Here is a 56794-nt window from a genome sequence, read left to right on the forward strand (position 1 = left end):
GCGCGGTGATGCCGCTGCTCGATCTGGCCCAGCGCCAGGTGGGTGCAGAGACGCAGACCCAGGGCTGGCTGCCGGTCCCGGTGATCGAATATGTCGCCGCGATGCTCGATATGCCGTATATCCGGGCGTACGAGGTCGCGAGCTTCTACACGATGTACAATCTGGCGCCGGTCGGCCGCTATCATGTGCAGGTGTGCGGCACCACGCCGTGTCTGCTGCGCGGATCGGACGATGTGATGGCCGCCTGCGCGAACAAGGGTCTCGTCAAGGGCAAGACCACGCCCGACGGCCTGTTCACGCTGACCGAGGTGGAGTGCATGGGCAATTGCGCCAATGCGCCCATGGTGCAGATCAACGACGACAATTTCGAGGATCTGGACTACGATCGCACGATCGGCATCCTGGAAGCCTTGGCAGCGGGTGAGAGCCCCAAGCCGGGCACACAGATTCCGGGCCGTCATACCAGCGAACCCGAAGGCGGGCCGACCACGCTCAAGCAGATGGTCGATGCCAATCACGACTATCGGGGTGAATGGGGATGACGACGCCGGTCAAGGCCGGGGTCCCGCTGCTCGGCATCATCTTTCTGGCGCTGGCGATCTTCAAGTTCGTCCAGGGCGACGGATGGGTGGTCTGGGCGATTTTGGCGTTTTTGTTCGGCGGTTTCGGCATTTTCAGCCGCAGCCGTTCTGGAGGTAATCAGTCGTGAGTCTCGCTGACAAGGATCGCATCTTCACCAATGTCTACGGGTTCCAGCCCTGGAACCTGAAGGCGGCCGAGGCGCGTGGCGATTGGGACAAGACCAAGGACCTGATCGCCTGGGGTCAGGACCGGATCATTGACGAGGTCAAGGCATCGGGCCTGCGCGGACGCGGTGGTGCGGGCTTCCCCACCGGCATGAAGTGGAGCTTCATGCCCAAGGAATCGAAGGACGGCCGTCCGAGCTTTCTGGTCATCAACGCTGACGAATCCGAGCCGGGCAGCTGCAAGGACCGCGAAATCCTGCGTCACGACCCGCACAAGCTGATCGAAGGCGCGCTGATCGCCGGGTTCGCGATGCGTGCGCGCGCCGCCTATATCTATGTCCGCGGCGAATATATCCGCGAGGCCGAAGTGCTGCAGGCTGCGGTCGACGAGGCCTATGAGGCTGGGCTGATCGGCAAGAATGCCGCCAAGTCGGGCTATGATTTCGACGTGTTCGTCCATCGCGGTGCCGGCGCCTATATCTGCGGTGAAGAGACCGCGATGATCGAGAGCCTCGAGGGCAAGAAGGGCCAGCCACGGCTCAAGCCGCCTTTCCCGGCGGGTGCCGGGCTTTATGGCTGCCCGACCACGGTTAACAATGTCGAATCGATCGCGGTGGTGCCGACGATCCTGCGCCGCAGCGCAGCCTGGTTCGCAAGCTTCGGTCGCGAGAACAACAAGGGCACCAAGCTGTTCCAGATCAGCGGGCATGTCGAAAAGCCCTGCGTGGTCGAGGAAGCCATGAGCATCCCGTTCCGCGAACTGATCGAGCGGCATTGCGGCGGCATTCGCGGTGGCTGGGACAATCTGCTGGCGGTGATTCCCGGCGGATCGTCGGTGCCGCTGGTGCCTGCCGCGCAGATCATCGACGCACCGATGGATTTCGACGGCCTCAAGGATGTTGGATCGGGCCTCGGCACCGCCGCGATCATCGTCATGGACAAGTCGACCGACATTGTGCAGGCGATCAGCCGCCTGAGCTATTTCTACAAGCATGAGAGCTGCGGCCAGTGCACGCCGTGCCGCGAAGGCACCGGCTGGATGTGGCGCGTCATGGAGCGCATGCGCACCGGCGATGCCGATCTCAGCGAAATCGATACGCTTTACGAAGTCACGAAACAGGTCGAAGGGCACACCATCTGCGCTCTGGGCGATGCCGCCGCCTGGCCCATCCAGGGCCTGATTCGGCATTTCCGCCCCGAGATGGAACGCCGCATCATCGAGAAGCAGGGTACTGGTTCAATGATGGAGGCTGCAGAATGAGGAAGTTTGCAAAGGCGACACTGGCCGTGCTGGCCATGGCATCGATGACGTCTCCGGCACTGGCGACCGGCGCTGGCTGGTGGAACATGCCTGACGAGGCGGTCAAGACCGCGCTCAAGCGCACCGCGCTGGGCGGGGCGGACACGATGCGCGCCTTTGCCCTCTGTGCGGTCAAGCGGAACCCCAAATATGTCGAGGCGCTGCTGGCCACGACCCAGGGCAGCCTGGAAGAACGGGCCGCTTCGCGCAGTCTGACCAATGCCAATTTCGATTGCATGCCCTCCGGCGAGTTCACGCTGGGCGGTCTTTCGGTGCGCGGTAGCCTTGCCGAAGCAATGTTCTGGACACGCTATGCCGACGCCAATGTCGACGCGCTGAAGGTGCGCAGCGACGAGAAGGGCGAGAAGGAACGGTTTGCCGACTGCGCAGCCGATGGCAGCCTGGACGATGTGCGTGCGCTGATCGCGACCGCGCCCAAGAGCAAGGATGAAGGCGAGGCGCTCAACGCGCTGATGCCGCGTCTGCGCGATTGCATTGCCAAGACCAGCTTCAGCTCGATGGACAATGCCTCGGCGCGTTCGTTGGTGGCAGAGGCGCTGTATCGCGCAGCCAAGCGCGGTGCGGTGAGCTGATCGTTATGCCGCGCCTCGGCTTTTCCCTGATGGTAGCCTCAGCGCTTGCCGTGCCTGCTCAGGCAGGTGCGGCAGAGCCTGCACTGGTGCCCAAGCAACAGGTCGTGTCCGAATTTGCCGCCTGTGTGCTGGAGCAGCAGCCCGAGCGCGTCCGCGCGCTGCTGGCGAGCGAGCAGGGGAGCGACGAAGAACGCAGCGTTGCCAAGCGTCTGATGGAAGGCACGGCCAGCTGTACGCGCGGCCGCGCTTTCATCACCATGCGCACGGGAGAGGCACGCGGCGCTTTGGCTGAAGCTGTGCTCAAGGCGGATGCCGGACTGGCGGGATATGCCGATGGTCTGGCCGTGCAGGATTTCGCCCGCCCCACCGAAACCACCGGGCGGAAGTTCGTGATCGCCTATGGCCAGTGCCTTGCCGCGCGGTCGCCTTCGCAGGCGCGTGCGCTGATCGCGACCGATTATGACTCGGCGGCGGAACGCGACGCCATGATGGGCTTCGATGCCGCGCTCAAGGACTGCATGCCCACCGGGCTTGCCTATCAGATCAACATCCGCGACGTGCGCAATCACGTCGCCTCTGCATTGTACGACCGGGCGCTGGCCGCATCCGGTGGTGGAGACAAGAATGCCTAAGCTTACCGTCGATGGGATCGAGGTCGAAGTCCCCCAGGGGGCGACCGTGCTGCAGGCCTGTGAGGCCGCGGGCAAGGAAATCCCGCGCTTCTGCTATCATGAGCGGCTCAGCATCGCCGGCAACTGCCGCATGTGTTTGGTCGAGGTGAAGCCCGGACCGCCCAAGCCGCAGGCGAGCTGCGCGCTGCCCGCGATGGACAATCAGGAAGTCCGCACCAACTCCGACATGGTGAAGAAGGCGCGCGAAGGCGTCATGGAATTCCTGCTGATCAACCACCCGCTCGATTGCCCGATCTGCGATCAGGGCGGCGAGTGCGACCTGCAGGACCAGTCGGTCGCTTATGGCCGCGGCGGATCGCGCTATGACGAGAACAAGCGCGCCGTCACCGAAAAATATATGGGCCCCATCATCAAGACGGTGATGACCCGCTGCATCCACTGCACCCGCTGCGTGCGCTTTGCCGAGGAAGTGGCCGGCACCGAGCAGATCGGGGCTATCGGTCGCGGCGAGAACATGCAGATCACCAGCTATCTGGAAAAGGCGGTCTCGTCCGAGCTTTCGGGCAATGTCATCGACCTGTGCCCCGTGGGTGCGCTGACCTCGCGGCCCTATGCCTATGAGGCGCGGCCGTGGGAGCTGAAGAAGACGCTGGGCATCGACGTGATGGATGCGGTCGGCACCAATATCCGCTTCGACAGCCGGGGCAGGGAAGTGCTGCGCGTGCTGCCGCGCGTCAATGACGACGTGAACGAGGAATGGGCGCACGACAAGACCCGCTATGCGGTCGACGGCCTGATGCGTCGCCGTCTAGACCGGCCCTATGTGCGCCGCGACGGCAAGCTCGTCCCGGCGAGCTGGGCCGAGGCGTTCCAGGCGATTGCCGATGTGCAGGCCGGATCGAGCGTCGCGGCCGTCGCCGGCGATCTGCTCGATTGCGAAACCATGTTCGCAGCGCGCGAACTCCTGGCCAAGATGGGCTCGACGCTGATCGAGGGCCGTCAGACCGGCCTGAAATATGACGTGTCGAGCCTGGCTGCGGTCAATTTCAACTCGACGCTGAACGGCATCGAGACTGCTGACACCATCCTGCTGGTGGGGACCAACCCGCGCTGGGAAGCGCCGCTGGTCAACACCCGCATCCGCAAGGCGATCAAGCATGGTGCCAAGGTCTATGGCATCGGTGCCGAAATCGACCTCACCTACAAGGTTGAATGGCTGGGCAATGACATGGGCCTGCTGGCGAAGCTGCCCGGTGCGGTGGCCGATGCGCTGAAGGGCGCCAAGCGGCCCGCGATCATCCTGGGCGGTGGCGCGCTGGCGGTCGAAGGCGCGCATGGCGCGGCACTGGCGCTGGCCGATAGCTTCAACCTGGTCCGCGATACCGAAGATGGTCCGTGGAACGGCTTCAACGTGCTGCACATGGCGGCATCGCGCATGGGCGGGCTGATGCTCGGATGGGCACAGCCCGGCGGCATCGCCGATCTGGTCGCCGCCAAGCCGAAACTGCTGTTCGCGCTGGGAGCGGACGAGGTGGATTTTGCCAAGTTCGATGGCAGCTTCAAGGTGTTCGTCGGCCATCATGGCGACAAGGGCGCCGCGGCAGCGGATGTCATCCTGCCCGCTGCGGCTTACCCCGAAAAGAACGGCACCTATGTCAATGTCGAGGGCCGTGTGCAGATGAGCGACAAGGCCGTGTTCGCGCCGGGCGATGCCCGCGAGGACTGGTCGATCCTGCGCGCGCTGTCCGAAGTGCTGGGTCACAAGCTGCCCTTCGACAGCTTTGCCGAGTGTCGCGCGGCGATGATCGCGGCGGTTCCGGCACTGGGTGTCGAGGGTCTGGCGAGCTATGACTGGGCGCCGCCCAAGCTCGCCGCCAGCCCGTCGGGCGAAGTCGGCTATCCGATCAAGGATTTCTATCTCACCAACGCCATCGCGCGCGCCTCGGCGACGATGCAGCGCTGCTCGGCTGAACTGCTGCACGGCGAAGAGATGCTGGAGGCCGCAGAATGACCGAGTTTTTCCAATCCGCATTGGGCACCGGCTGGGGCTGGTTCGTTGCCAATCTCATCCTGATCCTGCTGATCGCGCTGCCGGTGATGCTGTCAGTGGCGATCGTCATCTATTTCGACCGCAAGATCTGGGCGGCGATGGCGCTGCGGCGCGGGCCGAACGTCGTGGGCCCCTTCGGCATCCTGCAGAGCTTTGCCGATGCGGCCAAGGTGTTCCTGCAGGAGACGATTATCCCCTCGAGCGCCAACAAGGGCCTGTTCCTGCTCGCGCCGATCATTACCTTCACCGTGGCGCTCTTGAGCTGGGCGGTGATCCCGTTCGACCAGGACATGGTGCTGGCAGACATCAATGTCGGGCTGCTCTACATTCTCGCGGTGAGCTCGCTCGGCGTGTACGGCGTCGTGATCGCCGGCTGGGCGTCGAACTCCAAATATCCGTTCTTCTCGGCGCTGCGTGCGTCGGCGCAGATGATCTCTTACGAGGTGTCGATCGGCTTCATCATCGTGACCGTGGTGCTGTGGACTGGCAGCTTCAACCTCAACGCGATCGTCGAGGCGCAGCGCGGCCATGGGCTGGGCTTCATCAACTGGTACGGTTTCAACCTTCTGCTCTTCCCGATGGCGGTGATGTTCCTCATCTCCTCGCTCGCCGAAACCGCGCGCGCGCCGTTCGACCTGACCGAGGCGGAGAGCGAGCTGGTCGCCGGATACCAGACCGAATATTCGTCGATGGCCTTCGCTTTGTTCTGGCTCGGCGAATATGCCAATGTGCTGCTGATGTGCACGCTCAACGCGGTGCTGTTCTGGGGCGGCTGGCTGCCGCCGGTGGATTGGGCGCCGCTCTATGCCGTGCCGGGCATCCTCTGGCTGATCCTCAAGATTTCGGCCTTTTTCTTCATCTTCAGCTGGGTCAAGGCGACCGTTCCCCGGTACCGCTATGACCAGCTGATGCGGCTGGGCTGGAAGGTGTTCCTGCCCATCTCGCTGCTGTGGATTTTCCTGGTGTCGGGTTACCTGATGCTGACGAGATACGGGGTCTGATAGACATGTTGCAGACGATCAAGGCGTTCACGCTCTATGAGTTCGTGAAGGCCCATGCGCTGACGCTGAAGTATTTCTTCAAGCCCAAGGCGACGATCAATTATCCGTTCGAGAAGAACCCGCTGAGCCCGCGTTTCCGCGGCGAGCATGCTCTGCGTCGCTATCCCAATGGCGAAGAGCGCTGCATCGCGTGCAAGCTGTGCGAGGCGGTGTGTCCGGCCCAGGCGATCACGATCGAGGCCGAACCGCGCGAGGACGGATCGCGGCGCACCACGCGCTACGATATCGACATGACGAAGTGCATCTATTGCGGTTTCTGCCAGGAAGCCTGCCCGGTCGACGCGATCGTCGAGGGGCCGAACTTCGAATATGCGACGGAAACCCGCGAGGAGCTGATCTACGACAAGGGCAAGCTGCTTGAGAATGGCGACAAATGGGAACGAGCCATTGCCGCCAACCTTGAAGCCGATGCCCCTTATCGTTAAGGCGCACTCGAATTCGATTCACGCATGGTTCCGTGTGTCCGCTGGGAGAGGCGGGCAGGGGCCTGAAACAAGACCAGCTCGATTGGGCGCATCGGGGGCTGTAAAGCTTTGATCCAGATTTTTGCCTTTTATCTGTTCGCATCGGTGGTGATTGCCAGCGGTGCGTTCACGATCCTCGCGCGTAACCCGGTGCACTCGGTGCTCTGGCTGATCCTTGCGTTCTTCAATGCCGCGGGCCTGATGGTCCTGATCGGCGCGGAATTCATCGCGATGCTGCTGGTCATTGTATATGTCGGCGCGGTCGCGGTGCTGTTCCTGTTCGTCGTGATGATGCTGGACATCGACTTTGCCGAGTTGCGTGGCGGTTTCATGAAGAACCTGCCGCTCGGCCTCGCGCTCGCCGCCGTATTCCTGGCCGAATTGGTGTTCGGCATCGGGGCTTACCGGGCGGGCAATATCGCGCTTGGCGAGCATTCGCTCAATCCTGCGCGCATGGGCGCCAGCAACATCCAGGCGGTCGGTGAACTGCTCTACACCCGCTACATCTTCCTGTTCGAAAGCGCGGGTGTCGTGCTGCTGGTCGCCATGGTCGGTGCGATCGTGCTGACGCACCGCAAGCGCGCCGGCGTCCGTCCGCAGAATATCGGCTCGCAGGTCCGTCGTCGTCCCGAAGACGCGACGCGCAATACCCAGCCTGCGGTTGGCCAGGGGGTCCAGCTATGATCGGCATCGAGCATTATCTGGTGGTCAGCTCCATCCTGTTCGTGATGGGCGTGCTGGGCATCTTCCTGAACCGCAAGAACGTGATCATCATCCTGATGGCGATCGAGCTCATCCTGCTCGCGGTGAACATCAACCTCGTCGCGTTCAGCGTCTTCCTGGGCGACATGGTGGGGCAGGTTTTCGCGATGTTCGTGCTGACCGTCGCCGCAGGCGAAGCGGCAGTGGGGCTGGCGATCCTCGTCATCTATTTCCGTGGCCGCGGCACGATCGCGGTTGACGATATCAACCAGATGAAGGGTTGAGGCACATGAGCATTACCCTCATCGTCTTCCTGCCGCTTCTGGCAGCGATCATCGCGGGCCTGGGCAACCGCATCATCGGCAACGTCCCGGCCAAGCTGGTGACGACCGCCGCGCTGTTTGTGGCCTGCGGCCTGTCCTGGCCGATCTTCCTCGGCTTCCTGTCCGGGTCGAGCACCGAATATGTGGTGCCGGTTCTGTCGTGGCTGCGTTCGGGCGACCTGCAGTTTGACTGGGCGCTGCGCGTCGACACGCTGACCGCGGTGATGCTGGTCGTCGTGACCTCGGTCTCGGCGCTCGTCCACCTCTATAGCTGGGGCTATATGGACGAGGATCCGGATCAGCCGCGCTTCTTCGCCTATCTCTCGCTGTTCACCTTCGCGATGCTGATGCTGGTGACCGCCGACAATCTCGTCCAGATGTTCTTCGGTTGGGAAGGCGTGGGCCTCGCTTCGTACCTGCTGATCGGCTTCTGGTTCCGCAAGCCAAGCGCCAATGCGGCCGCGATCAAGGCGTTCGTCGTCAACCGCGTCGGCGACCTCGGCTTCATGATGGGCATTTTCGGCACCTTCCTGGTGTTCGGCACCGTTTCGATCCCCGCGATCCTCGAAGCCGCACCCGGCATGCAAGGCGCGACCATCGGCTTCCTTGGTGGCCGTTTCGACCTGATGACCGTCCTGTGCCTGCTGCTGTTCATCGGCGCGATGGGCAAGTCGGCGCAGCTTGGCCTGCACACCTGGCTGCCCGACGCGATGGAAGGCCCGACCCCGGTTTCGGCGCTGATCCATGCCGCTACGATGGTTACCGCAGGCGTGTTCATGGTCTGCCGCCTGTCGCCGATGTTCGAAACCAGCCCGACCGCGCTCACCGTCGTCACCGTCGTGGGTGCGTGCACCGCGCTGTTCGCGGCGACCGTCGGCCTGGTGCAGACCGATATCAAGCGCGTCATCGCTTATTCGACCTGTTCGCAGCTGGGCTACATGTTCTTCGCGGCGGGCGTCGGCGCCTATGGCGCGGCAATGTTCCACCTGTTCACGCACGCCTTCTTCAAGGCGCTGCTGTTCCTTGGCGCAGGCTCGGTGATCCATGCGATGCACCACGAGCAGGACATGCGCTATTATGGCGGCCTGCGTAAGCATATCCCGCTAACCTTCTGGGCGATGATTGCAGGCACGCTGGCGATCACCGGCGTCGGTATCGTGGGCGTCGCAGGCTTTGCCGGTTTTTATTCGAAGGACGGCATCATCGAGGCTGCGTTCGCAAGCGGGACCCAGGTCGGCCAGTTCGCCTTCACTATCGGGGTGTTCGCGGCGCTGCTGACCAGCTTCTACAGCTGGCGCCTGATCTTCCTGACCTTCTTCGGAACGCCGCGCTGGATCCAGTCCGAGCATATCCAGCACAGTGTCCACAAGACCCCGGCCCAGGCCGGCGCGGACACCACGGGCGGCTATCATCCGCATGAAAGCCCGCTGCCGATGCTGATCCCGCTGGGCGTGCTGACCGTGGGCGCCGTAGCCGCAGGTTTCGTCTTCCACCATGCGTTCATCGATGCCGAGCACGGCGCAGCGTTCTGGAACGGCAGCCTGTTCTTCAACGCGCACCTGATGCACGAGATGCACGAGGTTCCGCTCTGGGTGAAGCTCGCCTCGACCGTTGCGATGCTGATCGGCCTGGTTACCGCGATCCTGATGTATCTGGTGAACAACAGCCTTCCGGCGAAGCTCGCCAGTGCGCTGTCGCCGCTCTACCGGTTCTTCCTCAACAAGTGGTATTTCGACGAATTGTACAACCACATCTTCGTCAAGCCGAGCTTCGCGCTGGGCCGCTTCTTCTGGAAGGTCGGCGACGAGGGCACGATCAACCGCTTCGGTCCCGATGGGGCGGCGGTGCTGGTCTCGTCGGGCAGCCGCGTGGCGATGAAGCTGCAATCGGGTTTTCTCTACAGTTATGCGCTGGTGATGCTGATGGGCCTTGTGGCCGCGCTGACCTGGCTGATGGTGCGCTGACATGAACGAACTGGGCTTTCCTATCCTGTCGCTGATGCTCGCCGTGCCGATGGCGGCGGCTGTTGCGTGCCTGTTCGTCAGCGCCAATGCCGCGCGCTGGATCGCGCTGCTCGCAACGCTGGTTGATCTGGCGCTGGGCATTGTACTGTGGATGAATTTCGATATCGGCGGCGCGCAGTGGCAGTTCGTCGAGAAAGCGGCTTTGTTCGACCGCTTCAGCTGGGCGCTGGGCATCGACGGCATCGCCCTCATGCTCATCATGCTCTCGGTCTTCCTGATGCCCATCTGCATCGGTGCGAGTTGGGAAGCGATCGAGACGCGCGTCGGCGAATACATGGCCGCGTTCCTGCTGATGGAAGTGCTGATGATCGGCGTCTTCGCCGCGCAGGACATCTTCCTGTTCTACATCTTCTTCGAGGCCGGCCTGATTCCGATGTACCTGATCATCGGCATCTGGGGCGGTGCGAACCGCATATACGCCAGCTACAAGTTCTTCCTCTACACCCTGCTCGGATCGGTGCTGATGCTGATCGCGATGTTCTGGATGGTGAACGAGGCGGGTACGTCGGACATCCCGACGCTGATGGCCTATGACTTCCCGGTTGAGGCGCAGGCCTGGCTCTGGCTCGCCTTCTTCGCCAGCTTTGCGGTCAAGATGCCCATGTGGCCGGTGCACACCTGGTTGCCCGATGCGCACGTGCAGGCGCCGACCGCCGGTTCGGTGATCCTTGCCGGCGTACTGCTCAAGATGGGCGGCTATGGCTTCATCCGCTTCTCGCTGCCGATGTTCCCGGAAGCCTCGGTCGATTACATGTGGCTTGTGCTCGCGCTGTCGATGGTCGCGGTCGTCTATACCTCGCTGATTGCGCTGGTGCAGAGCGACATGAAGAAGCTCATCGCCTATTCGTCGGTCGCGCATATGGCGATCGTCACCGTCGGCCTGTTCGCGTTCAACCGTCAGGGGCTTGAAGGCGCGCTGGTGGTGATGCTCAGCCATGGTCTGGTTTCGGGCGCGCTGTTCCTGTGCGTCGGCGTGATCTACGACCGTCTGCACACCCGCGAGATCGACCGGTACGGCGGCCTTTCGATCAACATGCCGCGTTATGCGCTGTTGTTCCTGCTGTTCACCATGGCCTCGATCGGCCTGCCGGGCACCAGCGGTTTCGTCGGCGAATTCCTCTCGCTGGTCGGCGTCTACGAGGTGTCGAGCTGGGCGGCCATCGTCTGCACCACCGGCATCATCCTGGGCGCGGCTTACATGCTCTATCTCTACCGCCGCGTAGCCTATGGCGTGATCAAGTCCGATGACGTCGCCGCCATGCCCGATCTCAACAAGCGCGAGATTGCGCTGCTCCTCCCCATCGCGCTCGTCGTGCTGTGGATGGGCGTATATCCCGAAAGTTTCATGGCGCCGATGCGCAAGGATGTGGGCGCGCTCGAAGCGCGGCTCGCCTCGGTCAAGCCTGCGGGTGACGCGCAGGTGAAGATGGGCAAGGCGCCTGCGCTGATGCCCGCCGCCCATGCTGAAGAAGGCCATCACTGATGAATTACGAACTCTGGTTCCAGCTGGCCTCGCCGGAAATCGTCCTCAGCCTTTCCAGTCTCGTCCTGCTGCTGATCGCGGCCTGGGGCGGCGTGCAGTCGTCGCGTCTGGTCAGTGTGCTGACCGTCGTCGCGCTGTTCGGCGCGCTGGCGCTGTCGTTCAACTTCCTGCTGAACCCGTCGTTTGCTGAAGGCGCCGACGCATTTTACGGCCAGTATCGCATGGACCGCTTCGCCTCGCTGTCGAAGATCCTGGTGTTCCTCTCCGCGATCGGCTGCATCATCGTCGCGCCCAAGTTCTTCGCGCGCGGCAATCTGATGCGCCCTGAATATCCGGTCCTCATCCTGTTCGCGTCGATCGGCATGGGGCTGATGGTCTCGGCGGTCGATCTGCTGACGCTCTATGTCGGCCTCGAGATGCAGAGCCTTGCCGCCTATGTGCTGGCGAGCTTCCTGCGCAGCGACGATCGCTCGGCTGAGGCGGGGCTCAAGTATTTCGTGCTTGGCGCACTGGCGAGCGGCATCCTGCTGTTCGGCATGTCGCTGCTCTACGGCTTTACCGGCACCACCAGCTTCATCGGCATCCAGACCGCCTTTGCCGATGGCGTATCGACCGGCGCGCTGTTCGGGATCGTCTTCGTGCTCTCGGGCTTGGCGTTCAAGATCAGCGCGGTGCCGTTCCACATGTGGACCCCCGACGTCTATGAAGGCGCGCCGACCCCGGTGACCACCTTCTTCGCCACCGCACCCAAGGTCGCCGCGATGGCGCTGACCATGCGCGTCGCGATCGAGGCATTCGGCGGCCAGCAGGCGGTGTGGCAGCAGATCGTGATCTTCGTCGCGCTCGCCTCGATCATCCTTGGCGGTGTCGCGGCGATCGGGCAGACCAACATCAAGCGCCTGCTCGCCTATTCGTCGATCAACAATGTCGGCTTCATCCTGATCGGCCTTGCCACCGGCACGCCCGAGGGCGCGTCGGCGATGATGACCTATCTCATCATCTATGTCGCGATGACGCTGGGCAGCTTCATCTGCGTGCTCGATCTGAACGATCGCGAAGGCCGCCCGGTGGAAGAGATTGCCAAGCTGGCTGGTCTGTCGAAGACGCGTCCGGGCCTGGCGGCTGCGCTCGCCGTGTTCATGTTCAGCCTTGCAGGCATTCCGCCGCTGTTCGGCTTCTGGGGCAAGTTCGTGGTGTTCGATGCTGCGGTAGCCGCCGGCCTGATCCCGCTCGCCGCTATCGGTATCGCCGCTTCGGTGATCGGCGCGTTCTATTATCTCAAGGTCGTCAAGGTCATGTATTTTGACGAACCCGCCGACGTCATCGCGCCGAGCGATTCCACCGCGCGCATGGCGCTGGTAACGCTGACCGCGCTCTTCGTCTCGCCGCTCGGCTATTTCGCCACGCTCGCGCTCAGCCCGGTCACGGCTGGTGCTGCCAAGGCACTGTTCTGGGCAGCGTGATCGAAACGGTCGCGCTGACCGGCTCCACCAATGCCGATATGATGGTGCGCGCCGATACGGGCGCGCCCGAAGGCCTTTGGCTGCGTGCCGAGCAACAGGACGGGGGCAGGGGACGGTTGGGCCGGCAATGGCTGAGCCCGATCGGCAACCTGTACTGCAGCACGCTCGTGCGGCTTCGCCTCGACGATCCGCCGGCGCATCTGCTCGCCTTCGTCACCGCGCTCGCGGTGCACGATACCGTGCTCCAGATCCTGCCCGATTGTGGTGCACGACTAAAATGGCCCAATGACGTGCATGTCGATGGCGCAAAGCTCGCGGGCATCCTGCTCGAACGGCGCGGCGATGCGGTCGTGGTCGGGATCGGCATGAATGTCGCGCTTGCCCCGGATGTGCCCGGACGCAAGGTCACCTGTCTGCGCGATCTTGGAGCCCTGGCGCAGATCGATGCGGCGGCAGTCATCGAGCTGCTCGCCGATCGGTTCGCCACCAGGCTCGCGCAATGGCGTTCGGTGTCGTCTGCAACGCTGCTTGATGTCTGGTGCGCCGCCGCGCATAAGCCCGGCGAGGCGATGGCGGTCCAGCGCGGACCTGGCGACCGCCTGGAAGGGGTTTTCGATGGCCTGGCTGCCGATGGCGCATTGCGACTGCGCCTGGCCGACGGTCGATCGGAGACGATCAGCGCCGGAGATGTCGATCTTGTCGGTTGATACCGTGGGTTTCTAACGAGGGGTGTGCGAAATGCTGCTTGCGATTGATGTCGGCAACACCAATGCCGTGTTCGCCCTGTTCAACGGCCTTACGATCAAGGCGCGCTGGCGGATTTCGACCGATCCTCGGCGGACAGCGGACGAATATGCGGTCTGGCTCAACCAGCTGCTCGCGATCGAGGGCTTTGTCCGTCAGGACATTGCCAATGTCATCATCTCGACGGTAGTGCCGCGCGCGCTGCACAATCTGCAGATGCTCTCGCGCAAGTATTTCGATGTCGAGCCGCTGGTCGCCGGGGTGGAGCCGGCGGACTGGCGCATCCAGATCGATGTGGACGAACCGCGCTCGCTGGGGGCGGACAGGGCGGTCAACACCATCGCCGCGCACGCATTGCACCCCGGTGATCTGATCGTCATCGACTTTGGCACCGCAACCACCTATGACGTCGTGGATTATACCGGCGCGTACAAGGGCGGCATCATCGCGCCAGGCATCAACCTGTCGCTCGACGCCCTGGTCAGCGCAGCGGCCAAGCTGCCGCGCATCGCCATCGAGATACCGGATACCGACGGATCGGTGATCGGACGCAATACCGAAGACCAGATGCAGATCGGCGTTTTCTGGGGCTATGTCGCGATGATGGAAGGGCTGGTGGCCCGGATGCGCGCGGAAATCGGCCGACCCGCCAAGGTGATCGCCACCGGCGGGCTGGCAGTGCTGTTCGATCGGCACACGACGATATTTGATGCGGTCGAGCCGGACCTGACGCTTCAGGGTCTGGCGATGATCGCTGAAAGGGCTTTTTGACTAGATGACACCCGGTAAAGAATTGTTGTTCCTGGCCCTTGGCGGGTCGGGCGAGATCGGCATGAACGCCAATCTCTATGGCTGTGATGGCAAATGGGTCATGGTCGATCTGGGCATGACGTTCAGCGATCCCGCCTATCCGGGTGTCGAACTGGTGTTTCCCGATCTTGAGTTCATCGAGGAGCGCGCCGAGGACCTGCTCGGCATCGTGCTGACGCATGGGCATGAGGACCATATCGGTGCGCTGCCCTATCTGGCGGCGGACCTGGGCGTGCCGCTTTTCGCCACGCCGTTCACCGCCGATCTGATCCGCCGCAAGCTGGAAGAGCAGGGACTGGTCAACGACGTCACGCTCAATGTCGTCGAGAATGACGGCAGCCTGCAGCTTGGCCCCTTCGGTTTCCGCTATCTGCCGCTTGCGCACTCGATCGCCGAAGGCAATGCGCTGCTGATCGACACGCCTTATGGCCGCGTCTTCCATACCGGCGACTGGAAGCTTGACGACGAGCCGCTGATCGGCGTGCCCTCGACGCCGGAGGCGCTGACGAAGCTGGGCGACGAAGGCGTGCTCGCACTCGTCTGCGATTCGACCAATGTGTTCAATCCCGAAAGCTCGGGCTCCGAAGGCGAGGTGCGCGATGCGCTGATCGCTGCGGTCAAGCCGCTCAAGGGCCGGGCGCTGATTACAACCTTCGCCTCGAACGTCGCGCGGCTGCACACGCTGGGCGAGGTTGCGCGTGCGACCAACCGTCAGCTGTGCGTCGCCGGGCGCTCGCTCGACAGGATCATCGCCGTCGCCAAGGCGAACGGCTATCTGCTCGACCTGCCCGAACTGGTCGATTTCGACACCGCCATGGGCCTGCCGCGGCGCGAGATACTGATCGTCGCAACCGGCGGGCAGGGCGAGCCGCGTGCCGCGTTGGCGCGCGTTGCCGAGGGCAATCATCAGATCAAGCTGGAAGAGGGGGACACCGTGCTCTTCTCGTCCAAGGTCATCCCGGGCAACGAGATCGCGATCGGCCGCATCCAGAACCGGCTGGCGGCGGACGGCATCCAGATGATCACCGACCGCCAGGCCGATATTCACGTGTCCGGCCATCCGGGACGCCCCGAACTGGCAGAGATGTACCGCTGGATCCGTCCGAAGGTGCTGGTGCCGGTGCATGGCGAAATGCGCCACATGGCCGAACAGGCGCGGCTTGGGCTCGAGCTCGGCATTCCGCATGCCGTCGTCCAGAAGAATGGCGATCTGGTGCGACTGGCACCGGGCGAGCCGGGCGTGATCGGGCACGAGCGCGCCGGGAGGCTGGTGCTCGACGGCGATGTCATCCTGCCCGCCGATGGGCTGACCATGGGCGAGCGGCGCAAGCTGGCGCTGAACGGGCAGGTTAGTGTCGCGGTTGCGCTCAACAGCAAGGGCCGCCTGGTCGGTGACCCGGTGCTGCGTCCGTTGGGTCTGCCGGTCGAGGATGATCTCGACGTGTTCATTGCCGAGGCGGTGGAGGACGTGCGCGAAGCGATTGAAAAGCCGTCGCCCAAGGGCAAAGGCAAGGGGCGGGGACCGCAGACCAGCGATGACGTGCAGGAGGCGATCCGTCTGGCCGTGCGCCGCGCGGCGACCCGCTGGACGGGCAAGAAGCCCGTGGTCACGGTCTTGATGATCGAGGCGGGCTGACCCATTTTGAGCGCGGTGATCAGGGGCATTTCGACATGAGTTGGACGAGCATTCTTGCCATCTATCTGTTGTTCTGGGTCATCACGGCCTTTGTGGTAATGCCTTTCGGCGTGCGCACCGCAGACGAGATGGGTGTTGAGAAAGTGCGCGGCCAGGCGGACAGTGCGCCGGCCAATTTCAAGCCGCTCAAGGTCATGGCGATCACCACCGTGATCTCCGCAGCCGCCTTCGGGCTGTTCTATGCCAATTACATGAATGGCTGGATCAGGCCCGACGATGTCAATATTTTTGGCAAGCCGCCCGGGGCAGAATAAGCGCTTCGTCGCACAATTTACAGTTTCTGCAATTGGTGCGCGACTTTTGCAGGTTTTGCTGCTAAATCATGCCCATCGCGCGATCCTGATCCCAAGCCTACGCGCGACTGAGAGACCTGCGGCATCGCTGCTCCACGCTCTTGCTTGTACAGCAAATTGAGCGACAGCCTTGCCCGACATCAATCAGCTCTTCCAGAATCTCCACATCGCGCAGCTGCGCGCGCTTTACGCCCCTACCGGCGGCGAGCGCGAGACGCAGCGCGGGCATGTGCGGCATCATCGTGCGCAATTGCACGTCCACGCTTACCCTCAGCCCGGCAGCTTCCTGCCCTGCTGACGCCATCGGAGCGTGTCCTTCATGGGCGCGCTCTTCTTCCCTCGCAATGGCCGGAGCCGGGCGTTGCAGGGGTCGCAATCGAACTTCCGGCTCCAACCGCGCGGCAAGGATTGTCCACAACATTCGTGGCCTGCTGCGTTCTACTCTTAAGGAAATGACTATGCCTATTGGCACCGTAAAGTTTTTCAACGCCGACAAGGGCTATGGCTTCATCCAGCCCGATGACGGCGGTAACGACGCGTTCGTGCACATCAGCGCGGTCGAAGCGTCGGGCATGCACACGCTCGATCGCGACCAGCGCGTGAACTTCGAGCTGGAACAGGACCGTCGTGGCAAGATGGCGGCTGTCCGCCTGTCCTCGGCAGCCTGATCGTCTGCGTGCAGCCTGCGGGGCGGCTCTGCCGCTCCGCAGGCCCACTGGACTCTGCGGATACCATCCGCAAACGTTTACACTGACTTAATGTGTCGGTGCTATGGTGGCTCATCCGGAAGGGGCTGCCTGCATGCTCGACAAATTTTTGCAAGATCACGCCGTATTGCGGCAGATGGGCGAAAGTCTGATCGCCCTGCTCGACCTTCCTGAAATGCCCGACCCGCAGGAACTTGCGGAGAGACGCTGGCGGCTCAGCAGCCATGTCATGCAGCATCTCGCGCTCGAAGACCGCTATCTCTATGCCAAGCTTCTCAGCGATCCGCGGCCCGATGTCCGTGCGAAGGGCGAGTGCTTTCAACAGGATTTGTCCTCGCTGTTCGGCGACTATGTCGAACAGGGCAAATACTGGACGCAGGAGCGTATTGCCGCCGACTGGCATGGGTACCGGCACAAGGCCAAGCAACGCGTCCTGATCATGTTCGCTCGCGTCGACCGCGAAGAGACCGAACTGTTCCCGTTGATCGAGGACGCGACGATCGATGCCAGCACGAAGGTGCCGCACAGCACCAACTGGGCGCGCGATGCGTTTGCCATCAAGGATGCGATGGTCAACACGGCGGGCATCAACGCCGCCTGATCCTGGCTGTCTGATCCCAACCGCCGCTGCACGGTTTTCCCCGCGCCGCTTATCGTCTAAGCGCAGCCGCATGTCTGAAGCGAATCCCGATATCCTTCCCGCAGGTCTCGCCGATCTGCTCCCCCCGCGCGCCGAACAGGCTGCCTGGCTGACCCGCAACGCGATGCAGGTTTTCGCCGCGCACGGCTATGACCGGGTGTCGCCGCCGCTGGTGGAATATGAGCGCTCGCTCGCCACGCGGATGCAGGGCACGGGGCGTCAGCATCTTTTCCGCATGGTCGATCCCTCCTCGATGCGCACGCTCGCCATCCGCTCGGACATTACCGTGCAGGTGGGGCGCGTCGCGACGACGCTGATGGCGTCGGCACCGCGTCCGCTGCGGCTGAGCTATGCAGGACAGGTGCTGCGGATCGCGTCCGACCAGCTCGCGCCCGAACGCGAGCGGTTGCAGATTGGCGCGGAGCTGATCGGGCATGACAATATCGCCGCCGCGCAGGAGGTGGTGCGGATCGCGATCGAGGCGCTGGTCCAGGCGGGTGCCACCGGCATCACCGTCGACCTGACCTTGCCCGATCTGGTCGATACACTTGCCAGCAGTGCGTTTCCCTTGCCGCCGGGCATGATCGGAGCGGTCCGGCGCGAGCTCGACATGAAGGATGCCGGCGGCCTGACCGCGCTGGGCGCGGACGCCTATCTGCCGCTGCTCTACGCGATGGGGCCGTTCGAGGCCGCGATCGACGCACTGGCGGCGATCGATGCCGGCGGCGCGCTGGCCAGCCGCATTCGCGCGCTGCGCGAGATCGTGGCCGCCTTGCCCGACACGGTGACCGTCACGCTCGACCCGACCGAGCGCCACGGCTTCGAATATCAGAGCTGGTTCGGCTTTTCGCTCTATGCCGACGGTTGCCCCGGCGCGCTGGGTCGCGGCGGCACCTATGCCATCCCGAACGGCAAGGGCGGCGAGGAGGTCGCGACCGGCTTCTCGCTCTATCCCGACGCGCTGCTCGATCTGGGCGGTGCGGGCGAAGCCGCAGGCGCAGGCAAGCTGTTCCTGCCGCTTGGTCATGATCGCGGCACGGCGGCGCGTCTGCGCGCGATCGGCTGGCGGACGGTTGCCGCGATCACGGCCGAGGACGATGCCGCTGCGCTGGGCTGCACGCACCGCCTGATGGGTCAGGACACCGTCGCGATCTAGAGGGATTTCAGGAACGCCTCGACCGAACGGGTCTGGGGATTGTCCGGTACGCCGAGTTCGCGGTTGATCGTCATGTGCGATTCCCCGTCCACACCCTCGAGCTGTACCTTCGCGCCGGCCTGTTGCAGCGCTCGGCCGAGCGCATTGGATTGGGCGGTGGCGTCGGCCCGCCTCGAAACGTAGAGGATCAGCCAGCGCGGTGCATTCGGGGCGGCGGCGTGGAGCGTCGGCGACAGTCTGGCCTGCCGTGCCGGTTCGGTGCCGAAGGCAGGCTCATAGGTCCGCTTGGTCATGAAGCTGCCCTGGCGCATCTGTTCGGCGACGTCATAGGCGGCCCCGTCGAGCAGGATGATGCCGGCCAGGTCAGTCATGTTCGATCCCAGCCATTGCGGATCGGTGCCGACCAGCGCGGAAAGGTGCGCTCCGGCGCTATGGCCCATCAGGACGATCCGGCTGGCGTCGATGCCCAGCGTCGCGGCGTCGCGCTTCAACCGGGCAACCGCAGCGGCCACATCGGCCGCCTGCTGCTCGACCGGCGCTTCGGGCAGCAGGCGATAACCGACCGAGGCGAAGGCCCAGCCTTGCGCGTTGAAGAAATCGGGCTTCTGCTGGACCATGTCCTTGCTGCCCTTGCTCCACCCGCCGCCATGGACGAAGACGGCGATGGGATAGCCCCGGGCGGGGCGCGCGGATTCGGGCAGGTACAGGTCCAGCTTCTGCGCTCCGTTGCTGCCATAGGCGATGGTACGGGCGCGGGCGGTCGTTTCGGTGCTGGTGTCGCTCTGCTGCATGCGCCTCGCCATCGCCTGCATCATCTCGCCCTTGCACGGCTGCGACAGCTGGTCCTTCTTCTCGCGCAGGCACTCGCGCATCTCGCCGCGGTTGAAACCGCACAGCTGGACCACTTCGCGTCGGCATTCGCGCGACAGCATCCGTCCTCCTTCGCGCGCCTGTTGCGCCAGCACCGGCGCGATCAGCAGACCCGCGCCCAGAATGACAAGTCCTTTCTTCAGCATGTGTCGTCCTCCAACCCTTGCTGACGGGCAATTTGCCGCGCCCGGTTCGTCCAGGTCCATCCTCGAAGTGCATCAAATTGTATCGCGGATGGGCGCAACGGACTGGACGCCAGCGCCTGGCGTCACTAGGACATCCCCGCTTTGCGCGTGGCGGCCCCATGCGCTCCACCATCAAAAAGGGTTGGTTTGTGGCCAATGTAACCGTGATCGGCGCCCAATGGGGCGATGAAGGCAAGGGCAAGATCGTCGACTGGCTCGCAGAGCGGGCCGATGCGGTGATCCGCTTCCAGGGCGGCCATAATGCCGGGCATACGCTGGTGATCGGTGAAAAGGTGTTCAAGCTGTCGCTGCTGCCTTCGGGGATCGTGCGCGGCACGTTCAGCGTGATCGGCAATGGCGTCGTGCTCGATCCCTGGGCGCTGCGCGACGAGGTCGAGAAGCTGCGCGGTCAGGGTGTCGAGATCACCCCGGACAACCTAGCGATTGCCGACAACTGCCCGCTGATCCTACCATTCCACCGCGATCTCGATGCGCTGCGCGAGGATGCCAGCGGCCAGGGCAAGATCGGCACGACGCGTCGCGGTATCGGACCCGCCTATGAGGATAAGGTCGGCAGGCGGGCCATTCGCGTGTGCGATCTGGCGCATCTCGACGCGCTCGATCCGCAGCTCGATCGTCTGTGCGCGCACCATGACGCGCTGCGCGCCGGGTTTGGCGAACCGCCGATCGACCGTGCCAAGCTGATCGCCGAACTGGCCGAGATCGCGCCGTTTGTGCTCGAGTTCGCGCAACCGGTATGGAAGCGCCTGGGCGAGATCCGACGCGCCGGCGCGCGGATGCTGTTCGAAGGCGCACAGGGCGTCTTGCTCGATGTCGATCACGGCACCTATCCCTTTGTCACCTCGTCGAACACGATCACGGGTTCGGCCTCGGGCGGCAGCGGGCTTGGACCGCAGGCAAGCGGCTTCGTGCTCGGAATCGTCAAGGCCTATACCACCCGCGTCGGATCGGGTCCGTTCCCGACCGAACTCGAGGACGAAACCGGCCAGCGGCTTGGCGAGCGCGGCCATGAATTCGGCACCGTCACAGGGCGCAAGCGCCGCTGTGGCTGGTTCGATGCGACGCTGGTGCGGCAGAGCTGTGCCGTCGCCGGCGTGACCGGCATCGCGCTCACCAAGCTCGACGTGCTCGATGGATTTCCCAAGCTCAAGATTTGCACTGGCTACCGGCTCAACGGCAAGGTGCTCGACTATTTCCCGGCGCACGCAGGCGACCAGGCGGCGGTCCAGCCCATTTATGAGGAAATGGAAGGCTGGCATGAATCGACCGCCGGCGCGCGCAGCTGGGTTGACCTGCCCGCTCAGGCCATCAAGTATATCAAGCGTGTCGAGGAACTGATCCAGTGTCCTGTGGCGCTGGTATCGACCTCGCCCGAGCGCGAAGATACCATATTGGTCCGCGATCCCTTCGCGGATTGAGGCATTCCAGGGGGGCTGGGACAGGCATGTCAGAAGACGCAGGGCTACGCTTGACCGACTGGCCTGCGTCTTCCCGCCCCCCATTGACGCTCGTCACCGACAGTGCGGAAACCGCAGCGCTGGTGGACGCAGCAGGATGGCGCGCCACGGGTTTGGGCATAGGCGAGGCCGAAACGGCAGATATTCTGGTGCTTGACTGGCGTTTGCAGGTGCCGGTGGCACTCCCCGCGCTTCCAACGGACTGCGGATTGCTTGCGCTGGTCAGCCTGGAGACGATGGATGCTTCCGACGCCATGCTGGCGGGCCATAGTGTCCGCTTTGTCGTCGGCGGCAATCCCGTGCTGATTGCGACCGAGCTTTCCGAGCTTGGCGCGCTGGTGCAGACCCGGCAGGCGCGCGATCCGAGCAGCGATGAACGCGCACGGCTCCAGTCGCTGGCGAGCGAACTTGCGCGGCTGGCCGAACAGCTCGGCGCGCTGTCGGAAGAGGGCAGCGATGACCAGGACGGCGCGGCACTCGCCGATCGCAGCTATGCCTATCAGGCGGAAGAGCCGCTTGACCCGATACCTGCCAAGCCGCCCAGCGCGCAGCGCATTCGTCATCTCATCGCGATGCGACGGTTGCGAGACCGCTTTTTCCGATCCGATCTTTTCGCCGACCCGGCCTGGGACATCCTGCTTGATCTGACGGCATCGCGGATCGAGAAGAGGCAGGTTTCGGTTTCCAGCCTGTGCATTGCTGCGGCGGTGCCGCCGACCACGGCCTTGCGCTGGGTTCGCATGATGACTGACCAGGGACTGCTCGAGCGCCGCGCCGATCCTGCCGATGCGCGGCGGATGTTCGTCGATCTGTCGGATGCGGCCTTTGCCAAGGTGTGCGGCTGGTTCGCGACGGTTGAACAGCGCGGCGGTTTGGGCGTTTGACCGCTTCCATGCATGCCATCTTGGCAGCGGGGACGGTTCTCCCTAGTTTGCGGGCATGACCAGCCCGTTCACCGAACTGAACGACCGCGCGCGCGACGTTTTCCGCATCGTTGTCGAGAGCTATCTCGAAACCGGCCAGCCGGTCGGATCGCGCACGATCTCGAAAACGTCCGCGGTCAATCTGTCGCCAGCCTCGATCCGCAACGTGATGCAGGACCTCGAGGAGCTGGGTCTGCTCGCTGCGCCACATACAAGTGCGGGGCGCATGCCGACCGAGCAGGGTCTCAGGCTCTTTGTCGATGGGATGATGCAGGTCGCCGAGCCCTCGGCCGAAGAGCGTGCGGCGATAGAGAAGCAGCTGGAAAGCGCAGGACCGATCGAAGCCGCGCTGGCCGCCACGACCCAGGCGCTGTCGGGCCTGTCCGCCTGTGCCGGGATCGTCATGGTGCCGCGTCGCGAACCGATCCTGCGCCAGATGAACTTCGTCCGGCTTTCGGACAACCAGGTACTGGCGGTGCTTGTCGGGCATGACGGCAGCATCGAGAACCGCGTGCTCGAAATGGACCGGCGCGTGACGGACAGCATGCTTGTCCAGGCAGGCAATTTCATCAGTGCCAGGCTTTCGGGGCGCAGTCTTCCGCAGGCGCTGGCGGCACTTGAGGCCGAGATTCTGAGCGAGCGGGCTGCGCTGGACACTGCGAGTTCCGATCTTGTCCGCCGCGGGCTCGCCATGTGGTCGCGCGACGGATCGGATCGCCCGGTGCTGATCGTTCGTGGCCAGGCCAACCTGCTGGACAACGAGGCGGTGGCTGATCTGGAACGCGTGCGCCGCTTGCTCGACGAGCTTGAAGCGATGCAGGACATTGCCCATCTTCTCGACAGCGCGCGCGAAGCTGGATCGGCCCGCATCTTCATCGGAGCGGAAAACAAATTGTTTTCGCTTTCCGGGTCATCCGTGATAGCGGCGCCCTATCGTGACGGCGAGGGCCGTGTTGTCGGCGTGGTCGGGGTCATTGGTCCCACCCGCCTCAATTATGCGCGTATTGTGCCGATGGTGGACTTTACCGCGCAGAGCCTGACCCGATTGTTGAAATGAGCAGGAACACCGTGATTCAGGACGAAACCGTGACGCAGAACGACACCAGCAAATCCGCCGATATCGACGCCGAAGCGGCCGCCGAACTCGAGGGCGTGCCGGACAGCCTGAAGGAACAGGGCGATGGCCAGGCGGCGCTGGAAGAGCGCATCGCCACGCTCGAGGCCCAGCTCGCCGAAGCGAAGCAGGACGTGCTCTATGCCCGCGCCGACACGCAGAATGTGCGCCGCCGTCTCGAGAAGGACGCGCAGGATGCCCGCGCTTATGCCGCGACCGGTTTCGCCCGCGACATCCTCTCGGTCTCGGACAATCTGACGCGCGCGCTGCAGGCGATTCCCGAAGATGCCCGCAATGACGAGGCGTGGAAGGGGCTGGTCGTCGGTCTCGAGGCGACGGGCCGCGAGCTCGAAAGCGTGTTCGGCAAGCACGGTATCTCGCGCATCGCCGCGATCGGCCTGCCGCTTGATCCCAACCAGCACCAGGCAATGATCGAACTGCCCAGCGACGAGGCAGAGCCCGGCACCGTGGTGCAGGAACTTCAGGCCGGCTACATGATCAAGGACCGGCTGCTGCGCCCCGCGCTGGTCGCGGTCGCCAAGAAGCCGGATTGATCCACCTACCCGATTGAACTTCACGTCATTCCCGCGAACACGGGAATCCCGCTTTGTTCCGATCTTGCCTCAGAAGCGGGACCCCCGCCTACGCGGGGGTGACGAAACATGGCATAGGGTCGGTTATACCGGAAACGGCAGGATCTGGCGATAGGTCTCGATCGATGGCGCCCCCGGGACCCTTGCCCCCTGGCGCAGCATGAAAGCGTGGCGGACCAGCTCGGCCTGCTGCTCGATGCCGTACTTCCCAAAGCGCTGGCCCGGCTTGATCGCATAGTCATAGCGGCAGAAAGGGTGGCGCTTCAGCGGCAGGAAGATACCCTGCTGATACTGCCAGACATGCACCATCTCGTGGATGAACAATGCCTGGCGCGACAGGCTGGCGCAGCTGAAATCGTCGCAATAGGCGCTTCCACCAGGGTGAAAATGGATATGCCCCATGGGGGCCATGATTGTGCGCTTGGGCTGGAAGAAAATCCATTTCTTCAGCCTTATGCGCACACGATCATAGGCGATCGCGTCGCCGAAGACCGAACGCGACAGATCGATCTCCGTCTTCGTCAAAGGGCGGTCGATCGGCGCGGTCGCCATCAGTGATGGGCCATGCCGTCTTCGGGCTTGATCGCGTTGAGCGTCGCATCGACCTCGATCTTCTCGCCATTGGAGAAGGAGAACAGGAAGGTCGCCTTGCCCGCCTTGCGCGAGGCATTGTCGAAGCCCCAGACCATCACATGCTTGCCGCCCGGCTTGAACTCGACCTTGCCCCGCGTCGGCACCGCGACCGCCGTAATCGGCTTCATCATCGACATGCCGTTCTCCTCGACCGTCTCGTGCATCTCGAGCCGCAGGATGTTGGGCGAGGTGATCGAGCGCAGCACAGTGTCGCTGGGGCCCCCCTTGATGGTGAAATACAGCACCGAAGGGCTGCCTTCGACGGGCGAAAGCTTCACATAGGCCTTTTCGACCAGCAGCTGTGCGGGCGGCTGGCACGCGGCGAGCAGTGCCAGCGCAAGCCCAGTGACCATCAGCGTAACTATGCGCAGCATCGGTGAATTCTCCCTCATCATCCTGTGCCGGAACGGGCCGGATCGGCCATGGCCGTGATGTAGATACTGCGATGCCTTGTGCCAAGCGAAAGCCATCCTATATCCGCCGACGGGGACGGAATTGCCGGATGCTTGGGGGCATGACGGCGGTTCGTATTCTTTCATCTGCATATCGAAAGTTACGTGGGAAAAGCATTATGGCAAAAGTAATCGGTATCGACCTTGGCACCACCAACAGCTGCGTGTCGGTGATGGATGGCGACAAGCCCAAGGTGATCGAAAACGCGGAAGGCGCGCGCACCACGCCGTCGATCGTCGCCTTCACCAAGGATGGCGAGCGTCTCGTCGGTCAGCCGGCCAAGCGCCAGGCCGTTACCAATCCTGAAAACACCGTGTTCGCGGTCAAGCGTCTGATCGGCCGTCGTTTCGACGATCCGCTGACCAAGAAGGACATGGAGCTGGTGCCCTACAGCATCGTCAAGGGCGGCAATGGCGACGCCTGGGTGAAGGCAGGCGGCAAGGATTATTCGCCTTCGGAAATCAGCGCGTTCACGCTGCAGAAGATGAAGGAAACCGCCGAGAGCTATCTGGGCGAAACCGTGACCCAGGCGGTCATCACCGTACCGGCCTATTTCAACGACGCCCAGCGTCAGGCGACCAAGGACGCAGGCAAGATCGCCGGCCTTGAAGTGCTGCGCATCATCAACGAGCCGACCGCAGCAGCGCTCGCTTATGGCCTCGACAAGAACGACGGCAAGACGATCGCGGTCTATGACCTTGGCGGCGGCACGTTCGACATCTCGATCCTCGAGATCGGCGATGGCGTGTTCGAGGTGAAGGCGACCAATGGCGACACCTTCCTGGGCGGCGAGGACTTCGACTCCAAGCTCGTCGAGTTCCTGGCCGACGAGTTCAAAAAGGCCGAGGGCATCGACCTGACCAAGGACAAGCTCGCGCTGCAGCGTCTGAAGGAAGCCGCGGAAAAGGCGAAGATCGAGCTCAGCTCGGCGCAGACCACTGAAGTGAACCTGCCCTTCATCACCGCCGACCAGAACGGTCCCAAGCATCTGGTGAAGACCATCAGCCGCGCGGACCTCGAGAAGCTGGTCGCCGATCTGATCAAGCGCACGCTCGATCCTTGCAAGAAGGCGCTCGAGGACGCTGGGCTCAAGGCCGCCGACATCGATGACGTCGTGCTCGTCGGCGGCATGACCCGCATGCCGCGCGTGCGCGAAGTGGTGAAGGAGTTCTTCGGCAAGGAACCGCATACCGGCGTGAATCCCGATGAAGTCGTCGCCATGGGCGCGGCGATCCAGGCGGGTGTGCTGCAGGGTGACGTGAAGGACGTGCTGCTGCTCGACGTGACCCCGCTGTCGCTGGGCATCGAGACGCTGGGTGGCGTGTTCACCCGCATGATCGACCGCAACACCACGATCCCGACCAAGAAGTCGCAGACCTATTCGACTGCTGACGACAACCAGCAGGCCGTGACGATCCGCGTCTTCCAGGGCGAGCGCGAAATGGCTGCGGACAACAAGCTGCTCGGCCAGTTCGACCTGGTCGGCATTCCGCCCGCACCGCGCGGCGTGCCGCAGATCGAGGTAACGTTCGACATCGACGCCAACGGCATCGTCAATGTCTCGGCCAAGGACAAGGGCACGGGCAAGGAGCAGCAGATCCGCATCCAGGCTTCGGGCGGTCTCAGCGATGCTGACATCGACCAGATGGTCAAGGATGCCGAGCGCTTTGCCGAGGAAGACAAGAAGCGCCGCGAGACGGCCGAGGCCAAGAACAATGCCGAGAGCCTGCTGCACAGCACCGAAAAGCAGCTCGAAGAGCATGGCGACAAGGTCGATGCTGCGGTCAAGGGCGAGATCGAGACCGCGATTGCCGAGCTGAAGACCGCAGTCGAGGGCGGCGAGGCGGATGCGATGAAGTCGAAGACCGAAGCGCTCGCCCAGGCCGCGATGAAGCTGGGTCAGGCGATCTACGAAAAGGAACAGGCGGCAGCTGCCTCTCCTGCGGCCGAGGCTGCTCCGGCTGAGGACAATGTCGTCGACGCCGAGTTCTCGGAAGTTGACGGCGACGCGAAAAACTGATTGCCGGATTGATGTTCGACAGTCCGGCCGGGCGGGACTGCGGGGCAGGGGTGGTTAGTGCCACCCCGGCGCCGCGATCCCGCCCGGTCGATGCATGATGAATCGCGACCCATGACCATGACCACAGCCAAAGATTATTACGAGCGCCTGGGCGTTTCGCGCAATGCGGACGATGCCACGCTCAAGTCGGCGTATCGCAAGCTCGCGATGCAATGGCACCCGGACCGCAACCCCGGCGATGCCGAGGCCGAGGCGAAGTTCAAGGCGATCAGCCAGGCCTATGACACCCTGAAGGATCCGCAGAAGCGCGCGGCCTATGACCGTTATGGCCACGAGGCCTATGAAAGCGGCATGTCAGGCGGTGGCGGTGGTCATGGCGCTGCCGGCGGCTTTTCCGATCTTGGCGACATTTTCGATACGATCTTCGGCGGCGGCTTTGGCGGAGCAGGCGGTCGCCGCGGCCCCGTTCGCGGCGCGGACCTGCGCTACGACATGGAGATCACGCTCGAAGAGGCCTATCACGGCAAGGCGAGCGAGATCACCATCGATGTCGCCGCGACCTGCGACACTTGCGACGGATCGGGCGCGGAGCCCGGCACCAAGGTGCGCACCTGCAACCTGTGTGGCGGCAGCGGCAAGATGCGCGCGCAGCAGGGCTTTTTCGTGGTCGAGCGGACCTGCCCGAACTGCCATGGCAGCGGCCAGGTGATCGAGAACCCGTGCCGCACCTGCCGGGGCGAGGGCCGAGTGGACAAGCAGCAGACGCTCTCGGTCGACATCCCGCCGGGCGTCGACAATGGCACGCGCATCCGCCTGTCAGGCAAGGGCGAGGCGGGGCCCAAGGGCTCGCCCCCGGGTGACCTCTACATCTTCATCCATGTCGCGCGGCACCGCATTTTCGAACGCGACGGCACCACGCTGATCACGCGTTGTCCGATCAGCATCACGACCGCTGCCCTGGGCGGCGAGCTCGAGATCCCCGGGCTCGACGGCAAGCGCCACAAGATCAGCATCCCGGCTGGCATCCAGTCGGGCAAGCAGCTGCGCCAGCGCGGCGCAGGCATGCCGGTGCTGCAGGGCCGCGGCACGGGCGACATGGTCATCCAGATCGATGTCGAGACGCCGACCAAGCTCAGCGCCCGCCAGAAGGAATTGCTGCGCGAATTCCAGGCGACCGAGACCGGTCAGGAAAGCCCGGAAAGCACGGGGTTCTTCGCCAAGCTCAAGGAAATGTGGGACGGGATCGGCGAATAAGACGGGACTTTCACCGCCTTATCGGTCAGATATCCTCGGCGAGCCGCCCGTAGAGCTGCGGGCGGCGATCGCGGAAAAAGCCCATGCCCGCGCGGTGCTTGCGCGCCTGCGCCAGATCGAGCGTCGCGACGAGCACACCGGTTTCCTCCGCGCCATAATCCAGGATCAGGTCACCCCATTCGTTGGTGATGAAGCTGTGGCCGTAGAAGCTCTGATTGCCTTCGGTGCCGATGCGGTTGCTGGCGATCACGGGCATGCAGTTCGATACCGAATGCCCCTGCATCGCACGCCGCCACATGCGACTGGTGTCGAGGTCCGTGTCATAGGGTTCCGATCCGATAGCGGTGGGGTAGAAGAGCAGCTCCGCGCCCATCAGCGCCATCGCGCGCGCGCATTCGGGATACCATTGGTCCCAGCAGATGCCTACGCCGATCCGTGTGCCGCACACGTCCCAGACCTTGAAGCCGGTATTGCCCGGGCGGAAATAATATTTCTCCTCATAGCCCGGCCCATCCGGGATATGGCTCTTGCGGTAGACGCCCATGATCTCGCCATCGGAATCGATCATCGCCAGCGAGTTGTAATGATGCGGCCCGTCGCGCTCGAAAAAGCTGGTGGGGATCGCGACCTTGAGCTGCCTGGCCAGCTTCGCCATCCCCCGCACGCTTGGATGCTCGGCGGTCGGGTGCGCGGTCGCGAACAGCGCCTCGTCCTCGACCTGGCAGAAATAGGGGCCCTCGAACAGTTCGGGCGGCAGGATGATGTCCGCGCCCTTGTCCGCCGCATGCGCGACAAGATCGCTGACAGCATCGATATTCTCGGCCAAACCGCCACCCAGCGGCAGCTGCAGGGCAGCGACGGTAATCTCGGTCATAGCGAAACGTTGATCCCAATGCGGGGCAGGAGCGCGACCATGCCCAGATACAAGATGATGGTGAGGCCGCAGCCAGCACCCAAGCTCAGCCAGAAGCTCACGCCCGAGCGGAGCATCCAGGGAATGAGCAGGAACATGGGCAGCGTCGGCAGGAAATACCAGAAGGCGGCCGACACATAATTGGCCACGAGCTCGCGGTCACCGCTGTCATTCCAAAGCCAGATCATGCCGAGTGTCGAAACCAGCGGGATCGAGGCGATCAGGCCCCCTAGGCCCGGGCTGCGCCGAGAAACCAGCGCGATGATCGCAACCAGAATGCCCGAGATCACCGCCCGCAGGACAAACGCACCCATTATCGCCCCCGGCATCAGAAGCTCGCCGCCGGTTATGCGACCGACGGCGAGCCAGACATCACTTCTTGCGGAACAGCATCGTCATGCGGTCGGATTCACCGATCGCGGCATATTTGGCCTTGTCCTGGTCCTTCAGCGCATAATTGGGCGGAAGCGTCCACACGCCATCGGGATAGTCGGCCGTGTCCTTGGGGTTGGCGTTGATCTCGCTCTTGCCGACCAGTTCGAAGCCGTGCTTCTCGAACATCGCGATGACGTCAGCTTCCTTGAGATAGCCCTTCGAGCCATCGGCATAAGCGGCGGGCGCATCGGCCTTGGCGCGGTGCTGTTCGATGCCGATCATGCCGCCGGGCTTGAGCATCTTGTGCATCGCGTCGAGCTCGCTGCCCAGAATGCCCCAGCGGTTCATGTTGTGCAGCATGCGCAGGATCAGGATGCGGTCGACCTTGCCGTTGAGCTCGGCAGGTACGGCATTGGTGACATGGGCATGGATCTTGTCTGCCGCGAGGCCGGTCGCCTTGGCGGCGCGCTCGGGATAGCTGGTCGGATAGGCCGCCATCTGTGCCTTGCGCTGCTCGCTGAACGACGCGGCGGTCGGCGAGACGCCCAGCGCGACATATTTGCCGCTGGTCGCGGTCAGCGGGGCGAGGATCTTCGTGTACCACCCCGCATCGGCGGCATATTCGGCGACGACCATATCGGGGCCGACCTGGAAGAACTCGAGCGTCTCCTTGGGGTGGCGGTACTTGTCGCGGGCCTTGTCCTCGCCGCGCAGATCTGCAGCCACGGCGGCATCGATCGCCGAGGAGGCAGAGGCGCTCTCGGCGGCTAGCGCAGGCGCAGCGGTCATCAGGGGCAGGGCAGTGCCTGCGATCAGGGCAGACAGGATCAGGGTGCGCATGGGGGGCAATCCTCTTTGTGGTTGTTGCTGGGGAACTCAGGACGTGTCCTGTGACAGGCTATACCCGCCACTGCAGGTCCGATCAATCGAGCAGCGGCATCTGTTGGCTGGCGCAGTGGAAGCTGCCGCCGCCTGCCAGCACGGCATCGGCGCGCAGGCCGATGGTCTTGCGATCAGGGAAGCACGCGCCGATCGCCTCGACCGCCGGACCATCCGAGGCGGTGCCATAGGTCGGCACGACGACGAGATGACTTGTGATCGCGAAGTTCATATGGCTCGCCGGTTGCACCTTCATCTCGCCCTCGGCATCGACGCGCTCGACCAGGCCGGGCGAGGGGATGGGCACGACCTTCAGGCGGAAGGCTTCGGCCCGAAGCTTTGCATTGGCATAGATCGCAGCATTGGGATCGTCCTCACTGCTCGCCACCGGCAGCGCCAGCGTCCCCGGCGCCACGAAGCGCGCGAGATTGTCGACATGCCCGTCGGTATGGTCGTTGATCAGCCCGTCGCCCAGCCAGAGAAGGCGCTCAATGCCCAGGTCGCGCCGCAGCCGCGCCTCGATCTGCTCGCGCGACAGATGCGGGTTGCGATTGGGGTTGAGCAGGCACTGCTCGGTGGTGACGCCCAAGCCGTTACCGTCGACATCTATCGCTCCGCCTTCGAGCACCCAGTCCGCGCTGTCGCTATCCAGGCCAGCCTCCTCGGCGAGCAGCCCGCCGATTTCAGTGTCGCCGGGCATGACATATTTGCCGCCCCAGCCGTTGAAGCCAAAGCGCTGGGCGAAGGCCTTGCCCTCCGCGCCCCGGACCACCAGCGGCCCGGTATCGCGCAGCCAGACATCGCCATAGGGGTGGATGCAGATGGTCACCGCCTCGCCGGCCAGTTCACGCGCAAGCGCTTCGTGTACCGCGTCAGGCACGACCAACCGCGCTTCCTGTCCGCTTTCTGCCACCGCGCGCGCAAAGGCTGCAATCTCGCCCTGCGCGGCGGCGAGGAAGCCGTTCCACTCGTCGGCCAGATGCGGAAAACCGATCCATAGCCAGCGCTGCGGAGCCCATTCGGGCGGCATCATCTGCGTCATCGGATCACTGGCCCGCCCGGCTCTTGTCGCGGATGGCGCGGAACTCGTCACCTTCCACCCAGTTCGGCCAGTCCTTCGACATCGCGAGGCTGCGGCCGATGCTGTAATAGAGTGACAGGTCGTCGATCACGCCCGACCAGTCCCAATTCGGGTTATATTCGTCCTTGGGGCCATGATAGCGGTTGACGGTATAGTCCTTGCCGGCTGCTTCGCCCGCTGCCTTGCCACCGTTCACCAGATCGTCGCCGCCATCGATGTACAGCATCGGCACGCCCTGCTTGGCGAGGCTGAAATGGTCGGAGCGGTAGTAATAGCCGTTCTGCGGCATCGCGTCGGCTTCGGCCACACGGCCTTCCTTCTTGAGCGCGACCGCGAGGAAATCGTCGAGCTGCGACTTGCCCTTGCCGATCACGGTGACATTGCGTGCCTTGCCCGCCATCAGGAAGGCATCCATGTTGATGCCGCCCGCAGTCTGGCTGAGCGGATAGACGGGGTTCTCGCCATAATAAGACGAGCCCAGCAGCCCCGATTCCTCGCCGGTGACCGCGAGGAAGACGACGCTTCGATCCGGTGCGCCAGCCTTGCCGAACGCTTCGGCCAGCGCCACCAGCGCGGCCGTGCCGGTCGCGTTGTCGACCGCACCATTACAGATATCGTCGCCGTCATCGGCGGGCTTGCATCGGCCGAGATGATCCCAATGCGCGGTATAGAGCACATATTCGTCGGGACGCTTGGCGCCGGGCAGGGTGCCGATGATATTGTGCGAAATCGTCGTCTCGATCGCATTGGCGAACGAGACCGACGCCTTGAGCCCCAGCGGCACCGGCTTGAAGCCCTTGCGCTTGGCCGCCGCGCTCAGGCTGCCAAGGTCCTGTCCCGCGCTAGCCAGCAGCTTCTCGGCGGCTTCCTTCTGGATCCAGCCATTGGCCTGGGTTTCGCTCGCACCCTTGTCGGCGCTCTGCGCGAAGAATTGCGGGCCGGTCCAGCTCGACTCGACCACGCTCCAGCCATAGGCGGCAGGCACCGTATCGTGCACGATCAACGCAGCGGCAGCGCCCTGGCGCGCGGCTTCTTCATACTTGTAGGTCCAGCGGCCATAATAGGTCATCGCCTTGCCGCCGAATTCACCGTTCAGGTCGGCGCTGTCATAATCGGGGTCGTTGACCAGGATGATAACCGTCTTGCCCTTCACATCGAGCCCGGCATAATCGTTCCAGCCCTTTTCGGGTGCGTTGATGCCATAGCCGACGAACACCACGTCGCTGTTCGCTATGTCGATGGTTTCGGCCTCCCGATACGTGCCGATCACCATGTCCTTGCCATATTCGAAGCTCAGCGGCGTCTTGCCGCCGGTGACCGTCAGCGGGCTGATCTTGCCGGCCTCGATGCTGACCAGCGGCACCTTCTGCAGCCAGCTGTCGCCATTGCCTGGCTTGAGCCCCGCCTTGGCAAATCGCTCGGTGAGCAGGTCGATCGTCTTCTGTTCACCGACGCTACCGGGCGCCCGGCCTTCGAACGCGTCCGAAGACAGCATCCGGGTGACGTCTTTCATCGTAGCTTCCGACATCGGCTGGGGGGCAGTCTCGGGAATATCGATAGGCGTTACCGGTTGGGCAGCCAACGGGCTTGCTGCGAGTATAGCCAGTGGCGCGGCTGCGAGTTTGAATAGGGTCTTGGGATACATGATCGCTCTTTTCGCCGGAAGAATGGATGCGCAGGCCCCATGCCCGCTGGTCGCGGCTGTTTGCCAGTTGCGTCCCCATCAGGCAAGCGGATCGGTCAGGCGCGGCCCGAGCCATGCTTGTGATTTGCAACGAATTTCCGTATCGCAGCTTTCAGAGTTAACATGTGTGAATGACAGGCGCGTGTCAGGATTTTCGAATCGCTGCCTGTCCAGTCTTGAACGATCGCAAATCAGGTCTTTTCGCTATGGCGTTTGACACTACTGCCGACGCCACGCCCGAAACTGGCCCGCCGCTCGATGACGAGGCGTTCAAGGCCCAGCTCGCGTCGCTCATTCCGCACCTGCGAGCCTATGGCCGCTCGCTCAGCGGCAATCGCGATGTCGCGGATGACCTGGTCCAGGACACGATGCTCAAAGCCTGGGCTGCGCGCGGCCGCTTTGCCGCGGGCACGAACATGCGCGCCTGGACCTTCATCATCCTGCGCAATTCCTTCCTCTCGCAGCGCAGGCGTGCGCGATTCACCACCGAATGGGACGATGTCGTCGCCGATCGCATCCTGTCGATGCCGGCAGGGCAGGGCGATCAGCTTCATCTGGCAGATGTCCAGCGTGCGCTGATGCAACTGCCCGAAAGCCAGCGTGAGGCGCTGATCCTGGTCGGCGCAGGCGGCTTTTCCTACGAGGAAGCAGCCGACATTTGCGGCGTCGCGCTTGGCACGATCAAGAGCCGTGTGGCGCGCGGACGCTCGGCGCTGGCCGCGTTGATCGAGGACACGGCAGCCGGCGAAGGCCGGGCAGAGCGGACATCCGATCCGATGGCCGCGATCATGGCCGATGTCGACCGGGTCAGCGGCGGGCTGGTCGGGCGCAGCGCCGAGGACGACTGAGCGCTGCTGCGCGCCGATTGCCTCTGGCCGCGGGCCGGGCTAGCACCTGCGCCATGCCAGTCCATCCAGAACTTGTCGAAGCGCGTCAGCGCGCTGCACGCCATGCACCGTTCCTGGCCGCTGCCATGGAGCGCGCACCCGATCTTGCCGACCGGCTGCAGGAGGAAGGTCTCGACGCCGCGCTGGATCATGTTCGCAAGCTCGGCAGCGAGGGACCGGTCGCCGAAGCGCTGCGGCGTCGCAAGAGCGGGCTTGCCCTGGTCCTAGCGCTTGCCGATCTGGCTGGCCTGGTCGGCGTGGACCGGGTCACGCGCATCCTGTCCGACTTTGCCGACCAGGCGCTGGACGCGGCTCTGGCCGATATCATTGCCCGGCGCACGCCAGGCGCCGAACCGCGCGGTTTCGCGGTCATCGCGCTGGGCAAGCACGGCGGACAGGAGCTCAACTATTCGTCGGATATCGACCCGATCTTCATCTACGATCCCATGACACTGCCTTGCAGACCCCGCGAGGACGCCGCCGATGCTGCGCAGCGTATTGCGCGGCAACTGATTGATACGATGAGCCAAAGGGATGGCAACGGCTATGTCTTTCGGATGGATCTGCGGCTACGTCCTGCGGCCGAGGTCACCCCGCTTGCGATCCCCGTCGATGCGGCGCTGTCGCATTATGAATCGCAGGCGCTGACCTGGGAACAGGCCGCCTTCATCCGCTCGCGCGCCGCAGCGGGCGACCGCGTCCTCGGCGACTATTTCATGGAGGCTCTCCGTCCGTTCATCTGGCGGCGCTCGCTCGATTTCGGGACGATCGACGAGATTGCCGCGCTCACCCGCCAGATCCGCGATCATTACAACAAGGGCCAGACGCTCGGCCCGGGTTTCGATCTCAAGCGCGGCCGCGGCGGCATTCGCGAGGTCGAATTCTTCACCCAGGCGCATCAACTCATCCATGGAGGCCGCAATCCCGCGCTTCGCGTGCGCTCGACGCTCGACGCACTCGGTGCGCTTGAGGATCAAGGGATCATCCCCGGGCATGAGGCAAGGCTGCTGGCGGGGCATTATCGCACGCTGCGCACCTTCGAACACCGGCTGCAGATGGTCGACGACCAGCAGACGCACAGCCTGCCCGTCGACGCGCCGGCGCTCGACAACGTCGCGCGGCTGCATGGAATGGCCGATGGCGCAGCGATGATCGCGGCACTCCAGCCGGTTACACGGGATGTCGCAACCGTCTATGACGCGCTGATCGCCTCGCAGCGAGGTCAGGGCGATGAGGCGGCGGTTCCATTGAGCAACGATCCCGAACTGCTCGCCGAGGCGCTGGATCGCGCCGGGTTCGATCAGCCGAACAAGCTGGCCGAGCGGGTTCAGGGCTGGCGCGGCGGGGCGGTGCGGGCCTTGCGCACTGCAGCAGGCCGCAAGGCGTTCGAGGAGGTGCTGCCCGCGCTGCTTGCGGCCTTTGCCGACGCGCCCGATCAGGCGGCGGCGCTCAACCGGTTCGACGATCTGCTGCGGCAGCTGCCCAGCACGGTCAATGTGTTCCGCCTGCTCCAGGCGCGGCCCGCGCTCATGCAGACCCTGGTCGATATCCTGAGCCATGCGCCGGTGCTGGCCGAATCGCTGGCGCGCCGGGGAGACCTGCTCGACGGGCTGATCGATGCGAGCGCCTATGATCTGGTGGGCAGCGTCGAACAGATTGCCGAGCGCCTCGCCCGCGAGGAGCCGGGCGACGACTATCAGCAGCGGCTCGATGCGGTGCGCGTGCGCGTCGGCGAAATGCGCTTTGCCCTCGGGGTGCAGCTGATCGAGGGGCGGCACGATCCGGTCGCCATTGCGGGCGGCTATGCCCGTGTCGCGGAGGCGGCGATCTGTCGTCTGGCCGATTGCGCCATCAGCGAATTCATCGCGGTGCATGGCCGGATGCCGGACAGCGAGCCGGTGATCCTCGCGCTCGGGCGGCTCGGCGGGGGGGCGCTGACCCACGCGTCGGACCTCGATCTCATCTTTCTGTTCAGCGGAGAGATCGGGCTGGAATCGGACGGCAGGCGCCCGCTCGGAAGCACGCAATATTATAACCGGCTTGCGCAGCGGATCATTGCCGCGCTCTCCGTGCCGACGGCGGCAGGCGCTTTGTACGAGGTCGATACGCGGCTGCGCCCCAACGGCGCGCAGGGCCTGCTCGCGGTGTCGTTCGCCAGCTTTGCCGAATATCAGCGCGATCAGGCCTGGACCTGGGAGCATATGGCGCTTTGCCGGGCGAGAGTGGTCTATGGATCGCAAGAGAGCCGGGCGCGGCTTGAGGCGATCATCGGCGATGTCCTCAACACCCCGCGCGATACGGCGGATGTGCGCGCGGCCGCGCTGAAGATGCGCGAGGACATTGCCGCGCACAAGAAGCCGCTCGGTCCGCTCGACGTGAAGCTGCTGCCCGGCGGCCTGGTCGATCTGGAGTTCATCGTCCACACGCTCCAACTGACCCACGGGGTGGGCTTCCGCCCGGATTTGCGCCAGGCGATCGATGCGTTGATTGCTGCGGGGCTTGCAGATGCCGCCCTGGCTGAAGCGCATGACCTGATGACACGGCTGCTGGTAGCGCTGCGTCTGGTAGCGCCCGATTGCAGCGAGCCCCCGCCCGCAAGCCAGGTGCTGGTTGCGCGGGCCTGCGGCTGCGGCTCCTGGCCGGAGTTGCTGACCGCGGTCGATTGCGCGCGTGCCAGTGTTCAAACCGCCTGGCAGCACCTATTTGGCGCGAGCGCGCCTGCAACGAGCGCATGAGAGAGAAGGACAGACGATGACCGATATTGGCGACACCATCCCCGACATTGCGTTGACCGCGCCCGATGGCAGCAGCGTTTCCGCCTCCGATTATGCCGGCAAGGCCTGGGTGCTGTATTTCTATCCCAAGGACGACACCAGCGGCTGCACCAAGGAAGCGCAGGAGTTCAGCGCGCATCTTGCCGAGTTCGAGGCGGAGGGCGTCTCGGTGCTCGGCGTGTCGAAGGATCCGCCGAAAAAGCATCAGAAGTTCATCGAGAAATACGGCCTCACCGTTCCGCTCGCCAGCGATGCGGAGACCGATGGGCTGGCCGAGGCGATGGGCGTGTGGATCGAGAAATCGATGTACGGGAAGAAGTATATGGGAATGGACCGTTCTACCTTCCTGATCGGCAAGGACGGAAAGGTCGTGCGCGTCTGGCGCAAGGTGAAGGTCGCCGGGCATGTCGCCGAGGTGCTGGAGGCCGCCAAGGCGATTTGAGACGTCGCGAATCATGATTAACCACAAGGGCTCGCCAACGGATTCGGCGGGCCCTTTTTGCTGGCGTGACGGAAATTTCCAATCGTTTCGGGCTGTGAAAAGTTAACGGAAGGCTCGGATCGACGCTGCGGCAGGACGATTCTCAGCCTTTCGCCGCCCGGATTACGGCCGAAAACCGTCTCATTCATGCACGATTAAACGATTCAACGCGCCAGCCAGACGCTTCAACGCGCGGTGGGTGGTTGCGGGTTGCAGTGCACAAAGCTTTCCATCTACCCATGGTTCAACGAAATCGGAGGGAAGGGGTTCCAACGATTTTTGTGTTTTTGTGCTCCGCCTTTCACAAGGCGCCGGAGCACGAAGGGCACCCGCAAGGTCCGAATGGCCCGGTGGTTGCCCTTGCAACAAGGTGTTGAATATTCATGGTCGCAACCAGAATTGTCGCAACGGTCCTTACCACCACCACAGCCGGTCTGCTGTGCGCTGCATCACCCGCTTTTGCTGAAGGCAACGCCACTGACATCGCTGCTGCCGTGCCGCAGGTTTCGACCGAAGGCGCTCTGGGAGCCCAGGATACCGAATTCCGCGCCCTGTTCGCCGACTGGAAATCGATGGAAAACCGCGATACCGGCCGTGTCTCCATCCCCTCGCGCAAGCCCGTCGATGCCTTCAAGCTGACCAGCCAGTACGGTTTCCGCGCCGATCCCTTCGCCGGACGCCGCGCCCGCCACAAGGGTCTCGATATGGCAGGCCCGATCGGCACGCCGATCTACGCCACCGCCGACGGTATCGTGGGTCGTGCGCAGTGGGTCGGCGGTTACGGCCAGTATGTCGAAGTCAATCACGGTGGCGAGATCCAGACGCGCTACGGCCACCTCTCGCAAATTCTGGTTCAGCCCAACCAGCGCGTTACCAAGGGCCAGGTCATCGGTCTGATGGGATCGACCGGCCGCTCCACTGGCAGCCATCTGCATTATGAAGTGCGCATCGCCGGAAACTCGGTCAACCCGATGCCCTTCATCTCCTCGCGTGACTATCTGCTGGCCATGCAGGATGGCGGCAAGGTCGCCCAGGGCGGCCCCGCCGAATAATCGCTTCGGATCACTGCACATCAAGACATCAAGCGCCGGTTTTCCGGCGCTTTTTGTTTGTCGGCCGCACGACCCCGCGCTTTGCCATTGCTTTAATCGCGCGATTAAACAATGATGTCCTGGTTGTCGGGAATCGTTACGGAACACGCCGAATGGCGGGACGGACCTTTCCCTTGATCAGGAGGGAATGTCGCAATGCATCCATCGGTCCACGCCCAGAATCAGGCCGACAAACCGGCGATCATCATGGCGGGTTCGGGGCTTCAGGTAAGTTATGCCGAGCTGGATCGCCGCTCGAACCAGGTCGCACAATATCTGCGCCAGCAGGGTGTCGGCATTGGCGACACCGTTGCTCTGTGCCTGGAGAACCGGGCGGAATATTTCGACATCGTCTGGGGCGCGCAGCGCGCAGGCCTCATCTTTGTTGCGATCTCGAACCGGCTGACCGCCGACGAGATCAGCTATATCCTGCAGGATAGCGGCGCCAAGCTGCTGTTCACCTCCGATTATCTCGGGGCGCATCTGCCGGCGATCGCCAGTGCCTGTCCGCAGGTGCCGATCGTCAATCTGGACGATTCGACGGCAACCGCGGCCATCGCCGAAATGCCCGACACGCCGATCGGCGATCAGCGCGCGGGGTCGGACATGCTTTATTCGTCGGGCACGACCGGACGCCCCAAGGGCGTTCGCCTGCCACTGCCCGAAGATGGCGACATCGCCGCGAGCAACACCTTGGTCATGCTTGCCCAAGGCGCGTTCGGCTTCGGCCCGGACAGCATCTACCTTTCGCCTGCGCCACTCTATCACGCAGCGCCCTTGCGCTGGTGCATGAGCGTTCACAAGCTGGGCGGCACCGTGATCGTGATGGAGAAGTTTGATCCCGAGCACGCGCTGCAACTGATCGAGCGCTACAAGGTCAATGTCAGCCAATGGGTGCCGACGCATTTCACCCGCATGCTCAAGCTGCCCGAGGAGGTGCGCACGCGCTATGACGTGTCGAGCCTGAAATCGGCGGTCCATGCTGCCGCTCCGTGTCCGGTGCCGGTCAAGCAGGCGATGATCGACTGGTGGGGGCCGGTGCTGAAGGAATATTATGCCGGTACCGAGGGCAATGGCTTCACCTTCATCTCGAGCGAGGACTGGCTTACGCACCAGGGCTCGGTCGGGCGCTCGCTGCTCGGCACGATCCGCATCTGCGACGAAGAAGGCAAGGAGGTACCTGCGCGCACCGAAGGCACCGTCTATTTCGAAGGCGGCGGCAAGTTCGAATATCACAACGACGCCAGCAAGACCAAGGAAGCCACGCATCCGCAAGGATGGACGACGCTGGGCGATGTCGGCTGGGTCGACGAGGAGGGCTTTCTCTATCTCACCGACCGCAAGAGCTTCATGATCATCTCCGGCGGCGTAAACATCTATCCGCAGGAAATCGAGAATCTGCTGGTCAGCCATCCCAAGGTCGCCGATGCGGCGGTGATCGGCGCGCCTTGCCCGGATATGGGCGAGCGCGTCGTCGCGATCGTGCAGCCGCTCGACCTTGCCGAGGCGGGCGATGCGCTCGCGGCCGAGCTCAGCACCTATCTGCGCGGATCGCTTTCGGGGGTGAAGATGCCGCGCCAGATCGATTTCCGGGACGAGCTGCCTCGCCATGCCACGGGCAAGCTCTACAAGCGCCTGCTTCGCGACGAATATTGGGCCAAGGCCAAAGAGGCCGAAGCCGTGGCAGGAGCCTGAGCCATGGCAACGCTCGCACCTGCCGTGCTGCCGCCCGAGATCGCCTCGGCCATCGTCAATCCCGTCGCCTATGGCGAGTGGAACGGCATCAAGGAAAAGTTCCGCTGGGCCCGCGACAACATGCCCGTCGGGCTGGTCCAGGCCGAGGGCTATATGCCTTTCTGGGCGATCACCCGGCATGAGGACATCATGACGGTGAGCAAGGACAATGCCCGGTTCCTCAACGCGCCGAAATCGGTGGTGCTGGGGCCGATCGCGGTGCAGATGCTCACCCACATGATCACAGGCGGCAGCCCGCATCTGGTGCGGTCGCTGGTGACCATGGATGCGCCCGAACACATGGACTATCGCAAGCTCACCCAAAGCTGGTTCATGCCCAAGAACCTGGCGAGCCTGGAGGAGAAAATCCGCGGCATCGCGCGCGCTTCGGTCGATACCATGCTCGCGACCGGCGGCAGTTGCGATTTCGTGCATCAGGTCTCGGCGCTCTATCCGCTGCACGTGGTCATGCAGATCCTCGGGGTGCCGCACGAGGACGAGCCGCTGATGCTCAAGCTGACGCAGGAAATGTTCGGCGGCGAGGATCCCGATCTCAACCGCGCGCGCTCGGTCGAGCTTACGCCCGAACAGGTCACGCAATTCGTTATCGAGGCGGTGCGCGATTTCGAGGGCTATTTCATGAAGCTCGCCGCAGACCGGCGCGCCGACCCCAAGGATGATGTCGCCACCGTCATCGCCAATGCGGTGATCGATGGCGAGCCGATCAGCGACCGCAATGCTGCGGGCTATTACATCATCGTCGCCGCTGCCGGGCACGACACCACCTCGGCCTCGACTGCGGGCGCGATGTGGGCGCTGGCCAAGGATCCCGAACAGTTCGCCCGGATCAAGGCCGACCGCAGCCTGCTGCCCGGCCTGATCGAGGAGGCGATCCGCTGGACGACGCCGGTGCAGCATTTCATGCGCACCGCGGCTGAGGATTGCGAGATTGGCGGACAGCGCATCGCCAAGGACGACTGGCTGATGCTCTGCTATGTCTCGGGCAATCACGACGAGCGGGTATTTCCCGATCCCGACCGGTTCGATGCGTCGCGCGGGCCCAACCGGCATGTCGCGTTCGGGGCAGGGGTGCACCAGTGCCTGGGCCTGCACCTCGCGCGACTCGAGATGCGCATCCTGTTCGACGAGCTGCTCGACCGGATCGACAGCGTCGAACTGGCGGGCACGCCGCAGCGCGCGAGCAGCACCTTTGTCGGCGGCCCCAAGACGCTGCCGATCCGCTTTGTCCCGAGTTGAATTGACAGTGGTTTGCGGCGGGCACCCGGTATAGCGTGCGCGCCGGACTTATATGACAACAGCCCGGATCGTTCGATACTGGGACGGCATCACAGGAAAGGAATGTTCCGATGGTTCAGCAGTACAGCGTCCTCATCAACGGCAAGCTGGAAAAGCCCGGCAAGTGGATCGATGTCGTCAATCCCGCCAACGAGCAGGTGATCGCCCAGGTTCCCGATTGCGGACAGGAAGAGCTGGACCGCGCCGTCGCGGCTGCGCGCGCTGCCTTCAAGACCTGGAAGAATGTGCCGATCGAAGAGCGCCGCGCGGTGATCCAGAAGATCTCCGCCGCGATCAAGGCCAATGCCGATGAGCTTATGCGGCTGCTGACCAGCGAGCAGGGCAAGCCGCACGCGCAGGCAGCGGGCGAAATTCATGGCGCCGCGGCCATGGCGGCGGCGCAATCGACGCTTAGCCTGGAAGACGAGATCAACGAGGACAGCGACACGCGCCTGTCGCGCACCCGCCGCGTGCCCGTGGGTGTCGTCGGCGGTATCGTGCCGTGGAACTTCCCGGTGATGATGGCGGTGCAGAAGATCGTTCCCGCGCTGCTTTCGGGCTGCACCATGGTGCTCAAGCCCTCGCCCTTCACCCCGCTGGCCACGCTGCGCATCGTCGAGCTGATCGCCGATGAAGTGCCGGCGGGTGTGCTCAACGTCATCACCGGCGGCGACGATCTCGGCCCGCTGATCACCTCGCATCCCGATATCGACAAGATCACCTTCACTGGATCGACCGCGACCGGCAAGCGCGTGATGGAATCGGCATCGAAGGACTTGAAGCGCATCACGCTCGAGCTCGGCGGCAACGACGCCTCGATCGTGTTGCCCGATGCCGATGTGAAGAAGGTGGCCGAACAGCTGTTCTGGTCGAGCTTCACCAATGCCGGGCAAATCTGCGTCGCGGCCAAGCGCATCTATATCCACGAGGACATTTATGACGAGCTGTCCGCCGCGATCGCCGAATACGCCAAGGGCGTGAAGGTGGGCGACGGTGCCGAGCAGGGCACTGCCGTCGGCCCGATCCAGAACAAGAAACAGTATGAGCGCGTGCTCGACCTGATCCAGGACGCCAAGGACAATGGCTACAAGTTCCTGGTGGGCGGCGATCACGATCCATCGATCCCCGGCTATTATGTGCCGATCACCATTCTGGACAATCCGCCCGAAGACGCGCGCATCGTCGCTGAGGAACAGTTCGGTCCGGTAATGCCGCTGATGAAATTCTCAACGGTCGAGGAAGCGATCCAGCGCGCCAATGCGTCGGATTACGGCCTGGCAGGCGCGGTGTGGACCGGCAACCCGGAAGAGGGCGTGAAGGTCGCCGAGCAGCTCGAGACCGGCACGGTCTGGGTGAACGAATATCTGCACCTCTCGCCCTTCGCGCCATTCGCGGGCCACAAGCAGTCGGGCTTCGGTGCCGAATATGGCAAGGAAGGTCTGCTCGAATTCACCTATCCGCAGGTGATCACGGTGAAGCGCGAGAAGGCGGTGGCGTAACCCGCGCCGGGCTTTGAGATCGGCAACGGAGCTGCTTGCTCGTCATTCCCGCGAACGCGGGAATCCCGCTTCGGCATCGGTCTTCAGGTGTAGCGGGACCCCCGCTTGCGCGGGGGTGACGAGGAAGGCGGCGGCATTCCGGTGCTCTTTCCGTTGACGTAAGCCCCAACGCGGTTTAACCGTGCGATTAAATCCATCGCGGAGTCGGCGCGTCTGATCGTCGCCTCGCGCATTCTGCAAGGAGAGGCCCTATGGCTCATGCATATATCGTAGATGCGGTTCGCACCGCTGGTGGCCGTCGCGGCGGCCGTCTCGCCGGCGTCCACCCGGTCGATCTGGGCGCAGCGGTGTTTGACGCAATCGCGGCGCGCAACGATTTCGATCCCAAGGCGATCGATGACGTCATTACCGGCTGCGTGATGCAGGGCGGCGAGCAGACGATGGATCTGGGCCGCAACGCCATTCTCGCCTCGAAGCTGCCTGACAGCATTCCTGCCGTCACCATCGATCGCCAGTGCGGTTCTTCGCAGCAGTCGATGCAGTTCGCTGCGCAGGCGGTGATGAGCGGCACGCAGGACATCGTGCTGGCGAGCGGCATCGAGAGCATGACCCGCGTGCCGATGGGCTCGACCGCCGTGCTTTACATGAAGGCGGGCATGGGCAACTACAAGTCGGCGCGGCTCGAGGAAGCGTTTCCCGGCGTGATGTTCAGCCAGTTCGATGGCGCCGAAATGATCGTCAAGAAGCACGGCCAGACCAAGGAAGCGCTCGACGCCTATTCGCTCGAGAGCCACCGCCGCGCGGCAGCCGCGACCCAGGCGGGCGCGTTCGACAACGAGATCGTTCCGGTCGAGATCGAGACGCCCGAGGGCAAGGAATGGCACAAGGTCGATGAAGGCATCCGTTTCGATGCCACGCTCGAGGGCATTGCCGGCGTGAAGCCGATCTCCGAAACCGGCGTGCTGTCGGCGGCCAATGCCAGCCAGATCTGCGACGGCGCATCGGCGGTGCTGATCGTGTCCGAACAGGCGCTCAAGGACCATGGCCTGACCCCGCGTGCGCGCATCCACCACGTGTCGGTGACCGCCGGCGACCCGGTGATCATGCTCGAAGAACCGCTGTTCGCGACCGAACGCGCGCTGAAGCGCGCTGGTATGAAGATCGACGATATCGATCTGTATGAAGTCAACGAGGCTTTCGCGCCGGTGCCGCTGGCCTGGATGTCCTATCTTGGTGCCAGCCATGACCGCCTTAACGTCCATGGCGGCGCGATCGCGCTCGGCCACCCGCTCGGCGCTTCGGGCACCAAGCTGATGGCGACATTGCTCAACGCGCTCGAGAAGCGGGGCGGCAAATACGGCCTGCAGACGATGTGCGAGGGCGGCGGCCAGGCCAACGTCACGATCATCGAACGGCTGAGCTGACATCCAAACTCCTCCCCAGCAAGGGGAGGGGCTCGCCATAGGCGAGACGGAGGGGGGGCACATTCGCGCAAGCGAGGCACCCCTCCACCACTTCCTGGTCCCCCTTCCTCTGAGGGGGGGGTTCCTCGAACTCCACATTTCTCATCTCTCAAACGGGGTTAAACATGAAACTCGATTCCTCCATTTCCGCCGTCGTTACCGGCGGCGCTTCGGGCCTGGGTGCCGCGACGGCGCGTGCGCTGGCCGCCAAGGGCGTCAAGGTCGCCATTTTTGACCTGCAGGAAGAAAAGGGCACTGCACTCGCCAACGAGATCGGCGGCGTGTTCTGCGAAGTGAACGTGACCGACGATGCCAGCGTCGACGCCGGTTTTGCCAAGGCGCGCGCCGCGATCGGCCAGGAGCGCATCCTGGTGAACTGCGCAGGCACCGGTAACGCAATCAAGACCGCCAGCCGCTCGAAGGAAGACGGCAGCATCAAGCACTTCCCGCTCGATGCGTTCAACTGGATCGTCCAGATCAACCTGGTCGGCACCTTCCGCTGCATCGCCAAGTCGGCCGCAGGCATGATGACGCTCGACCCGCTGCCCGATGGCGATCGCGGCGCGATCGTCAACACCGCCTCGGTCGCTGCCGAGGACGGCCAGATCGGCCAGGCAGCCTATTCGGCATCGAAGGGCGGTGTCGTCGGCATGACGCTTCCTATCGCGCGCGACCTTTCGAGCGAGGCGATCCGCGTGAACACCATCCTGCCGGGCATTTTCAATACCCCACTGCTCGCTGCCGCGCCGCAGCCGGTCAAAGACGCGCTGGGCGCATCGGTTCCGTTCCCCAAGCGCCTCGGCGATCCCGAAGAATATGCGCAGCTCGCGCTGACCATGATCGAGTGCGGCTATTTCAACGGTGAGGATGTCCGCCTCGACGGTGGCATCCGCATGGCACCGCGCTGATCGATACCGGCCCCGCCCTGCGAACGGGCGGGGCATTTCTGCTCCGGGAGGCTGGCATGGACTATAGTACGATCCGCTACGATGTGGCCGATGGCATCGCGACGATCACACTCAGCCGCCCGGAAAAGATGAATGCCTTCACCAACCGGATGATGGCCGAGATGATCGACGCGTTTGACGCGATCGATGCCGACGATGCCATCCGCGCGGTCATCGTGACCGGCGAGGGCAGGGCTTTCTGTGCGGGCGCAGACCTGACCCCCGATGGTGGCGGCGGCCCGTTCTCCAGCGACGATCCGGTTACCGATCTGTCCGTTGCGCGCGTCCGCGACGGTGGCGGGCTGCTGACGCTGCGCATCTTCCAGTGCAAGAAGCCGGTGATCGGCGCGATCAATGGCGCGGCGGTCGGTATCGGGGTGACCATGCAGTTGCCGATGGACATGCGGCTGGCCTCGACCAGCGCGCGCTTCGGCTTCGTGTTCGCGCGGCGCGGTATCGTGCCCGAGGCGGCTTCGTCATGGTTCCTGCCGCGCCTGGTCGGCCAGCAGCAGGCGCTCGAATGGTGCATGACGGGGCGTGTTTTCGGTGCTGATGAGGCGCTTGCAGGCGGCCTGGTGCGCTCTGTGCATTCGCCCGAGGAGCTCATGCCCGCTGCGATCGCGCTCGCGCGCGAGATCATCGACAATACAGCGCCGGTTTCAGTCGCGCTGACCCGGGCGATGCTGTGGCGCATCCCGTCCGCGCCGCACCCGATGCATGCGCACCGTGTCGACAGCCGTGCCATCTACACCCGCTCGCGGTCGGGCGATGCCGCAGAAGGCATTTCCAGCTTCCTGGAAAAGCGGGTGGCCAACTATCCCGACCGGGTTGCATCGGACATGCCGGAATTCTATCCATGGTGGGATGAACCCGGATATGAATAACGCTGCGCCCGAGAGTGAACTCAATGCGCGCGACCAACTGATCGAAGCCGCCAGCCAGATCATGCGCGATGGCGATCAGGTCGATCTGTCGCTGAGCGAACTGTCGCTGCGATCCGGTCTGAACAGCGCGCTGGTCAAATATTATTTCGGAAACAAGCAGGGGCTGATGCTGGCGCTGCTGGAGCGCGATATGCGCAATATCGTCAACAGCCTCGACGCACTGCTCGCCAAGGACCTGCCGCCGGACGAGAAGCTGCGCGTGCATATCCGCGCGGTTATCGGCACCTATTTCCGCTTCCCCTATCTCAACCGGCTGCTGATGCGGATGGTGCGCGACGCCGCGCCAGAGGTATCGCGCAAGATCGCCGACGATTATCTCGTCCCGATTTCCAACGCCTATGAACGGCTGATCGAGGAAGGCGTGCAGAAGGGGCTTTTCCGCCCCATCGATGCAGGGCTGTTCTACTTCACCGTCACCGGAGCGGCCGATCGCTTCTTCTCTGCCCGGCTCGTGCTGCATCATTGCTTCGGTCAGTCGGAGATGACCGAGCAGATGCGCGACGACTATGCCGACCATACTCTGGATATCATCATGCCCGGCCTGTTGGTGAACCCAGGCAGCGCTTGACACCGGTTAACCGTAACGCCGGGACGAGCCGTTAGTTACATACGTTCGAATTACGGTAATAAACTTACAACTCTGAGCAATTTTCCTTAGAGCGGGGGAATGACCAATTCCGCCGCCCGATTCCCGAGTCACGCTGCCGACGCCACCGATTCTGCGCGGGGCGTTTCGCGCGCCGTTTCTGCAATCGATGAGCAGGCGTTCGTCGAGGCCAGCGAGAAGCTCGCCAGGGCCTTGGATCACGCCGCAGCCGGACGCACGCATTCGGACATTGCCGAGGCGCGGCTGCGCCTGCGCGAACTGGCGGTAAAGCTGCGCGATGCGGGCTATTGGCGCACCGACAAGCATGGCCTGCGCGCCACAGTGTCGCTGCTGTGGCAGGCTGACCGCTATGTCAGCGAACTGGCGCTGAAACAGGACCAGGCGGGTGGGGGCTCAACACCCCGGACATGAATTCGAGTTCTTCAGGCCTGCCGGGTCGCAAACGGAAGCAGGTATGGAGTGGCGGGCCGGTAGCGGCTTTGAGGCAAGCACTGCGCCGGTCCGCCAACAATGTACCCGATTTGAATGTTACTGTTTAATGACAGTCATGATGCCAGAATGTAACCTGACAAAACCCGCGTGATACCTTATTTCGCTGCGGTCCATGTCTGCGCCTGGCAGAACATCGCGATGCACCCCTCCACGCTCAACGTTCCATTCTTTCCAGCCGTCACGATCGACCTGTAGGTCTTGCCGCTTTCGGGATCGTAGATCTTGCCGCGCCACTTCTTGCCGTCGGGAACGAACCCGCTGAGAATCGGCAGGCCGACCAGCTTGCGCTTGCGCAAGGCCGGATCGGGGTTGTTCACGTCGGTCGATACGCCGTTCTTGGGCTGCTCGATGAACCGCGTCAGACGTCCGCACATATTCTGTCCGCACGGGGCGATAGTGACCACGGCGCGCTTGCCCTTGGTGTACCATTGACCCTGGATGGATTCGGATGCCTGTGCAGGGACAGCCATGAGGGACAGAGATGTCCCCAAAATTGCGGCGATTGCCGACCAGCGCATATTGTTCTCCATCCAGCTTGTGATTAGCCTGTCCGCCAATCCCGCGATAGCCGGGACGCCAGCCAGGCACTTGGCGAGGCATAACGCGGGGAGAGACGGTGATGAAGCGGATTTTTGCGGGATTTGCATCGGTATTGGCCCTGACCGCGGCGGCGCCGATCCTGGCCAAAGACCTTGCTGTCGCACCTGGCCCTGGCGCGCAGGAACGGCTTCAGGAAGCGCTGATCCTGGCTCAACCCGGCGATGTCGTGATGCTGGGCGAAGGGCGGTTCGATCTCACCGACGGCCTTTCGCTCGATGTCGCCGGTGTCACCGTCAAGGGTGCAGGCCCCGACAAATCGGTGCTCAGCTTCAAGGGGCAACTGGCGGCGGGCGAGGGGCTGTTGGTCACATCGGACAATGTGGTGCTGCGCGATTTCGCGGTCGAGGACAGCCGTGGCGATGCGATCAAGTCCAAGGGCGCGGACAATATCGTCTATCACAATATCCGCGTCGAATGGACCGGCGGGCCGAAGGAGACCAACGGCGCCTATGGCATCTACCCGGTCGAATCCGAAAATGTGCTGATCGATTCGGTTCTGGTCATCGGTGCGTCGGATGCCGGCATCTATGTCGGCCAGTCGCGCAACATCATCGTGCGCGATTCGATCGCCCGGTTCAATGTCGCCGGAATCGAGATCGAGAACAGCTTCAACGCAGATGTCCATGACAATGTCGCGACCAAGAATACCGGCGGCATCCTGGTGTTCGATCTTCCCAATCTGCCCCAGCAAGGCGGACACAATGTCCGCGTATTCGACAATGTCGTGGTCGAGAACGACACCCCCAATTTCGCGCCCAAGGGCAATATCGTCGCCAGCGTACCCGCCGGCACCGGCGTGATGGTGATGGCCAATCGCGACATCGAGATTTTCGACAACGTGTTCGACGGCAACGGATCGTCGAACATCATGATCATCGGCTATCGGCAGAAATTCGACGACGCCAAGTATCAGCCGATGGTCCGCAATGTACGCATCAGCGACAATGCGCATGGCAAGACCGGATTTGCGCCGCAGTTTGCAGGCGGCGAGATGCTGGCAGCGGCCTTTGGCGGCAGCGTTCCGCCGATCATCTGGGATGGCGTGGGCGGGGTCGAAGCCAGGGTTTATTCGAGCGACGATGTGCCGGTGCTCAACCTGGGCATGACCAAGTCGGATCAACCCATCGAGACAGCGCAGCCAGCGCTCGCCAAGCTCGCGGGTGACGCTGCGCCGACGCTGCCGAAGATCGTCATGCCCGACGCCATGGAAGCGGCCATCCGGTGAAACGCTGGCAGGGCCTGGCTGGCGTCCTTGCTGCGGCGTTGCTGGTAAGCGCACTGCCGGCACCAGCGGTCATCAACGATTCCGCGATCACCGAGGCGGCGCTGCCGCGCAAACTGTCGGAGTTCGGATTTTTCGCAGGGCCCGGCGCGACCGATCCGGCCCCCGCGCTGGTGGCCTATAGCCTGCGTACCCCTCTCTTTTCCGATTATGCCGAAAAGCAGCGCTTCGTTTACGTGCCCCAGGGCGCGCGCGTGGCGGCCGATGCCGAGGGGCGGCTCACCTTCCCGGTGGGCAGCGCGCTGATCAAGACCTTCGGCTATGGCAGCGGCGCGGCCTTTCGACCGATCGAAACCCGCGTCCTGCTTCGCAGGGCAAGCGGGTGGGAGGCCTTGCCCTATGTCTGGAACGCCGATCTGAGCGATGCCGATCTCAAAGTCGCGGGCACACGGCTCCCGGTGACCGTGACCCGTCCGGATGGCAAGCGCAGCGAGATCAGCTATGCGGTGCCGAACAAGAACCAGTGCAAGGAATGCCATTCTTCAGCTGGCGCCGTGGTGCCCATCGGCCCGATCGCGGCGAACCTGGACATCGCACCGGCCAGGGTGGCTGCCTTTCGCAAGCGCATCGACTGGGCCGCAGCACCGATCGCCGCCAGCGGACCGATCTGGAACGACGCTTCTACCGGTACGCTCGATCAGCGCGCGCGCGCCTATCTGATGGTCAATTGCGCGCATTGTCACAACCCCACGGGATCCGCGAGCAATTCGGGACTGTTCCTCAACTATGGTGCAGCGGCGGATCGCACTGCCACGGGCCTGTACAAGCGTCCGGTCGCTGCCGGGCGCGGCAGCGGTGGGCGTGAATTCGCCATTGCGCCGGGCCAGCCCGACCAGTCGATCATGATCCATCGCATGGGTTCGACCGAGCCCGGCGTCGCCATGCCCGAGGTCGGCCGATCGATGGTGCACGAAGAGGGCGTTGCGCTCATCCGTGAATGGATTTCGTCGCTGCGTTCGGAATAGCCTTTGCGCGTCGCTCCGGCTGGTCTAGCAGACGGTCGAACCGGCGTTACAGGGGCAGAAGGCAATGAGCGAATGGACCATCGGCGTGATCGGCGGATCGGGCCTTTATGCGATTGACGGGCTCGAGGATGCGCAGTCGATCCGCGTCGACAGCCCGTTTGGCGAGGCATCGGACGATATCGTCATCGGCACGCTCAACGGCCATAAGTTCGTGTTCCTGCCGCGTCACGGCAAGGGGCATCGCCTGAGCCCGAGCGATGTCAACGCGCGCGCCAATATCGACGTGCTCAAGCGCGCAGGCTGCACCGACATCCTGGCAATTTCCGCCATCGGCTCGCTGCGCGAGGAGCTGCCGCCGGGCCAGTTCGTGCTGGTCGATCAGTTCATCGACCGCACCGTGCACCGGCCCAGCAGCTTTTTCGGGACCGGCATGGTCGCGCATGTCTCGATGGCAGAGCCCGTCTGCCCCCGGCTGTCGGCACTGGCCGCCGATGCTGCGCGAGCGGCGGGTGCGCCAGTGCACCAGGGCGGAACCTATCTGGCGATGGAGGGCCCGCAATTCTCGAGCCGGGCCGAGAGCCATCTGTACCGCGCCTGGGGCTGCGACGTTATCGGCATGACCGCAATGCCCGAGGCCAAGCTCGCGCGCGAGGCCGAGCTTCCCTATGCGTTGGTCGGCATGGTTACCGACTATGACTGCTGGCGCGAAGGCGAGGATCATGTCGAGGTCGGCGCGATCATTGCCCAGATGAACGCCAACTCGGCGAGAGCGCGTCAGCTGGTGATCGAACTGGCGAAGATGCTGCCCGAACGACGTGAGCCCAGCCCGATCGACACCTGTCTCGATTTTGCGCTGATCACTGCACCAGAGGCGCGCGATCCGGCCCTGCTCGCCCGGCTCGATGCGGTGGCGGGACGCGCGCTCAGGCCGCGCTGACAGCAGGGATCAACGGGCCGGACGCACCGTGCGTCCCGGCGCCAGCGCCCAGCGGGTGATCGCCGCGATACCCGTCGTCCCGCCGCGAACCGCGATCCGCGCAGGCAGCGAGATCGAAAGCCCGTGCATGCTGCGCGCCCAGCGCGGCAGCAGGTCGACGCCGGCTTGCATCGTCATGTGATGGAACGGCGCAAGCTGCGGCGATGATGGCGGCTGATTGAGCAGCAGATCCGCAATCTCGCGCGTCCGCTCGTCGAAGCGCAGCCGGGGCCGCGCTTTCGCTATCAGGCGCTGCGCCTCGCGATACCTATAGGGCACAGGGTCCGCCCCCAGCAGCCGTCCGATCTGCGCCATTTCGGCAAGATAGCGATCGCGTTCGGCCAAGGTCATGTGCGGTTTGCGATAGCGGATATAGGCATCGAGAAAGCAGAGGCTTTCGGTCACATGCACCCAGGCCAGCGACTGCGGATCATTGGCCTCATAGGGCGTGCCATCGGGCAGGGTGCCGCGCACATGGTCATGAATGCGGCGGATGCGCGCGATCTCGCCCAGAGCTTGTGCGCGGTCGCCATAGGTGGTGCGCGCGAGGAAGGCGGCGGTGCGACGCAACCGCCCGCGCATGTCCTGTCGAAACACCGAATGGTCCCACACGCCCGCCAGCACCGCCGGATCGAGCATCTGCATCAGCAGCGAGGCGATACCGCCAATCATCATCGAGGTGACATCGCCATGCACCTGCCAGCTGACCGAGTGCGGGCCGAACAGGCCGGTATCCTCGCGCGAGATCTCGATCGTCTGTCCACCGGGTTCCGCAAAGATGCGGCGGATTTCGCTTCCGATGGAATCGCGCAAGCCTGGCATGCCGACAATATGGGGGATGCGACGGGTTTTGCCAATCATGACCGCCTATCGTCTCATGCTGTCATAGCCGTTGATTTTACACGACTTGCCGGACGGCGATCTCCTCGTGGTAACGCTTTGCTAATCGCGCTTCTTTATGCATTGGCTGATGTTTGGACAGAAGCAATCAGAACTGGCAACGGGAGACGCGCCAGCACCTGCTGTGCTGTCTGCAAGATCGCTGCTGGCGATCTGCGCGCTCTGGCCCGTGGTCATGGGTGTTCGCACCGTAGCGATGCTGCTGACGGCGGCGGCAACAGGATTTTCGGTCGCCAGCCTCAACCTGCCATTCGTGCTTGCAGCCGCCTTGTCGATCCTTATCGACTTGGCGATCTTTCTGCCCGGACGCAGCGATGCCATTCGCAAGATCCTCGGAGACAGCTTCCCGCCGATGCTGTCGGCGATCGTCTGCGTGTCGACGGTCTGCTTCTCGTTTGCCGTCGTCAGCCTTGTGGCGCACGGCCAGGAAGCCGGTGTCCTGATCGGCATGATGGCGCTGTTGGGCGCGCTGCTTCCGACCTTGGCGGTCATGGTGCCGCATCGCATGCTGATGTTCTTTGCATGCATGTCGACCGGGCTTGGCGTGCTGCTTGCCGCCTGGGATCTGCGCTTTGCGGTGGGGACGCTGGTCTTCTTGCCGGCGATGCTGCTGATCGCACTGATCCGCGGCAAGGACGATCGCGACGAAGAGGCGGCGCTCGACCAACAGAAACTGAACAACGAACGCGCGCGCTGCCTGCTCTCCGATTACGAGAAATCCGGTCGTGGCTGGTTCTGGGAAACCGACCGGCAGGGCCGCATCGTCTATATCAGCGCCGAAGCCGTCACCGCGATCGAGGCTGACCCCGCGACGATCATCGGCCAGCCCTTGAGCTCGGTCATCTGTTCGCCAGGTGCCGACGGCGGCGGCAGCGAACGGACGTTCAATTTCCATTTCTCCGCCCGCACGGCGTTCAGCGATCTTGCCGTACGCGTCGCGCAGTCGGAAGAGGAGCGCGCCTGGTCGCTTTCCGGCGCACCGTTCTACAACGAATTTGGCCAGTTTGTCGGCTTTCGCGGCCATGGCACCGACCTTACCGAGGTGAAGCGCTCGCACGAGGCGGTCACGCAGCTTGCGCGCTACGACAATCTCACCGGGCTCGCCAATCGCCTGTATATCAAGGAGCTGTTCGAAAAGGCGCTGTCCGGGCATCGCGGCGAGCCCAGCCCGTGCTCGCTGTTCCTGCTCGACCTCGACCGTTTCAAGCAAGTCAACGACACGCTCGGCCATCCGATCGGCGATGCGCTGCTCAAGCAGGTGTCCGAGCGGCTGAAGCGCACCATCGGTGACAGCGGCGAGGTCGGCCGTCTGGGCGGCGACGAGTTCCAGGTCGTGCTGCCCGGGATCATCAGCGAGGACCGGCTGGCCGATATCGCGCGATCGGTGATCATCAATCTCAGCCATCCCTATATGGTCGAGGGCAACCAGATCGTGATCGGGGCCTCGGTGGGTATTGCCATTGCCGATGGCCGCACCCATTCGGGTGCCGAGACGCTGATCCGCAACGCCGACCTTGCGCTCTATTCGGCCAAGGAAAACGGGCGCGGCATCTGGAAATTCTACAGCGAGGACATGCACAAGGTGGCACATGAGCGGCGCGCGCTCGAAGGCGAGCTGCGCGCTGCCCTGCAGGCCGGGGGCATGAGCATCGCCTATCAGCCCGTGGTCAACGTTGCGACCGAGACGATCAGCGGGTTCGAAGCGCTAGCCCGCTGGAACCACCCTGTACGCGGACCGATCAGCCCCGGCGCGTTCGTGCCGATCGCCGAGGAATCGGGTCTGATCATGCAGCTGGGCGAATGGGTGCTGCGCACCGCTTGTGCCGATGCAGCCACCTGGCCCCGCTCGGTGCGGATCGCGGTCAACGTATCGCCGATGCAGTTTGCCGATCCTGCCTTCCCCTCGATCGTGCTCAATGCGCTGGCGCAGAGCGGGCTCGAGCCCGAAAGGCTAGAGCTGGAAATTACCGAGAGCGTGTTCCTGGACGATAAGCTCGATGCGACGCGCATCTTCGAGCGGTTGAAAGGCATCGGCGTGCGCCTGGCGCTGGACGATTTCGGCACCGGCTATTCCGCGCTCGGCTATCTGCGCAGCGCGCCATTCGACAAGATCAAGATCGACCAGAGCTTCGTCCGCGGTGCCTCGCAATCGGGCAGCGCCAACAGCGCGATCATCCGCTCGATCGTCTCGCTCGCCGAGGCGCTCAACATGGAAACCACCGCAGAGGGTGCCGAAACGATCGACGAGCTCGAACTCATCCGCTCGCTGGGGTGCAGCCATGTGCAGGGCTATATCTACGGCAAACCGGTCGGGCTTGCCGAAGCCACGCAGCGGCTCGCCGGCGTCGAGAATCATGTCGAGCCGGTCGGTCACAAGCGCAGCCGCGAGACCCGCTACAAGGTGCTGCGCACGATCGGCATCTATCACGATGGCTATTGCTACCCCGCGCGGATCAAGAACATCTCGCCTGGTGGCGCGCTGATCGAGGGATTGTGGGACGTGCCGCCCGGTACCGAGTTCGAGATCGCGCTGGGTGCGAATTTGAAGGTGCGCGCAGTGGCGCGCTGGTCGGTCGAAGACCGCTGCGGCCTGCAGTTCACCGTCCCGATCAGCCTGGAACGTTTCCGGCAGTCCAGCCCGCCGCAGATCGCGACCGGCTATCCCGAGCAGATGCGCGCATGAGGCGGTGACAGGCCGCTGGGCTGACGTTAAGAACGTTCGTCCAACGCCTGGCTGGAGTCTGCTTCATGATCCGTTCGCTTGTTTCCGTTTCCGTGCTTTCGCTGGCACTCGCCGCCTGCAGCGCTGGTTCCGACAAGGCCGAAGCTCCGTTGCCCGAAGGCGCATGGCAGCTGGCAGCGGATCAGTCGAATGTCGGCTTCGTCTCGGTCAAGGCTGGCAATGTCGGCGAGGCGCACAGCTTCAAGAAGCTCTCGGGCTCGGTCGAACCCGATGGCACGGTGGCCGTCGCCATTGACCTGGCCAGTGTCGACACCGGCATCGATATCCGCAACCAGCGGATGCGCGACATGCTCTTCGAGGTGGCGAATTTCCCCGATGCCAAGCTCACCGCCAAGATCGATCCCAACGCCATCAAGGCCATGAAGCCCGGCGAGCGCAAGACCATGGCCGTTCCGGTGACGCTCGACCTGCACGGCACCATCAACAGCATCGAAGCGCCGCTGACCGTGACACGGCTGGCGGGTGAATCGGTGCTGGTCGAAACCGCCAAGCCGCTGATCATCGATGCATCGGCCGTGGGGCTCGAGGCTGGAGTCGGCAAGCTGCAGGAAGTCGCCAAGCTTCCCGCGATCAGCACCGCGGTGCCGGTCACGGCTTCGCTGGTGTTCAAGCCCAAGGGCTGAGGCGGGCACGGGCTCTGCCAAGAGCCGCTTGCGCCCGAGCATAATCTGTCATAGCCTCTGCCAAAAGGTGGTTGGGACCATCATGGCGGGGAGGATGCATGGCCGGGAAGAGGTTTCTCGCGGCAATCGGCGCGGCGCTATCGCTGGCAGCGGCCGGCCCCGCCGCGCAGCCCCTGGCGACCGCCACCACGCTCAAGGCGATCACCCCGGACCGCCCACCCAATTTCGTGGTGCTGCTGGCCGATGACCTCGCGCTGATGGATCTCGGCATCTATGGCGGCGAGGCGCGGACGCCCCATATCGATGCGCTGGCGCGTCGCGGGCGGATGTTCACGCGCTATTATACCTCGCCGCTCTGCTCGCCCTCGCGCGCGATGCTGCTCACGGGCCTCGACAACCATCGGACCGGCGTCTCGACCATTCCCGAGGTCATCCCGAACGAGCATATCGGCAAGAAGGGCTATTCGCTGCGCTTCGAACCGGGCGTGACGACGATCGCCAGCAGGCTCAGGCAGCGCGGCTATCGCACTTACATGACCGGCAAATGGCATCTCGGCCATGAGCACGGCGATCTGCCCAACTCCCACGGTTTCGACCGATCGTTCGTGCTTGATGCGTCGGGCGCGGACAATTGGGAGCAGAAATCGTACATGCCCTATTATGCCGATGCCCCCTGGTTCGAGGACGGCAAACCGGCACGCCTGCCCAAGGACTTCTATTCCTCGCGCTTCCTGATAGACCGGATGGTCGATTATCTGGGTGAGGGCGACCAGCAAAAGCCGTTCCTTGCCTATATCGGCTTCCAAGCGATCCATATTCCGGTCCAGGCGCCGCCCGAATTCACCCGCAAGTACAGGGACACCTATCGCCAGGGCTGGGCGGCAATGCGCAAGGCGCGCTGGGAACGGGCGCAGGCCAACGGCCTGATTCCGAATGGAGCGCCGCTCGCCGATCCGCCCAAGGGCTTGCGCCAATGGGAAAGCCTGACGCGCGAGGAACAGGCACTGTTCGCGCGCAACATGGCGATCAATGCCGGCATGATCGAGGCGATGGACCACCATATCGGGAGGCTGGTCGAGCATCTCAAGCGTACCGGCCAATATGACAACACGGTGTTCGTGTTCACGTCGGACAACGGCCCGGAACCG

General features: G+C 63.7%; 55 protein-coding genes (2 of these 55 cut by a window edge). 45 read left to right on the forward strand and 10 right to left on the reverse strand.

Annotation, left to right across the window (positions count from 1 at the left end; all coding sequences use genetic code 11):
- The 21 genes from nuoE to FG486_RS15490 all read left to right on the forward strand — a co-directional run.
- On the forward strand, nt 1-542 hold the 3' portion of the coding sequence (nuoE, locus tag FG486_RS15390; protein WP_116968657.1) for an NADH-quinone oxidoreductase subunit NuoE. It extends 130 nt beyond the left edge of the window; the window shows 542 of its 672 coding nt (coding positions 131-672); the start codon falls outside the window, past its left edge; its stop codon occupies nt 540-542.
- Nucleotides 539-709: a hypothetical protein gene (locus FG486_RS15395; RefSeq protein WP_167348228.1), complete on the forward strand. Its 171-nt coding sequence runs from the start codon at nt 539-541 to the stop codon at nt 707-709. The genes nuoE and FG486_RS15395 overlap by 4 nt, the downstream gene beginning before the upstream one ends.
- Nucleotides 706-2007: an NADH-quinone oxidoreductase subunit NuoF gene (gene nuoF, locus FG486_RS15400; RefSeq protein ID WP_181268190.1), complete on the forward strand. Its 1302-nt coding sequence runs from the start codon at nt 706-708 to the stop codon at nt 2005-2007. The genes FG486_RS15395 and nuoF overlap by 4 nt, the downstream gene beginning before the upstream one ends.
- The gene (locus tag FG486_RS15405; protein WP_181268191.1) at nt 2004-2639 is read left to right on the forward strand and encodes a hypothetical protein; all 636 of its coding nucleotides are present in this window, start codon (nt 2004-2006) and stop codon (nt 2637-2639) included. Before nuoF ends, FG486_RS15405 begins: the two co-directional genes overlap by 4 nt.
- 50 nt (nt 2640-2689) lie before the next feature.
- Entirely contained in the window at nt 2690-3271 is a 582-nt protein-coding gene (locus tag FG486_RS15410; RefSeq protein ID WP_181268192.1) for a hypothetical protein, read from the forward strand.
- Nucleotides 3264-5282: an NADH-quinone oxidoreductase subunit NuoG gene (nuoG, locus tag FG486_RS15415; RefSeq protein WP_181268193.1), complete on the forward strand. Its 2019-nt coding sequence runs from the start codon at nt 3264-3266 to the stop codon at nt 5280-5282. The genes FG486_RS15410 and nuoG overlap by 8 nt, the downstream gene beginning before the upstream one ends.
- Entirely contained in the window at nt 5279-6322 is a 1044-nt protein-coding gene (gene nuoH, locus FG486_RS15420; protein ID WP_181268194.1) for an NADH-quinone oxidoreductase subunit NuoH, read from the forward strand. The genes nuoG and nuoH overlap by 4 nt, the downstream gene beginning before the upstream one ends.
- 5 nt (nt 6323-6327) lie before the next feature.
- The gene (nuoI, locus tag FG486_RS15425; protein WP_066275282.1) at nt 6328-6807 is read left to right on the forward strand and encodes an NADH-quinone oxidoreductase subunit NuoI; all 480 of its coding nucleotides are present in this window, start codon (nt 6328-6330) and stop codon (nt 6805-6807) included.
- Nucleotides 6808-6915: 108 nt separating this feature from the next.
- Nucleotides 6916-7530, forward strand: a complete 615-nt coding sequence (locus FG486_RS15430; RefSeq protein ID WP_066275284.1) for an NADH-quinone oxidoreductase subunit J — start codon at nt 6916-6918, stop codon at nt 7528-7530.
- On the forward strand, nt 7527-7832 hold the full coding sequence (gene nuoK, locus FG486_RS15435; protein WP_017671024.1) for an NADH-quinone oxidoreductase subunit NuoK: 306 nt from the start codon (nt 7527-7529) through the stop codon (nt 7830-7832). The genes FG486_RS15430 and nuoK overlap by 4 nt, the downstream gene beginning before the upstream one ends.
- Nucleotides 7833-7837: 5 nt before the next feature.
- Nucleotides 7838-9835, forward strand: a complete 1998-nt coding sequence (gene nuoL / locus FG486_RS15440) for an NADH-quinone oxidoreductase subunit L (RefSeq protein ID WP_181268195.1) — start codon at nt 7838-7840, stop codon at nt 9833-9835.
- Nucleotide 9836: 1 nt separating this feature from the next.
- Nucleotides 9837-11378: an NADH-quinone oxidoreductase subunit M gene (locus FG486_RS15445; RefSeq protein WP_181268196.1), complete on the forward strand. Its 1542-nt coding sequence runs from the start codon at nt 9837-9839 to the stop codon at nt 11376-11378.
- Complete coding sequence (nuoN, locus tag FG486_RS15450; RefSeq protein ID WP_181268197.1) at nt 11378-12841, forward strand: NADH-quinone oxidoreductase subunit NuoN; 1464 nt, start codon at nt 11378-11380, stop codon at nt 12839-12841. The genes FG486_RS15445 and nuoN overlap by 1 nt, the downstream gene beginning before the upstream one ends.
- A complete protein-coding gene (locus FG486_RS15455) occupies nt 12838-13548 on the forward strand; it encodes a biotin--[acetyl-CoA-carboxylase] ligase (protein ID WP_181268198.1) in 711 nt (236 codons plus the stop codon). Before nuoN ends, FG486_RS15455 begins: the two co-directional genes overlap by 4 nt.
- Nucleotides 13549-13579: 31 nt before the next feature.
- On the forward strand, nt 13580-14356 hold the full coding sequence (locus tag FG486_RS15460; protein WP_181268199.1) for a type III pantothenate kinase: 777 nt from the start codon (nt 13580-13582) through the stop codon (nt 14354-14356).
- 4 nt (nt 14357-14360) lie between these two features.
- Nucleotides 14361-16031, forward strand: coding sequence for a ribonuclease J (locus FG486_RS15465; protein ID WP_181268200.1), 1671 nt, complete (start codon nt 14361-14363; stop codon nt 16029-16031).
- Nucleotides 16032-16066: 35 nt separating this feature from the next.
- The gene (locus tag FG486_RS15470) at nt 16067-16345 is read left to right on the forward strand and encodes a DUF1467 family protein (protein WP_181268201.1); all 279 of its coding nucleotides are present in this window, start codon (nt 16067-16069) and stop codon (nt 16343-16345) included.
- Nucleotides 16346-16514: 169 nt separating this feature from the next.
- Nucleotides 16515-16682: a hypothetical protein gene (locus FG486_RS15475; RefSeq protein WP_156447402.1), complete on the forward strand. Its 168-nt coding sequence runs from the start codon at nt 16515-16517 to the stop codon at nt 16680-16682.
- A 160-nt stretch (nt 16683-16842) separates the two neighbouring features.
- Nucleotides 16843-17052, forward strand: a complete 210-nt coding sequence (locus tag FG486_RS15480) for a cold-shock protein (RefSeq protein ID WP_031317999.1) — start codon at nt 16843-16845, stop codon at nt 17050-17052.
- A gap of 133 nt (nt 17053-17185) precedes the next feature.
- Nucleotides 17186-17692 (forward strand): hemerythrin domain-containing protein, encoded by a 507-nt coding sequence (locus FG486_RS15485; RefSeq protein ID WP_181268202.1) that lies wholly within the window; start codon nt 17186-17188, stop codon nt 17690-17692.
- Between the two features lie 70 nt (nt 17693-17762).
- Nucleotides 17763-18887: an ATP phosphoribosyltransferase regulatory subunit gene (locus FG486_RS15490; RefSeq protein ID WP_066275315.1), complete on the forward strand. Its 1125-nt coding sequence runs from the start codon at nt 17763-17765 to the stop codon at nt 18885-18887.
- On the opposite strand, the gene FG486_RS15495 is transcribed toward FG486_RS15490, so the two are convergent.
- A complete protein-coding gene (locus tag FG486_RS15495; protein WP_206678405.1) occupies nt 18884-19903 on the reverse strand; it encodes an alpha/beta hydrolase in 1020 nt (339 codons plus the stop codon). The two genes, FG486_RS15490 and FG486_RS15495, sit on opposite strands and share 4 nt — an antisense overlap.
- A 188-nt stretch (nt 19904-20091) precedes the next feature.
- Here FG486_RS15495 and FG486_RS15500 point away from each other — a divergent pair, with 188 nt between their 5' ends.
- Genes FG486_RS15500 through grpE form a run of 4 tightly spaced genes read left to right on the forward strand, consistent with a single transcriptional unit; the run spans nt 20092 to nt 24011 of the window.
- The gene (locus FG486_RS15500; RefSeq protein ID WP_066275431.1) at nt 20092-21381 is read left to right on the forward strand and encodes an adenylosuccinate synthase; all 1290 of its coding nucleotides are present in this window, start codon (nt 20092-20094) and stop codon (nt 21379-21381) included.
- A gap of 50 nt (nt 21382-21431) precedes the next feature.
- Nucleotides 21432-22304, forward strand: coding sequence for a MarR family winged helix-turn-helix transcriptional regulator (locus FG486_RS15505; RefSeq protein WP_181268203.1), 873 nt, complete (start codon nt 21432-21434; stop codon nt 22302-22304).
- 55 nt (nt 22305-22359) lie between these two features.
- Nucleotides 22360-23400, forward strand: coding sequence for a heat-inducible transcriptional repressor HrcA (gene hrcA, locus FG486_RS15510; protein WP_181268204.1), 1041 nt, complete (start codon nt 22360-22362; stop codon nt 23398-23400).
- The gene (gene grpE, locus FG486_RS15515; RefSeq protein WP_171007721.1) at nt 23397-24011 is read left to right on the forward strand and encodes a nucleotide exchange factor GrpE; all 615 of its coding nucleotides are present in this window, start codon (nt 23397-23399) and stop codon (nt 24009-24011) included. Before hrcA ends, grpE begins: the two co-directional genes overlap by 4 nt.
- Nucleotides 24012-24134: 123 nt before the next feature.
- Here the strand turns inward: grpE and FG486_RS15520 are convergent, their stop codons facing one another.
- A complete protein-coding gene (locus tag FG486_RS15520) occupies nt 24135-24602 on the reverse strand; it encodes a vgr related protein (protein ID WP_066275328.1) in 468 nt (155 codons plus the stop codon).
- Entirely contained in the window at nt 24602-25057 is a 456-nt protein-coding gene (locus FG486_RS15525; RefSeq protein WP_066275334.1) for a copper chaperone PCu(A)C, read from the reverse strand. Before FG486_RS15525 ends, FG486_RS15520 begins: the two co-directional genes overlap by 1 nt.
- Nucleotides 25058-25254: 197 nt before the next feature.
- Here FG486_RS15525 and dnaK point away from each other — a divergent pair, with 197 nt between their 5' ends.
- Both dnaK and dnaJ read left to right on the forward strand, forming a co-directional pair.
- Nucleotides 25255-27156: a molecular chaperone DnaK gene (gene dnaK / locus FG486_RS15530; RefSeq protein WP_181268205.1), complete on the forward strand. Its 1902-nt coding sequence runs from the start codon at nt 25255-25257 to the stop codon at nt 27154-27156.
- A 117-nt stretch (nt 27157-27273) separates the two neighbouring features.
- A complete protein-coding gene (dnaJ, locus tag FG486_RS15535; protein ID WP_181268412.1) occupies nt 27274-28410 on the forward strand; it encodes a molecular chaperone DnaJ in 1137 nt (378 codons plus the stop codon).
- A gap of 25 nt (nt 28411-28435) precedes the next feature.
- Here the strand turns inward: dnaJ and aguB are convergent, their stop codons facing one another.
- The 5 genes from aguB to FG486_RS15560 form a co-directional block, all read right to left on the reverse strand.
- Nucleotides 28436-29284, reverse strand: coding sequence for an N-carbamoylputrescine amidase (aguB, locus tag FG486_RS15540; RefSeq protein ID WP_181268206.1), 849 nt, complete (start codon nt 29282-29284; stop codon nt 28436-28438).
- On the reverse strand, nt 29281-29637 hold the full coding sequence (locus FG486_RS15545; protein WP_066275343.1) for a DUF3147 family protein: 357 nt from the start codon (nt 29635-29637) through the stop codon (nt 29281-29283). The genes aguB and FG486_RS15545 overlap by 4 nt, the downstream gene beginning before the upstream one ends.
- Before the next feature lie 58 nt (nt 29638-29695).
- Nucleotides 29696-30538, reverse strand: a complete 843-nt coding sequence (locus FG486_RS15550; RefSeq protein WP_066275351.1) for a class I SAM-dependent methyltransferase — start codon at nt 30536-30538, stop codon at nt 29696-29698.
- 82 nt (nt 30539-30620) lie between these two features.
- Entirely contained in the window at nt 30621-31619 is a 999-nt protein-coding gene (locus FG486_RS15555; protein WP_181268207.1) for an agmatine deiminase family protein, read from the reverse strand.
- A 4-nt stretch (nt 31620-31623) separates the two neighbouring features.
- A complete protein-coding gene (locus FG486_RS15560) occupies nt 31624-33303 on the reverse strand; it encodes a M28 family metallopeptidase (RefSeq protein WP_181268208.1) in 1680 nt (559 codons plus the stop codon).
- Nucleotides 33304-33548: 245 nt separating this feature from the next.
- Between FG486_RS15560 and FG486_RS15565 the strand changes: the two genes are divergently transcribed.
- The 12 genes from FG486_RS15565 to FG486_RS15620 all read left to right on the forward strand — a co-directional run bounded on the left by FG486_RS15565 (nt 33549) and on the right by FG486_RS15620 (nt 47476).
- A complete protein-coding gene (locus tag FG486_RS15565) occupies nt 33549-34190 on the forward strand; it encodes a sigma-70 family RNA polymerase sigma factor (RefSeq protein WP_181268209.1) in 642 nt (213 codons plus the stop codon).
- A gap of 53 nt (nt 34191-34243) precedes the next feature.
- Nucleotides 34244-36964: a bifunctional [glutamine synthetase] adenylyltransferase/[glutamine synthetase]-adenylyl-L-tyrosine phosphorylase gene (locus tag FG486_RS15570; protein ID WP_181268210.1), complete on the forward strand. Its 2721-nt coding sequence runs from the start codon at nt 34244-34246 to the stop codon at nt 36962-36964.
- 16 nt (nt 36965-36980) lie between these two features.
- On the forward strand, nt 36981-37445 hold the full coding sequence (locus FG486_RS15575) for a peroxiredoxin (protein WP_181268211.1): 465 nt from the start codon (nt 36981-36983) through the stop codon (nt 37443-37445).
- A 422-nt stretch (nt 37446-37867) separates the two neighbouring features.
- A complete protein-coding gene (locus FG486_RS15580) occupies nt 37868-38536 on the forward strand; it encodes a M23 family metallopeptidase (RefSeq protein ID WP_060979662.1) in 669 nt (222 codons plus the stop codon).
- Between the two features lie 195 nt (nt 38537-38731).
- On the forward strand, nt 38732-40270 hold the full coding sequence (locus FG486_RS15585) for an acyl-CoA synthetase (RefSeq protein WP_181268212.1): 1539 nt from the start codon (nt 38732-38734) through the stop codon (nt 40268-40270).
- A 3-nt stretch (nt 40271-40273) separates the two neighbouring features.
- Nucleotides 40274-41566 (forward strand): cytochrome P450, encoded by a 1293-nt coding sequence (locus FG486_RS15590; RefSeq protein WP_181268213.1) that lies wholly within the window; start codon nt 40274-40276, stop codon nt 41564-41566.
- A 110-nt stretch (nt 41567-41676) separates the two neighbouring features.
- The gene (locus FG486_RS15595; protein WP_181268214.1) at nt 41677-43104 is read left to right on the forward strand and encodes an aldehyde dehydrogenase family protein; all 1428 of its coding nucleotides are present in this window, start codon (nt 41677-41679) and stop codon (nt 43102-43104) included.
- A 251-nt stretch (nt 43105-43355) separates the two neighbouring features.
- Nucleotides 43356-44528, forward strand: a complete 1173-nt coding sequence (locus FG486_RS15600; protein WP_137775382.1) for an acetyl-CoA C-acetyltransferase — start codon at nt 43356-43358, stop codon at nt 44526-44528.
- Nucleotides 44529-44692: 164 nt separating this feature from the next.
- Nucleotides 44693-45475: an SDR family NAD(P)-dependent oxidoreductase gene (locus FG486_RS15605; RefSeq protein WP_060979657.1), complete on the forward strand. Its 783-nt coding sequence runs from the start codon at nt 44693-44695 to the stop codon at nt 45473-45475.
- Nucleotides 45476-45531: 56 nt separating this feature from the next.
- Entirely contained in the window at nt 45532-46398 is an 867-nt protein-coding gene (locus FG486_RS15610) for a crotonase/enoyl-CoA hydratase family protein (protein ID WP_181268215.1), read from the forward strand.
- On the forward strand, nt 46391-47026 hold the full coding sequence (locus FG486_RS15615) for a TetR family transcriptional regulator (RefSeq protein WP_060979655.1): 636 nt from the start codon (nt 46391-46393) through the stop codon (nt 47024-47026). Before FG486_RS15610 ends, FG486_RS15615 begins: the two co-directional genes overlap by 8 nt.
- 99 nt (nt 47027-47125) lie before the next feature.
- Complete coding sequence (locus FG486_RS15620) at nt 47126-47476, forward strand: hypothetical protein (protein ID WP_066275385.1); 351 nt, start codon at nt 47126-47128, stop codon at nt 47474-47476.
- A gap of 176 nt (nt 47477-47652) precedes the next feature.
- On the opposite strand, the gene FG486_RS15625 is transcribed toward FG486_RS15620, so the two are convergent.
- Nucleotides 47653-48075, reverse strand: a complete 423-nt coding sequence (locus tag FG486_RS15625) for a DUF2147 domain-containing protein (protein WP_066275439.1) — start codon at nt 48073-48075, stop codon at nt 47653-47655.
- A gap of 101 nt (nt 48076-48176) precedes the next feature.
- On the opposite strand from FG486_RS15625, the gene FG486_RS15630 reads away from it, so the two are divergent.
- The 3 genes from FG486_RS15630 to FG486_RS15640 all read left to right on the forward strand — a co-directional run bounded on the left by FG486_RS15630 (nt 48177) and on the right by FG486_RS15640 (nt 51341).
- Nucleotides 48177-49382, forward strand: coding sequence for a parallel beta-helix domain-containing protein (locus tag FG486_RS15630; RefSeq protein ID WP_181268216.1), 1206 nt, complete (start codon nt 48177-48179; stop codon nt 49380-49382).
- Complete coding sequence (locus tag FG486_RS15635) at nt 49379-50404, forward strand: SO2930 family diheme c-type cytochrome (RefSeq protein ID WP_181268217.1); 1026 nt, start codon at nt 49379-49381, stop codon at nt 50402-50404. The genes FG486_RS15630 and FG486_RS15635 overlap by 4 nt, the downstream gene beginning before the upstream one ends.
- Nucleotides 50405-50468: 64 nt before the next feature.
- The gene (locus FG486_RS15640; RefSeq protein ID WP_181268218.1) at nt 50469-51341 is read left to right on the forward strand and encodes an S-methyl-5'-thioadenosine phosphorylase; all 873 of its coding nucleotides are present in this window, start codon (nt 50469-50471) and stop codon (nt 51339-51341) included.
- Nucleotides 51342-51350: 9 nt separating this feature from the next.
- On the opposite strand, the gene FG486_RS15645 is transcribed toward FG486_RS15640, so the two are convergent.
- Nucleotides 51351-52202, reverse strand: coding sequence for an oxygenase MpaB family protein (locus tag FG486_RS15645; protein WP_181268413.1), 852 nt, complete (start codon nt 52200-52202; stop codon nt 51351-51353).
- Nucleotides 52203-52338: 136 nt separating this feature from the next.
- Between FG486_RS15645 and FG486_RS15650 the strand changes: the two genes are divergently transcribed.
- The 3 genes from FG486_RS15650 to FG486_RS15660 form a co-directional block, all read left to right on the forward strand.
- Nucleotides 52339-54963 carry an EAL domain-containing protein gene (locus FG486_RS15650; RefSeq protein WP_181268219.1) on the forward strand — a complete coding sequence of 875 codons (2625 nt, stop codon included), beginning with the start codon at nt 52339-52341 and terminating at the stop codon, nt 54961-54963.
- A gap of 65 nt (nt 54964-55028) precedes the next feature.
- Nucleotides 55029-55646, forward strand: coding sequence for a YceI family protein (locus FG486_RS15655; RefSeq protein WP_181268220.1), 618 nt, complete (start codon nt 55029-55031; stop codon nt 55644-55646).
- A 98-nt stretch (nt 55647-55744) separates the two neighbouring features.
- A protein-coding gene (locus FG486_RS15660; RefSeq protein ID WP_181268221.1) for an arylsulfatase crosses the window boundary here: on the forward strand, nt 55745-56794 show its 5' portion. Its footprint extends 750 nt past the window's final position; the window shows 1050 of its 1800 coding nt (coding positions 1-1050); the start codon lies at nt 55745-55747; its stop codon lies off the right edge, out of view.

The sequence above is a fragment of the Blastomonas ursincola genome (genome assembly GCF_013607875.1).
GTDB classification, from domain to species: Bacteria; Pseudomonadota; Alphaproteobacteria; order Sphingomonadales; family Sphingomonadaceae; genus Blastomonas; species Blastomonas ursincola.

What these genes read in the sequence shown, in the direction of transcription:
- FG486_RS15395 (WP_167348228.1), top strand. Translation starts at nt 539, where the DNA reads ATGACGACGCCGGTCAAGGCCGGGGTCCCGCTGCTCGGCATCATCTTT.
- FG486_RS15405 (WP_181268191.1), top strand. Translation starts at nt 2,004, where the DNA reads ATGAGGAAGTTTGCAAAGGCGACACTGGCCGTGCTGGCCATGGCATCG.
- nuoG (WP_181268193.1), top strand. Translation starts at nt 3,264, where the DNA reads ATGCCTAAGCTTACCGTCGATGGGATCGAGGTCGAAGTCCCCCAGGGG.
- nuoH (WP_181268194.1), top strand. Translation starts at nt 5,279, where the DNA reads ATGACCGAGTTTTTCCAATCCGCATTGGGCACCGGCTGGGGCTGGTTC.
- nuoI (WP_066275282.1), top strand. Translation starts at nt 6,328, where the DNA reads ATGTTGCAGACGATCAAGGCGTTCACGCTCTATGAGTTCGTGAAGGCC.
- nuoK (WP_017671024.1), top strand. Translation starts at nt 7,527, where the DNA reads ATGATCGGCATCGAGCATTATCTGGTGGTCAGCTCCATCCTGTTCGTG.
- nuoL (WP_181268195.1), top strand. Translation starts at nt 7,838, where the DNA reads ATGAGCATTACCCTCATCGTCTTCCTGCCGCTTCTGGCAGCGATCATC.
- FG486_RS15445 (WP_181268196.1), top strand. Translation starts at nt 9,837, where the DNA reads ATGAACGAACTGGGCTTTCCTATCCTGTCGCTGATGCTCGCCGTGCCG.
- nuoN (WP_181268197.1), top strand. Translation starts at nt 11,378, where the DNA reads ATGAATTACGAACTCTGGTTCCAGCTGGCCTCGCCGGAAATCGTCCTC.
- FG486_RS15460 (WP_181268199.1), top strand. Translation starts at nt 13,580, where the DNA reads ATGCTGCTTGCGATTGATGTCGGCAACACCAATGCCGTGTTCGCCCTG.
- FG486_RS15465 (WP_181268200.1), top strand. Translation starts at nt 14,361, where the DNA reads ATGACACCCGGTAAAGAATTGTTGTTCCTGGCCCTTGGCGGGTCGGGC.
- FG486_RS15470 (WP_181268201.1), top strand. Translation starts at nt 16,067, where the DNA reads ATGAGTTGGACGAGCATTCTTGCCATCTATCTGTTGTTCTGGGTCATC.
- FG486_RS15480 (WP_031317999.1), top strand. Translation starts at nt 16,843, where the DNA reads ATGCCTATTGGCACCGTAAAGTTTTTCAACGCCGACAAGGGCTATGGC.
- FG486_RS15485 (WP_181268202.1), top strand. Translation starts at nt 17,186, where the DNA reads ATGCTCGACAAATTTTTGCAAGATCACGCCGTATTGCGGCAGATGGGC.
- FG486_RS15490 (WP_066275315.1), top strand. Translation starts at nt 17,763, where the DNA reads ATGTCTGAAGCGAATCCCGATATCCTTCCCGCAGGTCTCGCCGATCTG.
- FG486_RS15495 (WP_206678405.1), bottom strand. Translation starts at nt 19,903, where the DNA reads ATGCTGAAGAAAGGACTTGTCATTCTGGGCGCGGGTCTGCTGATCGCG.
- hrcA (WP_181268204.1), top strand. Translation starts at nt 22,360, where the DNA reads ATGACCAGCCCGTTCACCGAACTGAACGACCGCGCGCGCGACGTTTTC.
- grpE (WP_171007721.1), top strand. Translation starts at nt 23,397, where the DNA reads ATGAGCAGGAACACCGTGATTCAGGACGAAACCGTGACGCAGAACGAC.
- FG486_RS15520 (WP_066275328.1), bottom strand. Translation starts at nt 24,602, where the DNA reads ATGGCGACCGCGCCGATCGACCGCCCTTTGACGAAGACGGAGATCGAT.
- FG486_RS15525 (WP_066275334.1), bottom strand. Translation starts at nt 25,057, where the DNA reads ATGCTGCGCATAGTTACGCTGATGGTCACTGGGCTTGCGCTGGCACTG.
- dnaK (WP_181268205.1), top strand. Translation starts at nt 25,255, where the DNA reads ATGGCAAAAGTAATCGGTATCGACCTTGGCACCACCAACAGCTGCGTG.
- dnaJ (WP_181268412.1), top strand. Translation starts at nt 27,274, where the DNA reads ATGACCACAGCCAAAGATTATTACGAGCGCCTGGGCGTTTCGCGCAAT.
- aguB (WP_181268206.1), bottom strand. Translation starts at nt 29,284, where the DNA reads ATGACCGAGATTACCGTCGCTGCCCTGCAGCTGCCGCTGGGTGGCGGT.
- FG486_RS15545 (WP_066275343.1), bottom strand. Translation starts at nt 29,637, where the DNA reads ATGGGTGCGTTTGTCCTGCGGGCGGTGATCTCGGGCATTCTGGTTGCG.
- FG486_RS15550 (WP_066275351.1), bottom strand. Translation starts at nt 30,538, where the DNA reads ATGCGCACCCTGATCCTGTCTGCCCTGATCGCAGGCACTGCCCTGCCC.
- FG486_RS15555 (WP_181268207.1), bottom strand. Translation starts at nt 31,619, where the DNA reads ATGACGCAGATGATGCCGCCCGAATGGGCTCCGCAGCGCTGGCTATGG.
- FG486_RS15560 (WP_181268208.1), bottom strand. Translation starts at nt 33,303, where the DNA reads ATGTATCCCAAGACCCTATTCAAACTCGCAGCCGCGCCACTGGCTATA.
- FG486_RS15565 (WP_181268209.1), top strand. Translation starts at nt 33,549, where the DNA reads ATGGCGTTTGACACTACTGCCGACGCCACGCCCGAAACTGGCCCGCCG.
- FG486_RS15570 (WP_181268210.1), top strand. Translation starts at nt 34,244, where the DNA reads ATGCCAGTCCATCCAGAACTTGTCGAAGCGCGTCAGCGCGCTGCACGC.
- FG486_RS15575 (WP_181268211.1), top strand. Translation starts at nt 36,981, where the DNA reads ATGACCGATATTGGCGACACCATCCCCGACATTGCGTTGACCGCGCCC.
- FG486_RS15580 (WP_060979662.1), top strand. Translation starts at nt 37,868, where the DNA reads ATGGTCGCAACCAGAATTGTCGCAACGGTCCTTACCACCACCACAGCC.
- FG486_RS15585 (WP_181268212.1), top strand. Translation starts at nt 38,732, where the DNA reads ATGCATCCATCGGTCCACGCCCAGAATCAGGCCGACAAACCGGCGATC.
- FG486_RS15590 (WP_181268213.1), top strand. Translation starts at nt 40,274, where the DNA reads ATGGCAACGCTCGCACCTGCCGTGCTGCCGCCCGAGATCGCCTCGGCC.
- FG486_RS15595 (WP_181268214.1), top strand. Translation starts at nt 41,677, where the DNA reads ATGGTTCAGCAGTACAGCGTCCTCATCAACGGCAAGCTGGAAAAGCCC.
- FG486_RS15600 (WP_137775382.1), top strand. Translation starts at nt 43,356, where the DNA reads ATGGCTCATGCATATATCGTAGATGCGGTTCGCACCGCTGGTGGCCGT.
- FG486_RS15605 (WP_060979657.1), top strand. Translation starts at nt 44,693, where the DNA reads ATGAAACTCGATTCCTCCATTTCCGCCGTCGTTACCGGCGGCGCTTCG.
- FG486_RS15610 (WP_181268215.1), top strand. Translation starts at nt 45,532, where the DNA reads ATGGACTATAGTACGATCCGCTACGATGTGGCCGATGGCATCGCGACG.
- FG486_RS15615 (WP_060979655.1), top strand. Translation starts at nt 46,391, where the DNA reads ATGAATAACGCTGCGCCCGAGAGTGAACTCAATGCGCGCGACCAACTG.
- FG486_RS15620 (WP_066275385.1), top strand. Translation starts at nt 47,126, where the DNA reads ATGACCAATTCCGCCGCCCGATTCCCGAGTCACGCTGCCGACGCCACC.
- FG486_RS15625 (WP_066275439.1), bottom strand. Translation starts at nt 48,075, where the DNA reads ATGCGCTGGTCGGCAATCGCCGCAATTTTGGGGACATCTCTGTCCCTC.
- FG486_RS15630 (WP_181268216.1), top strand. Translation starts at nt 48,177, where the DNA reads ATGAAGCGGATTTTTGCGGGATTTGCATCGGTATTGGCCCTGACCGCG.
- FG486_RS15640 (WP_181268218.1), top strand. Translation starts at nt 50,469, where the DNA reads ATGAGCGAATGGACCATCGGCGTGATCGGCGGATCGGGCCTTTATGCG.
- FG486_RS15645 (WP_181268413.1), bottom strand. Translation starts at nt 52,202, where the DNA reads ATGCCAGGCTTGCGCGATTCCATCGGAAGCGAAATCCGCCGCATCTTT.
- FG486_RS15650 (WP_181268219.1), top strand. Translation starts at nt 52,339, where the DNA reads ATGCATTGGCTGATGTTTGGACAGAAGCAATCAGAACTGGCAACGGGA.
- FG486_RS15655 (WP_181268220.1), top strand. Translation starts at nt 55,029, where the DNA reads ATGATCCGTTCGCTTGTTTCCGTTTCCGTGCTTTCGCTGGCACTCGCC.